The organism is Prevotella sp. MGM2, assembly GCF_002933955.1.
Classification (GTDB): domain Bacteria; phylum Bacteroidota; class Bacteroidia; order Bacteroidales; family Bacteroidaceae; genus Alloprevotella.
Genome location: NZ_BEWW01000243.1, coordinates 1 through 57,671, shown reverse-complemented (window position 1 = coordinate 57,671; position 57,671 = coordinate 1). Strand labels below are relative to the sequence as shown.

Below are 57,671 nucleotides of genomic sequence, written 5' to 3'. Positions count from 1 at the left end.
CAGCTGTTTCACTGATTACTTGAAAACCGTGGGCAAAGCCGCGAGGAATAAACAATTGGCGTTTATTATCAGCGCTTAGTTCCACCATTACATGTTGACCAAACGTTGGAGATTTTTTACGAAGGTCGACTGCCACATCGACAACAGTTCCTTCTAAAACTCTTACTAATTTAGCTTGTGAAGCTTCTCCTTTCTGATAGTGTAAGCCACGCAATACACCGCGTGAAGACATGGATTGGTTATCCTGTACGAAATGCACATTATGCCCTATATGCTTGTTGAAATCTTCTTCACGCCATGTTTCCATAAAATAGCCTCGTTTGTCTTCAAAAACTTCAGGTTCTATTATCCAAACATCTGATATGTCGGTTTTTATGTATTTCATATTTTATTCTTTATTGATCGTCTTTTATTCTGCTGAATATCATTTTAAAGTAATGATATTAACGCAAATCAATGAAAAGTTAGTTGGTACTTATTATTCTTGAATTATTTGAAGTTTTTCTTTAGTTTGTTCAAATATTATTCTGTTATTCTTTATTTTACCATCCATTATTGCTTCGCAGATGATGTCTTCAATATGATTCTTGATTGCACGTTTCAGCGACCGGGCACCGTATTGTGGGTCGAAACCGTGATCTACTATAAATTGAATGATTTCAGGTGTCAAATGTAATGTATAGCCTATCTTTTCCATTCTCAGAACAAGGCTGTCCAATTCTATCTTTGCAATTTGGGAGGCATCATTTTTTGTCAAAGAATGAAACATTATTATGTCGTCCAAACGGTTTAAAAATTCTGGAGCAAATTGGCGTTTCAGAGCTTTAGATATAATTCCATCGGCTTTATTTGATGATAAATCGCTGGCTGTAAATCCAATACCGCTTCCAAATTCATCTAATTGACGTGTACCGCTGTTGGATGTCATGATAATAACAGTATTACGAAAATCTACCGTTGTACCGTTTCCATCAGTCATGCGACCTTCGTCCATCACTTGTAGCAATGTATTGAATACATCTTGATGGGCTTTTTCAATTTCATCAAGCAGAATGACAGAATAAGGGTGGCGTCGTACACGTTCCGTAAGTTGTCCGCCCTCTTCATAACCAACATATCCCGGTGGGGCGCCAACGAGACGACTCGTATTGTATTTCTCTCCATATTCACTCATGTCAATGCGTATTAATGCATCTTTGCGACCAAACATGTGTTCTGCCAAACATTTTACCAGATGTGTCTTACCCACACCGGTGGAGCCGACAAACATAAATGTACCGATGGGACGGTCATCGCCTTTCATTCCCAAACGGCTCATTGTTATGGCACGTACTAGTTTGTCTATAGCTTCGTCTTGCGCGATAACGCGGGATTTCAATGCATCCTTCATGCCGCGTAAACGGTCATTTTCATTTTGGGCTATGCGACCAGCAGGTACACCGCTCATCATGGCAACAACTTCTGCAACCTGATCGGTATCAACGGTTCCACAATCAACGTTGAGAGAAGCCAGCCATGCCTTGTTCATTTCTTCAAGTTCTGTTTGCTTTTCTGCAATGATGTCGCGCAGTTTGGCAGCCAACTCATAGTTTTGTTGTTGAGCTGCTTCTGTCTTATGGACTTTGAGGGCGCTGATTTCCTTTTCCTTTTCAGTAATGCTTTTGGGAACGGATACAGAAGACAAATGTACGCGGCTGCCAGCTTCATCCATTGCATCGATTGCTTTGTCTGGCAAACAGCGGTCTGTCACATAGCGTGTGGTGAGAGCCACACATGCGTCAAGCGCTTCTTTTGTGTATTTAACGGAATGGTGCTCTTCGTATCGGCTTTTCAAGTTTTCTAAAATACAACGTGTTTCCTCCATGCTTGACGGCTCAAGCATAACTTTTTGGAAACGCCGTTCTAAGGCTCCGTCTTTTTCGATAGTCTTACGGTATTCATCAATAGTGGTGGCACCGATACATTGCACTTCTCCGCGTGCCAATGCCGGTTTCAGTATATTGGCTGCATCCAATGTTCCTGCCGCAGAACCAGCACCAATGATTGTGTGTATTTCATCGATGAAAAGGACTATTTCCGGATGCACTTTGAGTTCTTCAATGAGTTTTCTCAGGCGCTCTTCAAACTGTCCCCGGAATTGTGTGCCGGCTACAACTGTCGCCATATCAAGTGCTACAATCCGTTTGCCTAAAAGTGCATGTGGGGCTTTCCTGCTGACAATCATTTGGGCCAATCCTTCCACCACAGCGCTTTTCCCTACTCCTGGCTGTCCTATCAGTATGGGATTGTTTTTTTTACGGCGGCACATAATTTGCGCCATACGCAAAGTTTCTGTTTCACGTCCAACAACAGGGTCAAGTATGCCTTCTTCTGCTTTACGTGTCAAGTCTACGCCAAAGTTGTCAATGACAGGAGTATTGCTTTCACGTTCATTGTGTTTCGAACCGATTGAACTGGAAGGGCCGGACATGCTTTTTCCACTACCTGGCGGAAGAGGCTCTTCATCGGCTAAGCCGAATCCCGACCGTACACTGGGGCGGATATTGAGCGCTTCCAGTATATGGCGGTATGTGACGCCATTGTCGTGAAGAAAACGGCCGGCTTTATTTTCGTTGTCGTGTAACATGCCAAGTAGTAAATGTTCAGAAGAGGCAACCTCTGCACCTAGACGCCGGGCTTCGAGTGCGGCAATGCGCAATAGACGCTGGCATTCTTTGGACAGGCCTGGCTCATCAGCAGTCATGGCACTGTCGTAACCGGCTGCTGCCAGATTCTCATCAGTTGTATATTCTGCGATACGTGTTGACGCTTCAGGGTGTGATACTCCCAACTTATTCAGAATGTCACAGGCGCGATTGTCTTTTGAGAGTAATCCGAGCAGTAGACATCCGGAACGGACTTCTGCACGCCCCAAACGGTGTGCTTCCCTGCGGCTTGCCTCAATAATTTCAAGCAATTCAGGTGTTAATGATTTATTATTCATGATAAGTTGTTTCTGTAAGTTTAGTGAATCGTCACAGTGGATGACATGTGGACGAGATATGGTCTGTTTGCGGATTTTCCGCATAAGGAGGATGGTTTATGCCATTTTGAATGGCATTGTTTCCAAATGGGATTTTTAAATGCAAAGATACGAAAATCCTCAGATAGTAAGAGGCTTGCTGAAAAAAATAGCTGGAGATGAATATTTTTACGTTTTGAAAATTAACATATTTAACGTTCAGTTACATTTCGGGATGGTTTTTATGCCATAAAATAGCGCTCTATCATTCGGAAATAAAGATAATTTGAAAAAGGTTACTTGGATTTTTTACAGCAATACGGCTTTTTTATACTTTAATTCAGGTTCTTTTTGTCCGGAAAATACCTGAATATATAGCTAAAGCAGGCAGTTCTTCATGAACTGCCTGCTTTAGCTCTGCAAATATACGACATTTTTCTGCCAAAAGCAAATAGTGTTAAAAATCAAAGTCCTTTAGTTGACTCCGTAAACTCGTTTATGAATACTTCTCTCTATTGCTTTTATTTGGGATTTAAGATGGTTGGCATCAGTTGTCATGAGACATAAAGGAAACCAGTTGTCACCTTTGCGGTATGGGGGTTGTAAGTAAGGAAATGTTGATAATGACAATCCCAAACGTTCATAAAAAGCGATTCGACGGCGTGCAGTCGAAGTTTCAGGCGGTTCTACTTCAAGCACAATAGGACGATAGCATACTTTTTCCTGCAATTGCTTAAAAATCTCAGTACCTAAGCCTTGGTTGCGATGAGTGGTACTGATGGCAAAATGCTCTACATACACGAAACCTTCTAAATCCCAATAACTGATAAATCCTAATAAATCATCATTATTCAACAGTGCCAGAATGTGAAAGTCTGAAATAGTGTTGGCTAAGGTTTGCCAGTTTTCAACTTCGCGACGTTCCTCATAGGGAAAGGAGGAGGTGTAAAGTTGGACTACTTCATGCCAGCAGCTTGATTGAGGAGTTATAATACTAAAATTCATGTTATGCCGGTGAATCTTTATCTATAAAACGAAGGGATAATATGTTGGTCAATCGACTGCGTAGAATGTTTTCGTCACTCAGCCGTACCGAAATGTTAAGTATGACATCAGTGGCGGTGTATTCACGTCTTGAAATTTGTGCCCCAGTGTCTCGTACATAGCGCATGGCAATATCGGCCTCAGCATAGGGAGCGCTTATTATGAAGTGTTTCATGATAATTCTCTCTTCGATAATAGCTGAAGCCAATGCTTCGGCTGCTGCCGTTTTGTAAGCTACTGCCAAACCTCCTGTTCCTAGTTTTACTCCTCCGAAATAACGGACTACCAATACGATGGCATTGGTAACGTTGGCTGAGCGTAATTGTCCGCCAATAGGTTTGCCTGCACTGCCTGATGGCTCGCCATCATCATTTTGGCGTGTGATGGAGCTATCATATCCGAGAGTATAAGCGTAACAGACGTGTCGGGCATCGAAATACTTTTTCCGATAAGACGCAATAATGGCCTTTGCCTCATCCACGGTTGTCACATGATGGGCAAAGGCTAAAAAACGACTGCGCTTTTCGGTGTGGCAAGCTTCTCCCGAAGAGGCGATGGTTTGGTACGTATCTAGCATGCGGCAGATGGGATTTTAATCATCCAATTTTCTGTAGCGCAAACGTTTAGGCTCTTCAATACCAAGACGTTTGGCCTTATTGCTCTCATATTCGCTGTAGGAGCCTTCGAAGAAGAAAACGTTACCATCGCCTTCAAAAGCCAGAATATGCGTACAGATACGATCAAGGAACCAACGGTCATGGCTGATAACAACGGCACAACCGGCAAAGGATTCCAGACCTTCCTCAAGAGCACGCAGCGTATTGACATCAATGTCATTGGTAGGTTCGTCCAGTAAAAGGACATTACCTTCTTCTTTTAAAGCTAGAGCCAGATGGAGGCGATTCCGCTCACCTCCTGAAAGTACACCGCATTTTTTCTCCTGATCAGCTCCGGAAAAATTAAATTTACTCAAATAAGCGCGTGCGTTTACATCGCGGCCTCCCATGCGTAGCAATTCGTTGCCGCCACTGACAACTTCATAGACCGATTTTTCTGGAATAATATCCTGATGCTGTTGGTCCACATAAGCCAGTTTAACGGTTTCACCAACTTCAAAGGTTCCTCCATCAGGAGTTTCCAATCCCATGATTAACCGGAATAACGTTGTTTTTCCGGCACCGTTAGGCCCAATGACGCCGATAATACCGCCTTGAGGTAGCATAAAGTTCAAATCCGAAAATAAAAGCTTATCTCCATAGGACTTGCTTACGTGCTGTGCTTCTATAACTTTATGTCCTAGACGCGGACCATTGGGTATAATGATTTCGAGTTTCTGCTCCATTTCCTTTTGGTCTTCTCCAAGCATGCGCTCGTATGAATTAAGACGTGCTTTTCCTTTTGCTTGCCGCGCTTTTGGGGCCATACGCACCCATTCCAATTCGCGCTCGAGTGTGCGACGGCGTTTGCTGGCCACTTTTTCTTCCATCTCCATGCGCTTGGTTTTCTGCTCCAGCCATGAGGAATAATTGCCTTTCCATGGAATACCTTCCCCACGGTCAAGCTCCAAAATCCAGCCGGCAACATCGTCCAGAAAATAGCGGTCATGTGTTACAGCAATAACAGTTCCTTCATATTGATTGAGGTGCTGTTCCAGCCAGTCAATGCTTTCTGCGTCAAGGTGGTTTGTCGGTTCATCCAATAACAAGACATCGGGCTTCTGTAACAGTAAACGGCATAGTGCCACACGGCGGCGCTCACCACCAGAAAGATGTTTGGCCAAGGCATCGGCAGGCGGTAAGCGTAAAGCTGCCATCGCACGTTCCAGCCGGCTGTCAAGGTTCCATGCGTCTGAAGCGTCAAGCAGATCTTGTAATTCTCCCTGTCGGACAAAAAGCTGATTCATTTTATCCTCGTTTTCATAATACTCAGGTAATCCGAATTTCTGATTGATTTCTTCGTATTCTGTTAAAGCATCGACTAGTGTCTGTACGCCTTCGCGGACGATATCTATCACTTTTTTCTCATCATCCAATGGTGGGTCTTGTGGTAAATAGCCAACAGTATATCCTGGGGAGAAAACAACCTCTCCCTGATAGTCGCTGTCTAATCCGGCTATGATTTTCATTAAAGTGGATTTACCAGATCCGTTAAGTCCTATAATGCCTATTTTGGCACCATAAAAAAAGGATAAATAGATGTCTTTCAATACTTGTTTGTTGGTTTGGCGTATTGTTTTGGAAAGGCCAACCATGGAAAAAATAATTTTCTTGTCGTCAATTGTTGCCATAGTTATAAATATATGGTATGTAAATTTATATGTATTTAGAACGGAAATCAGATTTATGTTCGGGAAACAGCCTTCACTCCGCGTATACCTCTGATTTTTCTCAGCAGATTTTTCAGCATTTGCACATCATCCAGCAAAACTGTCAGTATTCCGGAAAAAAGCCCATCATTTGAATCTATGTTGATGCTGCGCAACATAATATTTTCTTCTTTAGCTATAATGGAAGTTATATTATTGACAACTCCTAAGTCATCAACGCCGATAACATGTAGGGTAATTGGATATTTGCCACTTCCTTTTCCAGCCCAACGTGCGGGGACTATGCGGTATCCGAAACGATTACGGAGAGCAGGGGCATTGGGACAATTTGTGCGATGTATTTTTATGCCTCCTCCAACAGTTATGAATCCAAAAACTTCATCACCATAAACAGGATTACAGCAATGAGCCATTTGAAAATCCAAGCCTTTCAAATTATGATCAATAACTAAAACATCTTCCCCACCCTGCCGATGCAGATCTTGCTCTGGGGGCATGATAAATTCATCGGCACTTCGAGTTACAGCACGTTCTATTTGTCCTGCTTCTCGTTTACTTAGTTCTTGATAGCGTTCAATGAGTGAATTTATGTCTAATTTACCCTCAGATAAGACTTTGTAAAATTCAAAAGATTCTTTGAATCCTGTTTTTTTTATCAACTGATTGATAACACTTTCGTCCCATTCTATTTTCCTGTTTCTTAGTTTACGCTCAAGCAGTTCACGTGCCAAAGCTCCTTCACGGGCTTGCAAATCGCGTACCGCCGTTCGTATTTTGGATTTTGCGTGGTTGGAAACAACAATGTTTACCCATTCCATTTTGGGCGTTTGTGTTCCGGAAGTGATGATTTCTACCGTTTCTCCACTTTCCAATTGATGTCTGATAGGAACATTGCGGCCGTTAATTCGGCCACCTACACATTTATTTCCAATACCTGAATGAATGTAATAAGCAAAATCAAGAATTGTAGCTTTGTGAGGTAGTCGATAGAGATCTCCTTTAGGAGTAAACACGTATACTTCTTTTTTTTCGGTCTTCTCAGATAAACTTTCAGTGAGCAAGTTGTCGTTGCCTGTTTCTAAAGCACTGCGGATATCCGATAGCCATGCGTCAATTCCACCAGTACTGCTTTTTAATCCTTTGTAACGCCAATGGGCTGCCAAACCATGTTCGGCCACTTCGTCCATACGTTTAGTACGAATCTGTACTTCCACCCATTTCTCTTCAGGACCCTTAACTGTGACATGAAGACTTTCGTAACCATTACTTTTGGGAACAGTAAGCCAGTCGCGCAGACGCTTTAAATTAGAGTCGTATTGATTGGTTATTAAAGAGAATACTTTCCAGCATTGTTCTTTTTCTTTATTGATCGGTGTATCAAGAATAATGCGGATGGCAAATAAATCATAAACTCCTTTGAACGTGCATTGCTGCTTTTGCATTTTCTGCCAAATAGAGTGAATGCTTTTGGTACGTCCTTTCATTTGATACCGTAAGCCTTCATTGTCGAGCATTTTCCGAATAGGTGTGATAAAACGTTCGATATAGGCATCACGTACTCTTTTGGTGGCATTTAATTCTGCTTTAATATGATAATAAGCATCGTGTTCTAGATATTTGAGGGATAAATCTTCCAGCTCGCTTTTTAACTTATACAAGCCCAGTTTATGAGCCAATGGGGCGTATAGGCTGGCGGCTTTAACAGAAAGTCTTCGTTGTGCTTCAATATTGGGAGTGTCTTTTATTCGGCGCATCAGAACTACTGATTGCGCAATCAATAGTAGAACTATGCGCATATCTCCTGCTTGCGATACAAATAGATTGCGGAAGTTGTCTGTACGCATCGCTTCCTCCTTTGCTTCTAATTGTGAGACCCGCAAAAGAACTTCAAGAGTTTTGCGGATTTCTACGCTGCAATCCTCGTAAATACAATTAAGATGTTGTTTGTTCTGTATGAGAGAATAGATGATATAAGGGTAAAAGGCAAAGCCTCTGAGTCCTATTTCCTGAGTGGCTAGATAAACAGATTCTAAAGCTATGACTATTTTATTCAGTCCAAAATCATTTCTCAGCACAGCGCCGTTTTGCAAAAGTTTTTTCAAAAGGTCCCGAACCAAATGTGCGTCGGCAACAACCGGTTTTAAACTTTCGTCACGATAGATTTTTAATAAAATAGCGAGCGTTTCAAGCCGCTCGGCAGGCGTGAAACTATTCATAGGATGGATGTTTTATTGGTGACAAATATCATTCTTAACTGCATCAATTAATTGGCGGGCCAAACTGACTTTTTCTGGGATTTCCGGTAAGTTGTTAAGTTTATACCAACCTCCTGCATTGAGTTCGGACCGTTGGAGTTGTAGGTCTCCATGTGCATACTCAGCAGTGAAGCCTATCATGATATTAAAAGGATAAGGCCAAGCCTGACTCGAAAAATATTTCAGTTTTTTTATTGTGATGCCAGTTTCTTCCATAACTTCACGGTGAACGCACTCTTCTAGTGTTTCTCCTGTTTCTACAAAACCAGCAACCAGTCCAAAATAATTTCCTCTGAATTTTTTACTTTGTACCAGTAATATTTCATGTCCTCGGGTGATAGCCACGATAATTGCAGCACTCGCTGATGGCCATATTTCTTTACCGCAACAAGAACAAATTTTTGAGATTTCTGTATGCCGTTTCATTAAAGCTCCACATGCGCCACAATAATTTGTGTTAGCATTCCAATAAAGAAGCTCATAGGACTTAGCAGCCATTCTATATAAGATTGAGGGAAGCATCTCAAAAGATGCTCTGAGCGGTATCATTTTATAACAAGATTCCGTTATTGGTGTCTCAAGTGTTGCCGCATAACAAGACCGTTCTTCAACATCTGGCAAATGAAAAATATTACTCTCTTCTATGTTTGGAAATGGTATTTCCTTTGACAAAGGTATTGTCCCTTTATCTGTCAGAAGTATATTTCCTTGATGAAACAAGAACCAATAAGCAGCCATATTCTTATGTTATACGATGTTCCGAGATACGTTGAAATCTACATTATTTGTTTGGAATAATAAAAACGGGGCAACATACAATTAAGTAATTTAAAAGGAATGCGCCCCGTTCTATTGTCTATTCTAATGATTTGTCAGAGACCTAGAGTCTTTATTACTGCCTCTATCTTTTTCTCTGCTTCTTCACGAGCGGCATCATAACATTTCGGACATCCCATCTCGCCCATAACTTCAATGTAAAATTTGATTTTCGGTTCTGTGCCGGAGGGACGCACGCTGACTTTGGTTCCATCTGTTGTATACCATTGTAATACATTGCTAGTTTCGGGCATATCAAGTTCTGTAGCCATTCCTTCTGCATTATATTGCTTGAGAGTGGCGTAATCTTTTGTACAGATTACAGGAGAACCAGCTATTTGGGTCGGACGGTTTTCGCGGAAACCTGTCATCATGGCCTTTATTTCATCGGCACCGGTTTTACCTGGTTTCACCACATTGATAGTTTTATTGAGCGAGAAGCCGAATTCAACGTAAATATCCATCAATACGTCAAAGAGCGTCTTACCCTGATCTTTCGCCCATGCACAGATTTCTGCCAATAAAGAACAGGCAGATACTGCATCCTTGTCGCGGACAAAATCTTCAGCCATAAATCCATAGCTTTCCTCTCCACCGCCAATGTACTGCTTATGGCCTTCGTTAAGGCGTATTTCGCGGGCAATCCACTTAAAGCCTGTGTAGCAGTCCATCATTTCAACATTGTATTTCTTGGCAATTTCCCGGATAAGTTCTGTGGTTACAATGGTTTTTACAATGAACTCATCTCCTTTCATCTGGCCTTGTGCCTGACGGTTCTTAATGATGTAATAGAGGAAAATCATGCAAGTTTGATTGCCGTCTACTAATACCCATTCACCCTTGTTGTTCTTGCATGCCATGCCTACGCGGTCAGCATCAGGGTCACTTGCCATTACAATATCTGCATCTATTTTTTTCGCCAAGTTCAGGGCCATTGTCAAAGCCTCACCGTTTTCCGGATTAGGGCTGATTACTGTGGGGAAATCGCCGCTCTTAACCATTTGTTCAGGCACGGTGTGCACATTTTCGAACCCCCATAATTTTAATGAGGCGGGAATAAGTGTCATTCCGGTACCATGAAGCGGTGTGTACACAATTTTCAAATCTTTTTGCCGTGCGATACAAGCAGGATCAATGGAAAGTTCATGAACTTTTTCCAAGTAGATTTTATCAATGTCCTCACCTACTATTTCAATAAGCGCGTCATTGCCTTTGAATTTGATGTCCTCTACCTTTACCTTGTTGACTTCGTCAATAATGCCTTTGTCATGAGGAGCCAAAACCTGTGCACCGTCGTCCCAATAAGCCTTGTAGCCGTTGTACTCTTTGGGATTATGGCTGGCAGTGATATTAATACCGCTTTGGCAACCTAAATGCCGGATGGCAAAGGACATTTCCGGTGTCGGACGCATATCATTGAAAAGATATACTTTGATACCGTTGGCAGAGAAAATAGCCGCAGAAGTTTCTGCGAAAAGGCGTGAGTTATTACGGCAATCGTGACCTACGACTACTGAAATTTCATCGCGTCCTGCAAAACATTTATTCAGATAATTGGCCAAACCTTGTGTGGCAGCACCTACGGTGTAGATATTCATGCGGTTTGTGCCAGGCCCCATGATACCCCGTAAACCGCCTGTTCCAAATTCGAGTGTGCGGTAAAAAGCATCTATGAGCGGTGTTTTGTCTGCACTTTCCACCATTGCCTTGACTGCTGTTTTAGTTGCTTCATCGTAGAGCGGGCTGGTCATCCATTCCCCGGCCACCGCCTCGCATTGTTTAATGAGTTCTTCGTTGTTCATGATTATATCTTGCTTTTGTCGTTTATTATAAAATATTATATCTCCGGCAAATACCGTTTTAAAAAGTCTGAAGATTTATTCCATAGGTAGAATTTCAATCCAATATCCATCAGGGTCGGAAATAAAATAAAGTCCCATGTCATTGTTTTCATAACAAACACATCCCATTGCTTTGTGAAAGGCACGTGTGGCAGCATAGTCACCCGGTACACGCAGGCAAAGGTGAAATTCGCATTCTCCCAAATCGTATTTTTGAGGATGGTCGCGTAACCATGTCAGTTCCAATTTAAAAGCAGAGCTTTCATTGGCCAGATATACTATTTTAAAGGCTCCTTCAGGGCCATTTATTTCACCACAAGGGATTAATCCTAACGCTTCTCTATAGAACGTGATGCTTTTTTGCAAGTCTGTAACATTGATGTTGAAGTGGTCAAATTTAGCCTTGATATCTGTCATAAAATCATTTGAGTTTAAAAGTTTTCAAGAGCATTACAACATGTAATGAAAAGAATGTACAGCGAATGATTCCTATTGTACCTAATTCATTTAAGGGGATTGTCGTTTTGCTCTTGTCTGCAATTTGCTTTGCGATTACAAAGATAGCGATTAAATCTGAAAAAATGAATTATGCGACATTTATTTAATAGTGAATAAATATTCAGATAAACTTTTGTGGATTTAATTACAGTTCACTTTTTAACATTTCTTGCATTTGATGGAATAATTCATTATCTTTGTAACAGCGGAGCGGAGCATTCTTTAGAAATGCTTCGCTTTTTGCGTGTTTATCAGCAATAAGAACAGTTTTTTTCTGCATGTTTTCATAATAAATCCCCGTATTGCAATTTAAAATCCAAGTATTTTTTGAATGAATAGAGAGAAGAAATTCTTGAATATAACAGTTTGCTTCTGTAGAGCCGGTTGTTGGGTTGCAATACAGATGTTTTATTCAATGTGTCTTTGTTTGGCTGTTGGTGGTGGGTTTACCATCAATTGTTGTAAGGGATAAAAATAAAATACCTATCTTTGCACTATCAACCTCGATCAAATAAATATAATCAATTATCATGAAGAAAATTTCTTTTTCGTTTAAACGCGTTGCGGCAACTATGTTTTGCGGCATGGTTATGGTGTGTAGTGCGTTTGCAGAGATTAACCCCAAGCCTTTTGTTGTTCCGGAACTGACTAATTGGGTCGGAGCTGAAGGAAAGTTCATGCCATCCGGACGTGTAATTCTTTCCGGTTCCTCCAAGGATTTGCTGAAAACAGCAGATATTTTTGTGGCCGATTATGAAGCTTTAACGGGTAAGAAACTTATAGTGGGTAAAGGAAAGGCTCAAAAAGGTGACTTCGTGCTGACTTTGAAAAAAAATAAGGAACTGGGACAAGAGGGCTATATCATGAATATCGGTGAAACGGCACAGATTTCAGCAGCCACAGTTCAAGGCCTTTATTGGGGGACCCGTACTTTACTACAGTTGTCCGAACAATCAGCCACTCATGTCATTCCTTGTGGTTCATCTACCGACATACCACAATATGCGATGCGTGGTTTTATGATTGATTGCGGACGTAAATTTATTCCTATGGACTATCTGCGCAGTCTGGTCAAGATGATGGGGTACTATAAGATGAATACTCTACAGGTACATCTCAATGACAACGGCTTCCGGCAGTTCTTTGGTAATGATTGGAATAAGACCCAAGCAGCCTTCAGATTGGAGAGTGACACTTATCCGGGGTTGACTGCTAAGGATGGTTCGTATTCTAAAAAAGAATTTATAGAATTACAGAAATTGGCAGAAGAGAACAGTGTGGAAATCATTCCAGAGATAGATGTTCCGGCACATTCTTTGGCATTTACTCACTATAAGCCGGAAATAGCCTCAAAAGATTATGGAATGGACCATCTCGACCTGTTTAAGCCTGAGACTTATGAATTTGTAGACGGTCTTTTTAAAGAATATCTCGAAGGCAAAGAACCTGTGTTCCGCGGCAAGCGTGTCCATATCGGCACCGATGAATATTCTAATGCGAAGAAAGACGTTGTTGAGAAATTTCGCGCATTTACCGATCACTATATCAAGTTTGTTGAAAAATATGGTAAACAAGCCATGGTGTGGGGAGCTTTGACACATGCCAAAGGAGAAACTCCAGTTAAGTCGAAAGATGTGATTATGAGTTGCTGGTATAACGGTTTTGCCAATCCTAAAGATATGAAAGAACAAGGCTATCAGCTTGTAAGTATTCCTGACGGATTGGTTTATATAGTCCCTGCGGCCGGCTATTATTATGATTATTTGAACTGCCAGCATCTTTATAATAACTGGACGCCAGCTACCATTGGCAATCAGAAATTTGAAGAAAACGATCCGGCCATACTTGGCGGAATGTTTGCAGTGTGGAACGACCATGCCGGCAACGGTATTTCTGTAAAGGATATTCACGATAGGGTTTATCCGGCTTTACAGACATTGGCCGTGAAATGTTGGACTGGCAAAAAAACTCAGTTGCCTTATGACGAGTTCAATCAACAACGTCACCTTTTAAGTGAAGCTCCTGCTGTAAATGAGGCTGGTAAACTTAAAACTCCGTTTGAAATGGCTGAAGTAAAGGCTGGAGTCACACTTCCTGTAGAAGAAGTTGGTTATGACTACACAGTTTCATTTACTGTCAAGGGAGAAACTGAAGCTAAGGGCACTGAACTTTTCCGTTCTAAAAATGCTGTATTCTATCTGTCTGACCCACGCAACGGTAAACTAGGCTTTTCACGCGATGGTTATCTTAACACGTTTAACTATCGCATTCCTGTTGGAGAGGAAGTTACTATTACCATTCAGGGTAATAATAAAATGACCCGTCTTTTGATAAATGGTAATAAGAAAGAGGAACTTGGTCCTCAAACCATTCATGTTGTGAAACCTACAGATCGTACAAACTATCAGTTTGAAGAGGGAGAAACTTGGAAAACTGAAACCTATGTGCCTAGCGCTAAGATGAATTATCAGCGCACATTGGTGTTCCCTCTTTGTAAGGCCGGAAATTTCAAGAGTAAGATTACAAATCTGAAAGTTTCGATGGGAATAGAATGAATATAAGAAATCCCCTTAGCTTTCAAAGTAGAAAGTAAGAAAGGATAGAAAGTTACAGACAGGTTGCTCCAGTTTAAAAGTCGGAGCAACCTGTTTTTTTATATTGGAAGAGGCGGATTTATTTGTGGAAATGAATTCATCATTGGTACCGCAAAGTGATTAAAAGTTTGATTACACCTTATTAAAAAACGTGATGCTGAGAACAGTATCACGTTTGAGGAATTTTAATATTGTCATTAGAGGAAATTGTTTAGGGCGTATCTTTTCCTTGTTGAGGATGTCCCTTTTTACCACGCGAGTTTGTTTTTGTCGATTTCGAAGTGGTATGATTGTGGCCGTTACGATGATTGTTATAATGTTTATTCGTATGCGAATGTTTTCGTGTTCCATTTTTCTTTCCTCTTGTCATATTGTCGGGAACAGGTGCGGACATGCCTTCAGGTAATGCAGCTCTTGCTATCTTTTCATTCAACAGATTTTCGATAGAAGCGAGAGCCGTCCGGTCACGTTCACCAACAAGAGTTATGGCACGGCCTTCGCGACCGGCACGGGCTGTGCGGCCTATTCTGTGTACATAATCTTCTGCGTCGTGTGGTGCATCATAATTTATGACCAAAGTGATGTCATCAATGTCAATGCCACGTGCCACGATATCGGTTGCCACCAAAATGTCAATGCGGCGGGCTTTAAAATCAAGCATTACTTCATCCCGTTGCTTCTGTTCTAAATCGGAATGCATAGCAGCTACATTATAACCGGCACGTTGTAGGGAGATATTCAAATCTTTTACTTTCTGTTTTGAAGAAGCAAAAAGAATTACTCTTTCTGGAGCTTTTTCTTTAAATAAATGTTTGATGATGGCTGTCTTATCCCCTTCTTTACAGATATAAACACTTTGATCTATCTTTTCTGCTGGTTTTGATACAGCAATACTAACTTCTACTGGATCATGCATAATCTGACGTGCCAATTCTGCAATTTTGGGTGGCATCGTAGCTGAGAACAATATAGTTTGTCGCTTTTGGGGTAAGTTTTCTACTATTTTCATAATGTCCTCGCTAAACCCCATATCCAGCATTCGGTCTGCCTCATCCAGAACTAAGTGGGTTGTACGGCTTAAGTCTAATGTTCCTAATTGCAGATGTGTGATTAAACGTCCAGGAGTGGCAATGACAATGTCTGCACCAGCGCTCAGACTGCGCCTTTCCTGTTCGTAACGTGCGCCGTCATTTCCGCCATAAACAGCAACACCGTTAATGTCCATATAATACCCAAATCCTTGTAAGGCCTGGTCTATTTGGCGTGCCAGTTCTCGTGTTGGAGCCATAACTAAACAGTTTACAGAATCTTTAGGATGCGGTTCACGGCATAAAAGTGTTAACAATGGAAGTAAATAGGCGGCGGTTTTTCCTGTACCGGTCTGTGCTATGCCAATGAGGTCACGGTTTTCAAGAATATGGGGGATACATTGTTCCTGTATGGGGGTACACTCATCGAAACGCATGTCGTACAAAGCGTCTAACAAATCTTCGTTGAGGTCTAAATCAGTGAAAAGCATATTAATTGGGGAATTATATATTAAAGGCTCTTTTCAAAAAAACTTTTTCCGGATTTTTTTAATATTATTCCGGTGTTCGTTGATAAAGAATATAAGCAATAATGGCAAATACAATATTGGGAATCCAAACTGCAAGCATAGCCGGAAATCCTGCATTAGTGGCAAATGTTGCAGAAATGGTTTGAAATAGAATATATCCAAAACTTAGAGCTAAACCGATGCCCAGTGAGAATCCCATGCCGCCTTTACGTTTTTGGCTTGAAAGTGATACACCGATAATTGTTAGGATAAACGCAGCAAACGGCATAGCAAAACGCTTATGATACTCAACTTCAAAGGTGCTGATGTTAGGAGCTCCTCTGAGTTTTTGTTTATGAATAAATTCATTCAATTGTGGCAGCGTCATTGTTTCTTGCTGATTTTTTACATAAAAGAAGTCTGAGGGTTCCATCATGACAATTGTATCTAATTTCTCTCCACTTGTAATAGTTTCACGCATGCCTTTGAGAGTGCGAATACGATACATATGGAGCGTCCAACTATAACGGCGGTCCGACAACGTGTCGTATTGTATGTTTTGTGCTGTCAGATGCGATATCAGTTTCTTATCTATAAATTTATCTAAAGAAAAGCCATAACCGCTTTTGGATTCATTGTCAAAATGGGTGATATATGCTACTACTCCCGTATCAACTTGCATTTGTACATTTTCTGCAATAGTGGATTTTTTCTTCTTTATATAAGTATTATCAAATTCCACTCGTTGCACGTTCCCGCGAGGTATGACATAAGCTCCTAAAAGGAATGTTGTAATAGCGATAAGGCCTGCAGCTATCATGTAAGGGCGCAATAAGCGCCGGAAACTCATTCCTGTGGATTTCATTGCTATTATTTCAGAATTTCCAGCCAATTTTGACGTAAAGAAAATAACCGCAATAAAAACAAATAACGGACTGAATAAGTTTGAGAAATAGGGAATGAAATTTAGATAATAATCGAATATAATCCTCTCAAAAGAGACATGACTCTGTGTAAATTTATCTATTTTCTCATTATAGTCAAAGATAATGGCTATTAAGATAACAATCGCAATCAGAAAGATGTAAGTAGACAGAAATTTCTTAATGATATACCTGTCAATGCGTTTAAGGGTAAGCAATTCCTTACCTTTAATTAAAAGTCGTCTGATAGATTGATACCAGTCCTTTATATGCAACCATATTCTTTTCATAAAAGCCTTTATCAAAGTCTTCTGGATAATTTTTCCACCATTTCAACTTTCCATTCGGAAAAGTCATCAGCTAAAATATGTGTGCGTGCCTCTTTTACCAGCCACAGATAAAATGCCAGATTATGTATGCTGGCTATTTGCATGGCCAGAAGTTCTTTGGCCTTGAAAAGGTGATGCAGATAAGCGCGTGAATATTGCGTGTCGGCCAAACAGTGCCCCATAGGGTCTACAGGAGAAAAATCATCTGCCCATTTTGCATTACGCATATTCAAAATACCTTCAGCGGTAAATAACATTGCATTGCGGCCGTTTCGTGTAGGCATTACACAATCAAACATGTCTACTCCACGTTCGATGGCTTCCAGGATATTGATGGGGGTACCTACTCCCATCAAATAACGTGGACGGTCTTTGGGAAGAATATCATTGACCACTTCTATCATTTCATACATGACTTCTGCGGGTTCGCCTACTGCCAATCCACCGATGGCATAACCTTCAGCTCCAAAATCAGCCATGAATTTAGCACTTTCACGACGTAAATCAGGATATACACAACCTTGTACAATTGGGAATAATGATTGGTGGTAGCCGTATTTAGGATCAGTTTCATGGAAACGTTTCCAACAGCGCTTCATCCATCTGTGTGTCAGGTCAAGGCTTTTTCTGGCATAAGCGAAATCGGCTGTGCCTGGCGGACATTCATCGAAAGCCATCATGATGTCAGCGCCTATGGCACGTTCTATATCCATCACTTTTTCAGGGGTAAAGAAATGTTTACTGCCATCTATATGCGAACGAAACTCACAGCCTTCATTACTTAATTTGCGGATACCGGTCAGTGAGAACACTTGAAATCCACCACTATCAGTGAGCATTGGGCGGTCAAATCCATTAAATTTGTGTAGCCCTCCTGCACGTTCTATAATTTCCAATCCGGGCCGTAGATAAAGATGATAGGTATTCCCTAAAATGATTTGTGCTTTTATGTCATCTTTTAGTTCGTGTAAATGTACTCCTTTAACAGTTCCCAGTGTGCCGACTGGCATGAATATCGGAGTTTCGATTTGCCCGTGATCTGTAGTGAGAAGTGCCGCACGTGCAGCACTTCCTTTATCTGTATGTTGTAAGTTAAATGTCATGAGTCTCCAAGGTCATAAAAGTTAGAATGTTCAATTCGAACTTGTTGGTGTTTCTTTTATTGTCAGATCTATAGGAGATTCCACTATCTCATCGAGCAAGGCTATTTCAAAAATTTCTTCCACATTATCGACAAAATGAAATTTCAGTCCATCGATATATGTCGCTTTTATTTCTTCTATATCTTTGCGGTTTTCTTCGCTCATGACGATGTCAGTAATTCCGGCACGTTTGGCTGCCAAAATTTTCTCCTTGATGCCTCCTACCGGCAGAACTTTTCCGCGTAAAGTGATTTCGCCGGTCATGGCTATATTTGCCCGTACCTTTCTTTGGGTCAAGGCAGAGGCCAGTGATGTTGCAATAGTGATACCGGCAGACGGTCCGTCTTTTGGGGTCGCACCTTCCGGTACATGGATATGAATATCCCAGTTATCAAAGATCCGATAATCCAAATTCAATTTTTCGGCATGTGATTTGATGTATTCCAAAGCCAATACGGCCGATTCTTTCATAACATCCCCTAGATTTCCAGTTAAGGTAAGTTTGGATGCCTTGCTTTTGCTTAAACTAGTTTCGATAAAAAGAATTTCTCCTCCGACAGCGGTCCAGGCCAATCCGGTTACAACGCCGGCATATGTGTTGCCCTGATATTTGTCCCGGTTATAAGGCGGCTTGCCTAAAAGAGTTTCTATATCTTGCGGCTTGATTGTGGATTTTGCAAATGGCATTTCATTGTTAACCGCTGTCAAATAGGCTGTTTTACGAAAAATCTTGTCAATTTGCTTTTCGAGTTGGCGCACACCGCTTTCGCGTGTATATTTTTCGATGATCAATTCTGTTGCTGCCGGTGTCAATTTCAATGTACCGTATTTGCCGAAATCCAATTCCTTCTGTTCTTTGGGGATGAGGTGTCGTCGGGCTATTTCCTTTTTTTCTTCAGTAAGATAGCCTTCCACTTCTATTAATTCCATGCGGTCAAGCAACGGAGTTGGAATCGTGTTCAGGTTGTTGGCCGTTGCGATAAAAAACACCTTTGAGAGGTCGAAGTCTGTATCAAGGAAGTTATCGTGAAACGCATTGTTCTGCTCAGGATCCAATACCTCAAGCAAAGCAGACTGTGGATCGCCATTGTAATTTGCCTGAGAAACTTTGTCGATTTCGTCTAAAATAAAAACCGGATTGCAACTTTCCGCCTTCATTATTCCTTTTATGATACGTCCGGGCATGGCTCCTATGTAAGTGCGCCGATGTCCGCGTATCTCCGATTCGTCGTGCACTCCGCCTAAGGACACTCTTACGTATTTGCGGCCTAAGGCTGCTGCAATGCTGCGCCCTAATGAGGTTTTGCCGACTCCCGGAGGTCCGTAAAGACAAATAATGGGGGCTTTCATGTCTTTTCGTAAGCGTAATACGGCCAAATGTTCCAAAATTCGCTCCTTGACTTTTTCCATACCATAATGGTCGCTATTAAGAATACGTTCGGCATTGCGTATGTTCAGGTTGTCTTCAGTTTCTTTTCCCCAAGGTAGTGCAACCATTGTCTGAAGATAATTCAACTGTACATTATAGTCTGGACTTTGCGGATTAATACGTGCCAGTTTGCTTATCTCCTTATTGAAAACAGCCTGTATTTTTTCCGGCATGTTTAGTCGGGCTGCTTGGTTTTGCAGTTCAACAACATCCTCATTTTGAGATTCTCCCAACTCATTCTGGATGTTTTTTATCTGTTGATGCAAGAAGTATTCTTTCTGCTGCTGATCCAAATCTTCTCGTGTCTGATTTTGGATATGCTGTTTGAGAGCAGCATATTGGCACTCTCTGTTTAAGATGGAAAGGAGTTTGTAGGCGCGTTTTTTCTGGTCGCCTTCCGCCAGAAGCTCTGTTTTTTCCTCAATGGGAAAAGGAAGATTGGTACAGATAAAGTTGATGAGAAAGACCGGATGGTTGATGTTCCGGATAGCAAATACAGCCTCTTCGCGTACAGTGTCGCTAGTGCGCAGCAGCCGTATGGTAGCTTCCTTACAGGCTTCAGTCAATGCTGCGTATTCTTTGTCATCATCAGCGGGCAATACTTCGTCCAGCTTTTCCACCTTGGCACGCAAAAATGGTGTCTGACGGGTTATTTTCCCCAGTTCAAAGCGTGAAAAACTTTGCAGGATGACAGTTATTGCGTTATCTGGCAATTCGATGACGCGCATAACTTTAGCCATTACGCCAATAGGATATAGATCCTTGCCGGCGGGCATGTCTACTTCTGGAACGCGTTGGCAAACCACGCCGATTTGGCCGTCATTTTTAACGGCTTGCGCAATCAGTTGCTTGGAGTTTTCCCTGCCAACAGCCACCGGAGCCACCACTCCGGGAAACAGGGTCATGTTGCGCAGAGGAAGTATGGGCAGAATGGAACCAACCTCCTTGGCAAACAAACCGGATATATCTCCGTCAAAATCAGCAATTAAAGAAAAGGGATTTTGCTGTATGTCGTCTTTATTCATATTGTTATTTAGCCTACTAAAGTTAGCGATGTTATGATATTCGTCTGTAACCACCATGGTGATTGCAGAAAACATGAAATGCTATGCAAAAAGCATACCAAATTGAGCATGTGACATCGGTAAGAATACTTTGTTATTCCACAAATTCGTGACAAAGTTACGTTTTTTATCTTTATTATTTTCCATTGCTCTTTACTTTTTAAGGCTTCAGGCGATTTTAACACTATTTGCTTTTGGCTGAAAAATGTTGTATATTTGCATTAGCGAAGCGGACGGTTAACAAATAACTGTCCGCTTTTTTTGTTATTTCTTTGTAAAAACTTTGTTTTTTCTTTGGAATATGCGGATAAAAAGTCCGTATTACAATTTAAATTCCCTGTATTGCAATTAAAAATTCAAGTAATGTTTTTCTTTTGAAAGTTATTTTTGTGAAATCTATTCGTTGTTTTGTGCTAGAATTTTCCTGTTTAATGTGTATGAAAGTTAAATATGTTAATCAAAGGAGACTCAAAACGATAGGAGTAATTCTGTAAGAATTCTGGTAATAGAAAGAAATAATAAATGGGCTTTGGGATAACTATAAAGTGAAATCTCTATCCAAAACAATAGTTGATTAGATTGAATGTGCTATCTTTGCACACAATAAGTCTGGCTGAGCTTTTGTTTGTTTCGGTCATTCTTGAGAGTTTTCTGACACAGCCGGAATAATTCGGCTCATTGTAATCCAATAATAATAAACCGTGTTATGATTTTACTTTCCGGTTTGAATACTTTCGGACATTATCTCAGACTTATGGGGCGTACGTTTTCCCGCCCTGAACGCATGAGAATGTTTTTTAAACAATATTTTAAAGAAATGGCTACCCTTGGAACAGGGTCAATTGGCATTGTTCTTCTCATCTCCTTTTTTATTGGAGCCGTCATCTGTATTCAGATAAAGCTCAACATTCAAAGTGCCTGGATGCCTACATGGGTTTCGGGCTATGTGACACGTGAAATTATGCTTTTGGAATTTTCATCTTCCATCATGTGTCTGATTTTAGCCGGTAAAGTCGGGTCGAACATTGCTTCCGAACTGGGAACTATGCGAACTACGCAACAAATTGACGCTCTTGAAATCATGGGGGTTAATTCTGCCAGTTTCCTTATTCTGCCCAAGATTTTAGGGCTTGTTACAATGATCCCTTTTCTTGTCATTTTCAGCACGGTGAGCGGTATTATAGGCGCTTATGCCACTGCCTATGTCGGACATATTATTACCGCAACGGACCTTACATCGGGTATGCAGCACGATTTTAATCAATGGTTTTTCTGGATGGGGACCATCAAGTCTGTTTTCTTCGCCTTTATCATAGCAAGTGTTTCCTCTTTTTGGGGATATACTGTGGAGGGCGGTGCTACTGAGGTTGGCAAGGCTAGCACGAATGCGGTAGTTTCAAGCAGTATGCTTATTCTTTTTTCTGATATGTTTCTTACGCAACTTCTCTCATGATACAGATAAATCATCTTAACAAGGACTTTGGGACAAAAAGTGTGTTGCGCGATATCAGCACTACTTTTAATGCCGGTGTTACCAATTTGATTATCGGCCAAAGCGGCTCGGGCAAAACTGTCCTTATGAAATGTATAGTGGGGCTTTTCGAACCTACAAGTGGAGATATCCTCTATGATGGACGGAGTTTCGTGGGGATGAGCAAACAAGAACGCACATCAATCCGACGTGAAATGGGAATGATATTTCAGAGTGCGGCATTGTTTGACTCTATGAGCGTACTTGATAATGTGCTTTTTCCTTTAGATATGTTTTCCAGCCTTAGCGCTAAGGAGCGGTTGCGACGTGCCCGTCTTTGCCTCGACCGTGTCAATTTGCTTGAAGCCGAAAATAAATTTCCAGGGGAAATATCAGGTGGTATGCAGAAACGTGTTGCCATTGCGCGGGCCATTGTTCTCAATCCGAAATATTTGTTTTGTGATGAGCCTAATTCCGGACTCGACCCTAAGACCTCGCTTGTTATAGATGAACTGATTCATGACATTACTAAAGAGTATGGTATGACAACAGTCATCAATACTCATGATATGAATTCGGTAATGGGCATTGGTGAACATATCTTATATATATATGATGGCCGTAATGAGTGGGAAGGGAGTAAAGAAGAGGTTTTTGATTCAAATAATGAAAAACTGAATAATTTCATTTTTGCTTCAGATCTTTTCCGGAAAGTACGTGCCGCTGAGCAGCATAGTCATTCCAATGGTTCTTAAATATGAAAAGGAGCAGTGTTAACAGGATGGTCCCCACTAGTCAAAGATATCGGGGGCCATTTTGCTTTTCTTAAATCATCTTGAAAGAGCAGTTTTTTTTGATTATTTAATACGACTGTTGGCGGTGTTTTTAGGTTTAAACTGATATTAAATGTGTATCTTTGTGAACTTTTAAAACTAGTGAAATCTATTATGATGAATGCAATAGAACTTTTTTCCGGGCAATATGATACGCCACACCATACTTTCCCTTTTAACCAGAAGATTTCCCCTGATGCCATACGAGAAGGGATAATAGAAGGAATGCGTCTTGAGGATGAGGAAATTAACGCTATAATTACTCAGGCTGAAACTCCGACTTTTGAAAATACTATAGTGCAATTTGAAGCAGCTGGAGCCTTGCTGGATCGTGCTACAACGTATCTCTATACAATGCTTGGTCTCAATACAGATGATGAACTTGAAGCATTGGCACAAGAGATGGCACCGCATTTGTCTGCTCACGAAATGCGTATTATGCATAATGCTGTTCTGTTTAAGCGCGTGAAAGCCGTGTATGAGGATTTTTCACAGGAGCGAAATGCGGAAGAGCGTATGCTGCTGTCTAAAACATATGAAAAATTCGAAAGTTCAGGTGCAACATTAAGTAAGGAGAAAGCAGATCGGTTCTCAAAAATATCCGAACAACTTTCTGCTTTAACTCTCAAGTTTTCACAGAATGTACTTAAAGAAACGAATGATTTTATACTTCATCTGACTGATGAAAAACAACTTGAAGGATTGCCGGAGAGAGTAATATTGCAAGCGGGAGAGGCGGCAGAAGAACGTGGCCTTTCCGGATGGGTTATAACGCTGCACGCTCCAAGTTACGGGCCTTTCATGACTTATTCCAAACATCGCGATTTGCGTTGTAAATTGTATTTGGCACAGAATACAAAATGTAATCATAGCAATGAATACGACAATAATGAGGTAGTACGTGAAATAGTTGACTTGAGGCGGAAAAAGGCTCAGTTGTTGGGCTATGAAACCTATGCCGATTTTGTGCTGAAGCGTCGGATGGCTGAAAATGTAGAGACTGTAGATGGTTTGCTGCATGATCTGTTGAACTATTTCAAACCTAAGGCAGAGGTGGAATTGGACGAGATTAAGGCTTTGGCTCGTCAATTGGATGGGAAGGATTTTCAAATTCAACCATGGGATTATGCTTATTACGCACATTTGCTGAATAAAGAACGCCATGGATTAGACTCAGAGATATTACGTCCTTATTTTCAATTAGAAAAAGTTATAGAGGGAGTTTTCTCGTTAGCTAGTCATCTCTATAACATCACATTTAAATTGAACGAGGAAATTCCCGTTTACCATTCCGATGTAAAAGTTTATGACGTCAATGATCTTGACGGAACGTTTTTGGGAGTTCTTTATATGGACCTTTATCCTCGTTCAAATAAACAAGGTGGAGCTTGGATGACCAATTTCAAAGAAGAATGGGATTACTCTGATAGACCGCATATCGTCGTTGCAGCCAATCTTACCAAACCGGCAGGCGACATTCCTTCATTGTTGTCGATGGGGGAAGTTGAGACATTGCTTCATGAGTTTGGACATGCTCTTCACGGATTATTTGCCATGACACGTTATCGTTCATTGAGTGGGACGAATGTTATGTGGGATTTTGTGGAGTTACCTTCACAAATCATGGAGAACTTTGCTGTTGAGAAAGAATTTTTGCGCACTTTTGCTTGTCATTATAAGACAGGTGAAATTATTCCTGATGAACTGATAGAACGTGTTGTGGAAAGTCGCAACGCAGATTCCGGATATGCATGTCTGCGACAAGTTTCTTTTGGTTTGTTGGATCTGGCACTTTATAGGCTGCAAAAGCCAATGACGGCCAGTGTTAAAGATTTTGAGCACCATGCTTGGAAAGAGGTTGTTATGTTGCCTGCACCTCCAGAAACTTGTATGACTGTTCAATTTAGTCATATAATGTCTGGCGGTTATTCTGCTGGATATTACAGTTATAAATGGGCTGAAGTTCTTGAAGCTGATGCCTTTAGTCTTTTCAAAGAGAAAGGTATTCTAAATCAAGAGACAGCACATTCTTTTCGTAAGAATATTTTGTCACAAGGTGGAACGCGCCCGCCTATGGAACTTTATAAAGCTTTTCGAGGACAACTTCCAGGTATAGAGGCTTTGCTTCGCCGTAGCGGTATTCCTGTTGATCCTGAAGAAATCGCGGCATTTCGTAAAAATCACGAACTTGATTGCCGATATTTACGTATGGCTCATATATGGGCAGAGAATTCATATTGTCAACGGCGTCAGGTGGGGGCACTGATTGTTAAAGATAAAATGATAATCAGTGACGGCTACAACGGAACTCCTGCCGGATTTGAAAATATTTGTGAGGATACATCTGGCCTTACAAAATCTTATGTACTTCATGCTGAGGCTAATGCCATTACAAAAATTGCTCGTTCTAATAATAATGCGGACGGCGCAACCCTTTATGTCACAGATGCACCTTGCATAGAATGTAGTAAACTTATCATTCAGTCGGGAATAAAACGTGTGGTTTACGCTCGCCCTTATCGGCTTTCTGATGGTATAGACCTCCTTAAGCGTGCAAGTATCGAGGTTCTTTTTCTGCCTTATTCCGTTGAATCGAAATAATTTTATAGCTTAAAAAACAGAAAAAATATTGAGGCTAAAATAATGAATAATAATAGAACCTCCCGTTTCATGCCACTTCTTGTAGCTCTCGGTATTGTGGCTGGTATTGCTGTCGGAACTTTTTATGCTAATCATTTTTCAGGTAATCGACTTAATATTATCAATTCGAGCGATAAACTTAATAGTCTGCTTCATATTGTTGATGACCAATATGTTGATAAGGTAGATCTCAATAAACTTATAGAAGAGTCATTACCGGAAATATTAAAGAAATTAGATCCTCATTCCGTTTATATTCCAGCAAAAGAAGTGGAAACGTCCATGCAAGATCTTAGAGGAAGTTTTTCTGGTATTGGTATACAATTCATGATTTATCGTGATACTGTACGTGTTATACGTGTAATTGAAGGCGGCCCCTCTGAAAGTGCAGGTGTACAAGCCGGAGATCGAATTGTCTCTATTGATGGTACCACCTATGTTGGTAAGAAAGTCAATAATGATGAGACCATGAAACGTCTTAAAGGGAAAAGCGGTACAACGGTTCGTCTTGGAATTACCCGTGCCGGTCAACGGGATATCAAGAATATCAGCATTATACGCGGTGATGTTCCCGTAAAAAGTATTGATGCTGTATATATGATAGATAAGACTACCGGATATGTTCGAATCAATAGTTTTGGTGATACCACTTATGCTGAATTTTTAGCGGCTTTGGCAACGTTGAACAGTGAGGGATTAAAAAATCTCATTATAGACTTGCGCGGGAATTTAGGAGGCTATATGACTCCTGCAGTGCAGATTGCCAATGAATTTTTGCCTAAAAAAAGACTGATAGTTTATACTAAAGGGCGCAAATCGCCGCGGGAAGAATTTACCAGCGACGGTAATGGAGCCTATCAGACAATGCCGTTAGCCATATTGGTGGATGAAGTTTCAGCATCAGCCAGTGAAATTTTAGCAGGAGCGATACAGGACAATGACCGTGGTATGGTTATAGGGCGTCGCACTTTTGGCAAAGGACTGGTACAGATACCAATCGAATTTAATGACGGTTCAATGCTCCGTCTAACAAAGGCTCGCTATTATACCCCTTCAGGACGTTGTTTGCAAAAGCCCTATACTCCTGGAGATGAAGAGGATTATCAGCAAGATCTTATAACCCGTGCCGAGCACGGCGAGTACTTCTCGAGCGACAGTATCAAGCCTTCAGGTACCAAATATCATACCCGTATCGGGCGTGTTGTTTATGGTGGAGGCGGCATCATTCCCGATGTATTCATCGCACGTGATACAACCGGTATGAACTCCTACTTTAGAGAGGCTTATTTATCGGGTATGATTAATGAATATGCTTACATTTTCACTGACAAGCATCGTGAGAAACTTAATGAATGCGAATCATTGTCGGATTTGGTCAAATATATAGAAAAGCAAAATGTCGTGGAATCCTTTGTACTTTTTGCTTCTCAAAATGGTTTGAAACGTCGAAACCGTATGATAAAGGAGGCGCATCATCTTTTTGTCGAACATTTGTTAACCGGTATCATCAATGATGTTATGGGAGTAGCCGCTGCCACTCATTACGCCAATGACACTGATCCGGCTGTTATAAAGGCTTTGGAACTTTTCAGAAATAATCAGTCCTTTCCGATAGCCCCTGTAAAGGAAAAGAAAGTCGCTTTCCTTATGATGAAATGTCCCCCAAACGATAAGAATATCAGAATGAACGATTTTATTCCTCATTCATCAAACTTGGCTATATGTTCTCCAAAGCGATAATGCGCCGATACATAAAAGAACGTCATCTGCAATATTCCCCCTTGGAACGACAAGCTTATTCTGAAAAAATGATGGCGCATTTGGAAAAACACCCGCGCTTTCAGGCCGCTAAAATCGTGTTGCTGTTTCATTCGTTGCCGGATGAGCCTTCAACCCATCGCTTCATTGATAAATGGTGTGATAAGAAAAATATATATTTACCCGTTTGTGAAGGAAAGAATCTCCGATTAAGGCTTTACAAAGGACCTGAATATTTGAAAGAAGGTGCCTTTCGGATTATGGAGCCGCAAGGACAGGATCTAGTTGCATACGATGATATTGATTTGGCCATCATTCCCGGTATGGCCTTTGATGTTGACAAACATCGTCTGGGGCGAGGAAAAGGTTTTTATGACCGTCTGCTTGCCCATCCTGCATTTGCGTGTGTGTATAAAATAGGATTAGCCTTTCCTTATCAGCTTTTTGAAACTATCCCCCACTCGACACACGACATCCTAATGGATGAAATTTTTCAAGTAAACTTTTTTTCTGTTCAAAATGAAACTTATATCTGACAGTGGCAGTACAAAAACTGATTGGCTTCTGACCGATAAGGATTTTGTTGTAGCTTCTTGCCGTACGCAAGGTATCAATCCTTTCATACAATCGGAAGAATTTATAGAATCAGTCATAAGGGACGAGCTTCTTCCGCAAATTCCCCTCAATGGTTTTCTGTCCGACATACGTTTTTATGGTGCCGGTTGCCGTTCCAAACAAGGACAGATGGTACATGCCATCCTGTCCCGTCATTTTTCCGGAGCAAATATAGAAGTGGCTTCCGACATGTTGTGTGCTGCCCGCGCTCTTTGTGGGCATGAAGCAGCTATAGCCTGTATTCTTGGCACCGGTGCCAATAGTTGTTTATTTGACGGAACCGAAATCGTGAACAATATCTCTCCTTTAGGATATATTTTGGGAGATGAAGGAAGTGGCGCTTTTTTAGGAAAAGTTCTTTTGGCTAATATTTACAAGCATTTGCTTTCTGAGGAATTGGCAGAAGATTTTAGAGCGGTTTATAGTCTGACTGTAGATGAGGTCTTGCAGCGGGTATATCGTGAGCCACTGCCTAACCGCTATTTAGCCAGTTTTACCCCATTTCTAAAAAAACACGAGTCTCATCCGGAAATACAACAATTGCTTTTCAGTGCCTTTGATAGTTTTTTCAAGCGTAATATTTTAGCTTATCATCATCCGGAACTTCCTGTTCATTTTGTGGGAAGTATCGCCTATTTTTTTCAGAACTCTTTGCAAGAGGCCGCTTGTCACAATAATGTGAATATCGGACGAATAATACGGGAACCTCTGGAAAGATGGAGAAATATTTAAATACCGAATTTAAGACATATTAGTATTTTTTAGGGATAGAAAACCGTTTAATATTTAACACTTTTAACCTTTGTTGGTAAAACAAACTTGTAAAAAACGGTATAGATATATCTTCTTATTCAGATATTAGGGAGCAAAAAAACAAGAATACGGCTTGTAAAAATTAGAATACTTGGATTTTTTACGGCAATACAGACTTTCCTCCCCTTAATTGCACGTTTCATTATATTAAAAAGGGAAGTTCGATGAACCTCCCTACAATACTATACAAGTATACGACATTTTTTTGGTAAAAGCAAGAAGTGTTAAAGTACGGAAGTTATGTTTTTTTGTTTATAAAATCTAAATTAGAGTGTGAATCAATAGGCAATACTTGTTGTTATGGAAAAGAAATCAAGGTTTGTTGCCATAATGTAGAGGAAAAACAAAAGGGTTTATTTTTCCTCTTCACTCATTTGCACTATCTTTGCATTTGAATACAATAAAACAATTAAATGGAAAGAACCGTTAATAATTTCAGGCAGACTAATGCCTTTGCCATGCAGTATGGTCTGTTGCTCGGTGGATGGGGATTGTTGAATTTGTTCATAATGATTCTTTCGTTTTCACAAACGTTTCTATCGGTTGTTAATACACTGATGTTTATAGGAAGTCCTGTAGTGGCAACTTTGCTGGCGCTGCGTTTCAGACGTAATGTGACCTTGAAGAGTGAAGTTTTTACGTTAGGAAGAGGTTTTGTTTTCTCATTGATGATGGGGATTTATGCCGCATTGTGGATTGCAGCCGGAGTCTTTGTGTATTTATCCTATTTCGACCACGGATATGTGTTTGATGTTTACGAACAAATGCTCAAACAGCCACAAGTGGTTGAAGAACTTAGCCGTAACGGTTTTCCTCTCACCATGCCCGATGGCAGTGTTCTTACCCCTGAAGAACTTGTTGCAGGAATGCGTGGTATTTCTGCAGCCAATTATGCCGGACTGATCATTTATATCACTGTGCTGTCTGCTCCGGTATTTTCGCTTGTCATCGGCCTGATATGCCGCAGGACAAGTCCTTTAAAAATAGAAAGATAATCAAATCAATCAAATATAGTTTCAGCCAAATGTCAATGAAATACAAGAAAAATATCTCTGTAGTTGTACCGCTTTATAATGAAGCGGAAAGTTTACCCGAACTTTACGCATGGATTAAGCGGGTTATGAATGAAAATAACTTCTCGTATGAAATTATTTTTGTGAATGATGGAAGCACCGATACCTCATGGGAAGTCATAAACCAGTTGGCGGCTGGCGATGAAAATGTCCATGGCATAAAATTCCGTCGCAACTATGGCAAATCACCTGCTCTGTTTTGTGGATTCCGTGCAGCATGTGGCGAAGTGGTTATCACTATGGATGCAGACCTTCAGGATTCTCCTGATGAAATTCCGGAACTCTATCGTATGATAACACATGATGGATATGATCTTGTATCCGGATATAAACAAAAACGTTATGACCCCATATCAAAAACCATTCCCACCAAACTTTTTAATGCTACGGCGCGTAAAGTAAGCGGCATTAAAAATTTACATGATTTTAATTGCGGTTTGAAAGCTTATCGTCATGATGTTGTGAAAAACATAGAGGTGTATGGTGAAATGCACCGTTATATTCCCTATTTGGCAAAAAATGCCGGTTTCGGGAAAATTGGTGAAAAAGTGGTACAGCATCAGGCGCGTAAGTTTGGTAAAACAAAATTCGGAGGGCTTAACCGCTTTGTCAATGGTTACTTGGATTTGCTTTCATTATGGTTTATGGGAAGTTTCGGCCTGAAACCGATGCATGTGTTCGGCTTCTTAGGGTCCATTATGTTTTTTTTCGGTTTCATAGCCGTAATTATTGTTGGTTCTATTAAGCTGGTGGCTATTTGCCAAGATGTTCCTGCTCCATTAATCGCTGATTCACCTTACTTTTACATTGCTTTGACAACAATGATTCTTGGCACGCAACTTTTTGTGGCCGGTTTCTTAGGTGAGCTTATAAGTCGTAATGCTCCAGGCAGAAATAACTATCAAATTGAGGCGGAAATCTAACCGTTTCCTTAAAAAGGAATTGATATCATGCTTTTTATAAGAAAAATAATGGCCATGGTCCTGCTGCCGTTGTCGGTCGCATGTACCAATATTGACTGCCCTTTGGACAATGTTGTTGAAATGACTTGTGGCTTATACCGTGCAGAGGATGGTGCGTCGTTAACTCTTACTCATGTACTGACTGTGTCTACCGGAGGAAGTAAAGATAGCATTCTGCTTAATCAGGCACAAAATATTGATGCTTTCTTATTACCTCTCAGGCAAGGAAGTGAAATGGATACATTGCTTTTGAATTTTTCAGACGCAACTCGTTCCGCTACCGATACACTGTTCATTTCGCATAATAATGTTCCACATTTTGAGTCTTTAGACTGTCCGGCCTCAATTTTTCATCAATTGACATCTGTCAGATGGACTTCACATGCTTTGAAAGAATTTCCACTTACAGTTGATAGTGCTGCAATAGTCAGAAAGGTTGTTGATTATGAGAATATTGAAAATATTAAGCTATATCTTCGTTCTACTGTTAGCCATTAAGCCCTCGGTTGCTGCAGCATGGGGCACAGGCAGCGCTTCAAAAGTAGAAGGAGATACCACGGCTGTCAGAGTCAGAGGCATTCAGTTTGAAAATGCCATAGATTCTCTTAGGAACAAAAAGGTACCGCTTTTGAATGGCTTTTCTGTATCCGGAGATATGGCAGGTGCTGTTATGGCCGCATTCTCCCCTTTTGGCCAAATTGAAGCCGCTGCGCGGGTTAACTTGAAAGGCCGTTTCTTCCCTACAATTGAAGTAGGATGTGGAATCAGCAACCACACCAATGAGACAACTAGCCTGCACTTTAAGACTAAGGCTCCTTATTTTCGTGTGGGGTGCGACTATAATTTTGCTAAAGATATTCATGGACTTGGCCGTATTCTGGGAGGGATGCGCTATGGCTTTTCTTCTTTCAAATATGATTTGGATGGTCCTGATATCGAAGATTCCATTTGGGGCACACATACGCCTTTTCATTTTAGTAATCTGAATAGTAATGTGCATTGGGCTGAATTTGTTTTTGGTATGGAGGCAAAGGTTTGGGGAGTTCTTCATTTAGGATGGTCTGTACGATATCGGTTCAGACTGTCAAATAAACATGCTGAAGTAGGACAGGCTTGGTATGTTCCTGGATTCGGGCGTAATTCAGCAAGTGCACTATCTGGCACATTCAACTTGATTTTTGACATTTAAAAATGACTCCATCTCTGAAACGTTCCATTTATCTCTTTTATATATCACCAAATTGTTTTAAATAAAATATAGACGTAAACGATGGAAATAATATTACTGGCCATTGCATTAGGTATAGATTGCTTTACTGTAAGCATCAGTTGCGGTATTATTCAAAGGAAAATGGGGGGACAGGTATGGGTGATGGCTTTCTTTTTCGGGCTGTTTCAAGCCATTATGCCTTTCATAGGTTGGTTAGGGGCTTATTTTTTAAAATATGATGTAGAGGCATATGATCATTGGATTGCTTTTTTTCTTCTGGCTTTGTTAGGTGGGAAAATGATACGGGAGTATTTTAATGGAGAAAGCGAAGTCCCACATTTTAATCCGTCACGGTTTTCAACTATATTGATTTTAGCATTGGCAACCAGTATTGATGCTTTAGCTGTAGGGTTTTCTTTTACAGGAATGGGAGTTGACGGATTTGAGAATATCGGATTTCCAATCCTCATAATAGGCCTTTTTTCTTTTATATTGACATTGAATGGTAAATATATAGGTGTGAAAATAGGCCGTAGGTTTAACTGTCCGGCAGAACTTATTGGTGGTTTAATTTTTCTAGCGATAGGTGCAAAAGTGCTTTACTTACATTTATCTGTTTAAAATCATTTGTCATGGCATTTAATTTAAAACTAAAAAGAATTGCTCAATTTTCTTTTCTTCTTTTTCTGATTGTAGGAACTGTATTCATTTTAAAGCGTCATAAGCCGACAGTTCTTCATCACTATTCTGGATCCATATTTGGTACAGTCTATAATATAAAATATGTAGGTAAAGACTCTTTGGAAAGTCAGATTTTAGCAGAATTACATTGTGTAGATCTGTCATTATCCATGTTTAATCCTAATAGCACAGTTTCGCGTATCAATACAAATAAAAGCTCACAAACGGATGAAATGTTGTGCGAAGTATTCACACTGTCAAAAAAGATATCGCAACAAACTCAAGGCGCATTTGACGTAACTGTGGCTCCCCTTGTAAATGCATGGGGATTTGGATATAAAAATAAAACAGATTTGACGGACAGGCAAGTTGACAGTTTACTTGCTTTTGTGGGAATGGATAAAATCCGACTGGTTGAAGAACGTATTGTGAAGAATGACGAACGTATTATGCTAGATTTCAGTTCTGTGGCCAAAGGGTATGCTGTAGACCGTATAGCACGTTTACTAACCAAACATTCTGTCAATGATTTTATGGTTGAAATTGGTGGAGAAGTAGTAGCACGCGGACAGCATCCTGACGGTCGTCCATGGGAAATAGGTATAGCTCAACCTGCTAATAACGGAAATCATATTCAAAAAGTTTTACGTGTAAAAGATAAAGCTCTCGCAACCAGTGGCAACTATCGGCGTTTCTATGTTAAAAACGGTAAGAGGTATGCCCACACTATTAATCCTCATACAGGTAAGCCCATACAGCATGATGTACTTTCTGCAACAGTTATAGCTCCGGATTGTGCCACGGCTGACGCTTATGCTACGGCGTTTATGGTGCTTGGGAAAAAAAGAACTCAGGAAGTTCTATCCAAGCATTCGGAAATAGCTGCTTTTCTTATTTATACGGTGGAAAATGGAGACTATGCGACTTGGGCTTCACAGAACTTTCAAGACGAAAAAGATTAAAACAAGAATAAGAAAAATTTCCTATTCATTGATTCAACATGCAACCTAAAAGTGTTTTCTTTGAACGTTTACTGCTATTACCTTTGTTTCAAGGTATTGGTAAAACGGAATTTTGGGAAATAGCAGAACGAATCCGCATAGGTTTTCAAAAGCTTTCACGTGAAGCGCTTATCGTCGAACAAGACACTCCTTGTGACGTACTCCATTTTATTTTAAGCGGTAATATTTGTGTTCATCAAACGAGTAATGAACATACCTATATTTTGTATGAGTATTTTGATCAGCCGATGGTCATACAGCCTGAAGCTCTTTTTGGTTTGCGCACACGCTATACCCGTACATTTTCTACGACTTCATCTACAGAATTACTGAAAGTTGAAAAAGCAGCAGTACGTGACATCCTTTTTTATTATCCTACTTTCCGTATAAATTATTTGAATATGGTCAGTACGCAAATGCAACAAGCTTCGTTACTTCTTTGGCGTGCGACCCCTAATCATCTTAACAATCGTTTTGTTCGTTTTCTCATTAACCGCAGCCTCAGGCCGGCCGGACATAAAGTGCTTAAAATAAAGATGGAACAATTAGCCTGGGAGTTGAATGAGACACGCTTGAATGTTTCACGTATGTTACATGATTTGCAAGATAAAAAACTAGTGGAAATGCGCCGTGGAAATATCGTTATCCCTTCTTTTGAAGCTCTTATTCAGAATTATGGCTAAGAAGGTTTGCATGATCAGTGATTTTTACTATTCATCCTTGATTTAATTTTGATTGGGACTAATAGAATATTCTCTACTTTGTTTCTACTATAGAACTGTTCAGCAAATTAAGTTTTCCTTCGTCGATAAGTTTAAGAATTAGTTCTCCGAAAAGAGTGTTGCCCCAAGCGAACCAAGAACGTGTAAAGCGTCTGGAATCATCCTTGTGAAATGCTTCATGAATAAAGCCAGTATCTCCATCCGTATGGAGCAAAGATTGCAGACAGATTATCAGTTCTTTGTCATCCGTAGAAGTCAAAGCACGCATAATGAGACTCATTGGCCAAATATAGTGCATTCCCACATGTGGTCCCCCTATCCCCTCACCTGCCCTGCCTGAGAAGAAGTAAGGATTATCTGTACTCCATACAAAACGCCGGGTGTTTTGATAAATGGAATCCGAAATAGCAACATCACTGATATATGGCAGAGAAAGTAATGAAGGGATATTTGCGTCATCCATTAAAAGTACACCACCATAACCGTCAACTTCATAAGCATAAATATTTCCATAGTGAGGGTGGCTGACAATTCCAAAAGTCTCAACCCCTTTCTTAATCTCCTCAGAAAGTTGTCTGCATTCCCTTGCCAGCTTATAATTGACGTTTACCTTTTCCAGAATCTCAGCAGCATGGGCAAGAGAATGACCGGCCATAATATTCCCCGGGATATTGTAAGGAAATATAGTACAGTCATCGGAAGGACGGAAAGCCTGAGCTATCATGCCACAGGGACGGGCCGGATGTCCTAAACCGTAATTAGACTGTGTATCGTGCATAGCGTGAGTGGTTCGCTGAAATTTATACTCATTGTCGCCCTCTTTACACTGCTGTTTTCTCATTGTTTTCAGGATGGTTTCGATCGCGTTTATCCAAAGGCTGTCAAAAACGGAAGAATCCTGTGTCTCTTTCCAATAAGCATGGGCTAAACGGATGGGGTAACATTGGGAGTCCAATTCATATTTCCGCTCAAACACACCGGGGCGCATTTCTGTGTAATCATTACTCCACTTGGGACTGATACTGTCAGGACATTCTGTAAAAGCGTTGGCATAAGGATCTATTAAAATGCAGCGTAACTGCCGACGAATGACTCCCCGAACAAGATGGCGCAGAGCTAAATCTTTCTTGACAAAACGAAGATAGGGCCAAACTTGTGCACCTGAGTCGCGCAACCACATGGCGGGAATATCTCCGGTAATGATAAAAGTATCATCATCACCATTTTGAAGACAACGGTATTTCACTGTTGTGTCAAGCGTATTGGGAAAACAGTTGGAAAACATCCACACTAATTTTTCGTTGGTAAGCAAATGTGTCACGCTGTCAATGCAATGTTCTATAGCTGATGAGGTGAAAGCGCGGTTAGATGGGCGGGCTGTACTGTATTTCCTGTAAATAGAACTATCTTTTTGTAATGTGAAAAAAGAGGTTTCCTTTAAGATAAATAAAGGAGAGCAGTTGATACTGACTAAAGGCAGCACCAAAAAAATAGAAATAAGGAGTATTCTAAGCATAAATTATCTTTTTTGCAAAGATACTGAAAAGTATTAAAGTACTTTATTGCAGAGGAATATTATACAATAAAATAGTAACTTTACACTCTAAAATAGAAACGTTATGCTCAAGCAGATTACTACTGTCATATTTGATTTGGACGGCACATTGCTCAATACTCTTGAGGATTTGGCTGCAAGTGTCAACTATGCCTTAAAAACAAATGGTTATCCCCAACGTACCACTAATGAGATTCGGACTTTTTTAGGTAACGGGGTAAAATCTTTGGTCAAGTGTTCTTTAGGTAAGAATGATAGTGATGAAATTTTTGAAAAGGTTTTCAACTGCTTTAGGACATATTATATGGAGCATTGCCAAGATACGACACGGCCATTTGACGGTATCCTTCCATTATTGGAGGAACTGAAAAAGCGAAAAATAAAGATGGCAATTGTTTCAAACAAACTACAACCTGCAGTAGAACAGCTCAACAATCATTTTTTCAAGAAACATATCTCTTCTGCTGTTGGAGAAAGTGCAACGGTGCGTCGGAAACCTAATCCGGATGCTGTCATTGCCGCGATGAACGCTTTGGGAAGCCGAAAGGACGAAACTATTTATGTGGGAGATTCTGAAATAGATATTGAAACGGCTAAAAATGCAGGTATTGATTGCATTGTCGTCCTTTGGGGATTCCGTGATGAGTGTTTTTTAAGGAGCCAATATCACAATATACATTATATTCATTCTCCAAAAGAACTTTTGTACTTATTGGATACTTCTATTTGAAAGAACGTTGTTAATGTCTTTTTAAAAAAACTGAACTTCACTGGTTTCTGTCACGTAAATATCAGAAATGCACCTTTCATATTATGGTAATAAGGTGCATTTGCAATTTCAGGCTCTTTATGTTATAGAATGGATATCTTACGTGTTATTTTACCGACTTTCAGCACAAAAAGTCCCCTACTGACATTCAATGAGACGGTTTTGTCAGCGGTGTCTATTTTGTATTCTGCAACCTTGGCGCCTGTCAGGCTAAAAACTTCCAGTTTCAGTCCTGAAGCGTTATGTATTCTTACGCTTGATCCTTTGACACTTAGGCTGATTTCTTCCCTTTGTTCCAAGGAGAATGTAACATCCGGTTGTTCATTCGTTGCCCTTACAATTTGAGGAGTCAAAAGGAAAAAAGACAATAATAACGTAATGATATATTTTATCTTCATGCTTGTTCTAATTTTTACGTCTACAAATATATTAAAGTTTTATAGAACAAACAAATGAAACGGGAGTTTTTACATGATATTGCATAATACTTTCTGATTCGTACTAAAAATAGCCGGGCATCTTAATGAAAAGATTGATAATCTGAAAATTTGACGATTTCTAACTGCTGTGTTTGCCGAAACATTCTGTGAAAGATAAAGCAACGTAGAATTTTAACACTATTTGGTTTCGACGGAAAAAAGTTGTATATTTGTAATAGCGAAGCGGGACATTCTTATTGGATGTCTCGCTTTTTGCCTGTTTTTCAAGTATAATCAAGTAGTTTTCCTATGTATTTTTGTGATGAATTATCCGTATTGGAATTAAAAATTCAAGTACTCGTGTTAAAATTTCGATACGGACTTTTTCCTAATCAGCATTTAGAATGTATGTATTAACACTTCAAAATGTAACCAAAGGTTAAATATGTTAAAGTTGGAATCCTGTTTTTGGGGATTAGGTAAAGATAATTTCTACGGAAATAATGAGACATGAAGTTTGAATACTAAAATAAATGTTGTAAGTTTGTTGCTCTTATTTTTTACATTTGCATTGCGAATGTCATTATCCGTCAAGAACAAAATAGCGATAGCCCTATGATTTATGATTTAATCATGGCTGCGTTTGCTGATGTAGAGGAAAGTGATCATCAAGAACACTTTTTGGTTGAACGGCTTCATCAGTCAAATACATTTATTCCGGAACTGTCATTGGTTGCAGAAACAGACAATCAGAAAATTGTTGGATATATCCTGCTCACAGAGGTTGAAATTGTATCGAAAAACATCATTGTATCTTCATTAGGGGTTGCTCCGCTGTCGGTTCTCCCTGAATTTCAAAAACTTGGAATCGGTGGAAGACTGCTTAAGGAAGCACATAAAAAAGCAGTTTTGCTTGGATATGATACTGCAGTCTTGCTTGGGCATAAGGATTATTATCCACGATTCGGTTATCGCAGAGCTATTGATTTTGGTATAGAGTTTCCTTTTGATGTCCCATCTGATTGCTGTATGATCATTGAGTTACGCCCTAATGCTGCGGATAACATATCTGGAGTTGTTCGTTATCCTGATATTTTTTTCGAGTAAACTGAGCAATACCAGCCGTTTAACGCACTCTTAGGGTAATATCCTCTTGTTGTATTTACTTAATCATAAGTTGTTGAAGATCATATAAGGAACCATTGTATGTGTTGATGTCGACATTACCTCTGATACCCTTAACACGTCCTCGATCTGTATGCTGCCAAAATTTCCAGGCACCATCGTAATGTAAGGTGTCTACATAATAATGAGCAATCCAATAAGGGTAATGGTCAAAAACAATAGAGTTAAGATATTGCTTTCTGAATTTATAATAAGTATAAAGAATTGGGCGGGTTTTATAATGTAACTCTATAATTTTCAACCACTTCAATGTTTCTGCCCTGAGTTGTTCTTTAGTTAAATCTCCTAAGACTTCAACATCTAATACTGGTGGAAGGTCACCGGCTTGCAGCTTTACATTACGGATAAAATTACGGGCTTGATCTTCTGCAGCAACTCCCGGTAAAAAATAATGATAGGCTCCGCATGCCAGTCCAACCTCTCGGGCCTTTAAAATATTTTCCTTGAACTTAGGGTCGACCAAGCTTTCTCCTTCTGTTGCCTTAATAAAAACAAAACTTATAGGAGTATTGCCTATTTCAGAACGACGGACTTTGTTCCAGTCTATATCTCCCTGATGGTGACTCACATCTATGCCACGAATGGAGTATCCTTCAGGTAAGTGGGTTTCTCCATAAATGCCACGCCAACTTTGAGTAAAAGGGGCTACTATGTACACGTAAAAAAAGTAAGCATACACTGACAAAAGAATAGCACCTCCAGTCAAACGAATTTGTTTTGTTGTTCGTTTGGTCAGGAAATTCCATATAGCAGAAGATGTTCCGCTCCGTTTACGCCGTCTATATTGTCTATGTGCAGCCAAAAGAAAAATTATCAAATAAACAATAACATTGACAATTAGCTATTATTCGTTAGATGTTGTGTTGGTAACAAATAACTGCTAATTGTCAATGTGTCTATTATACCTTTAAGTAAATATTACTTATTTTGCTCAAGTTTAAGCGTTATGGTACATTGGTCGCAAACCTCAGTCGGGCCAAAGTATTGGATAGGACCAGGATATACAAAACAAGTTTTTTCCGCCCATTCCTCACGATTTGCCACAAAAGTCTGGAAAGGTGCATCGTCAAGACGTACCAATGCTTTCTTAATAACGGGTTTCATTTCGCCATGACGACGTTCCATATTCATCATCATCGTGATAGGCACACCACCGGCAATCCATTGTTCCGCAGGAGCAGTCGTGTTTTTAACGATGGCCATATAACCAGTCTTTCCATTAGCTACAAGTTGTGCGGCACTCGTACCAAGAGCATAGCAATAGTCAGCATCATAGTTAGACGGAGCAGCGCAACGGCCTTCATAACCGAAGAAATGATGCTGCGCAGCGAATTTACCGTCAAAATTGCCATTCACTTTCCATTCCTGTAATTTCTTTGCCACCATTTCTGATAGCAGTTTTTCTGTTTCGATGAGCGAAACTTGTACATTACCGTGCGGATCACGTTCCATTGTAAGTTGTTTGGCTACACCTTCCGGCAGGCTTGCATAGATAGCAGCATTCTCTGCAGAGAGTTTGCCCATGATCCAATTGCGTTGGTTGTCTGCTTCCACACTGGCTGCTTCAGAAGTTGCAAGTAAGTCGTTAAGTTCGGCAATCAACTTTTTCATAGCCGGAATAAATTCTATAAGACCTTCCGGAATAAGTACGGTACCAAAGTTATTACCTGATGCGGCACGTTTGGCTACGACCTCAGCGATATATGTTACAATATCGTCGAGAGTCATATTCTTTTCTTCAACCTCTTCACTTATGATGCATATATTGGGCTGACATTGCAATGCACATTCCAAAGCGATATGGCTTGCGGAACGTCCCATCAATTTTATAAAGTGCCAATATTTACGGGCAGAATTAGCATCACGCTGGATATTGCCTATTACTTCTGCATAGGTCTTACAGGCTGTATCGAAACCAAAACTTGTTTCGATTTGTTCATTCTTCAAGTCACCGTCAATCGTTTTGGGACATCCGATAACCTGAACGCCATATTGTTTGGCAGCGTAATATTCTGCAAGTACACAAGCATTAGTGTTGGAGTCGTCACCGCCAATAATGACGATAGCTTTTATATCCAATTCACGAATAACTTTTAAGCCACTCTCAAATTGTTCTTCCTTTTCCAATTTCGTACGGCCGGAACCAATCATATCAAAACCGCCAGTATTACGATATTCATCTATGATCTCAGCTGTGATTTCAATATATTTATGGTCAACCAAACCGCCAGGTCCCATGAGGAAACCGTAAAGTTTGTTTTCAGGACACTGCTTTTTCAATTCGTCAAAAAGACCGCAGATAACATTATGACCACCAGGAGCCTGACCGCCAGAAAGAATAATACCGATATTCATTGGCTCATATGTACGTTTCTCTTCTGAAGGTACAAACTCAACGAGAGGCATACCGTAAGTGTTGGGGAAGAGAGTTTTGATTTCTTCCTGATTACCTACGCTTTGTGTGGGTTCGCCTTCTTTGATACTTACATTGCCACGCAATCCCAACGGTAATTTGGGCTGATAGGCAGAACGGGCAATCTGTAATGCGCTTTTTTCCATAAAGAAATTCTAATATTGTTGTAATAAATGATAAATCCTTTGCGCAAAATTACAAAAACTTTTCCATACAAACCGAAAAACCTTGATTTTATAAGATTACATAAATAATTATGTTCATCAATATAATCAATAGAGTTCGGACTAACTTAAATTTGTAACTGATAAGGAGATGTGTTATTCTTTTGTTATTCAGCTATTCCAAGTTCATAATTCACTAAATCCTGCATCAGGCAAAAATCTATTTTAACGAGATTGTATTTGTAAAAGAGAGTGTTGTCTTTAGCTAGAATCATAGAAAGATCTTCTGTTTTCTCATGTTGTCTCAGATAGGTGGCATACCGGTTGATAGCAGATGGTAAATCTCCGGATATCCATGCTGCATGACCTGCATTGAGATAATCTGTTGGTAATGGAGATTTAGCCAGTAAACGTTGGTAATACGCCATAGCTTGTTCAGGCATTCCATCAAGTAAGGAACACCAGGCTAAACCGCGAAGAACATCATCGTTATTTTCTGATAAATAATCTGCTTTATATAGTTTTTGAAAAGCAGATTTTGGATCATTCAGTTGCAAAAAACATTCAGCTAAATGTAATAAAACGTCAGTATCTTCCTGATTAATTAGTTCTAGCTGAAGGTAACACTCAAGTGCAGCGTGTACGTTGTTTGTAAATCCATAACAGTTTCCCAACTGCTTTAATGTCCACTCATCATTTTCATGAAATATTCGTGCTTTCTCGTAGGCTGATATAGCTTCTTCATAGCGATTCTCAATTTGATAGCTATAGCCTATTTTCTGTAGAATAATAGCCGATGGCTGCATCCGCAGATAAAGTTGTCGTGACAAATGGTAAGACTTTTGAGAGAATGCAAAATTAGCAAGTTGCCCTAAAGTGTTTTCATCATCCAAAACTGCACTTAACAACGCGTTTTCTGTTAGAAGCAGGTTTTGCTTAAAAGGGTTCTCTGAATTCTCACTATAACGAAAAAGTTTGAAATAACGATAAAGATCTTGTAAATAAATCCGAAGGGTTCTTTCATCATCCATCAGCGGCATTGACAAATGATTTATTCCGGAAAATTCTTTTTCAAGGGCATTGTTTAATTCTTCATTTTGAATACTGTCAAGAAAAACAGGCATGTCGCCAAACATAAATGCCAGGGCATATTTGTCTGAATTACATAACTGTTCATTATTCAATAATTTGCTAAACAATTTATTCTTTTCTAAGAATCGGGCAACTTCCGGATTTTTTTTGCTAAACGGGCAGAACCAGTTTGCTGCTACATTGAAAAAAGGATATTTGGATTTAATCATTTTGAAAGTACCTATAAAGATGTCAGCGCCTTGCTGCTGCATCTCTACTAATGACTTCATTTTCTGCATAAAATTGTCATCATTTCCTGGTTGCTCCCAATGGGGATTGATATCCAGTAATTTTGAAAGATCTTCGGCGTCTTTAAAAGATAAATTACCATTCTGCTTCAGATTTTGGGCTTGTCTCATCATTTCCGGCAGAATTTCATTATGTAATTGCTTTTCTAGATTTTGAGTTACTGAACTTAAAAACAGTTGCGTCTGAATTATTTGAAGATGATTGCGAAATTTTTCTTCATCTGCTAGTAAACTAATTCTTGCGATAATATCTTCATACATTAAAAGACGCTTGGGCCACATAATACACACAAGGACAACCCCAACCAAAGCTCTTGCACGTAAAGTAAGATCTTCACTCGAATAAATGTCTAAGAGAAAACGTGTTTTATTTATATCAAAATGCCGTAATACGGCCATCATTACCGCACTAATCAAAACGCATTTTTTCAAATGTTCAACTTCTGCAGATTGCACCCATTTTTTTGTAATGTCTATTTCAGATTGTGTCCATAATTTAGACGTCCAAAACACTTCATAGATTTGTCTGTATGAACAGTCTGAAATATTTATTGAAGAAATGTCATGCGGCTCATTCATCAATTGTAATGTATTCCATGTTCGTGCATATAATGACGTGCCGACAGCCAATTCATTTTCACGTGAAATAGCATCTGCCAATTCATCAGCGCGTCTTATGAAGACCTCAAATAAGTGATGGCGTTCCGGATCATCAAATCCTTTGCCCATATAATTGAGCATCATTCTGTAATCGCCAGCTAATTTTTCTATGTCATCTTGGACAGTGGCTATTGTCAATCCTTGGCTCATCGTTTTAAGTGTAGACAACGCACTTAGTAAATGATACTGTTTCAGATGTTCCTTCAATTGTTCATGAAGTATTTCGAAATTCGAGAGCATACAGTATAGGATTTTTGTTTAATATTTATGTTGAAAAATCTATTGAATACCTGTTTATACAAATTACAAACAATAATCTATTCTTTCCGGAATTGAGGCATGACGATAGTGTGGTAACTTCAGGCTGTCAATAGCTTTTTCGGGCAATTGGTAGCGAATAGAAAGTATGTCGGATATTTTATTTTTTCCTAATTTATTAATGCTATCCGCTGCCATGTTATAAGCTTTTATAAATAGAGGTATTTGCTTGTTTTTTAATTTATTGCTTACTGATTCCTTACGTAAAACTATACATCCTAAATTAAGAGAATAAAACTTGTTTATTAATATATGATGTCCTTTACTTTTGGCTAAAGCCACATAAGGTTCAGATAATATAGCTGCATCAATCTGATTTTCATCTAGCATTTCTGTACGTAGTTTGTAATCATTGATTTGCACAGGTAAGATATCTGTTGGGGTTATTTTCTCATCTTTCAATAAATCTGTCAATAAGTAATGTGCTGCTGAAAAACGAGAAATAGCAATACTGTGTTTTTTTAGAGCTGTCAGATTACGTATGCGCAATTTTCCACTTACCACAACAGCCCATTCGTTGTCAGTACCAGATATGACTTCTAGTTTTTCTCCACGATTTCTATGATAACACAAACGAACTAAATCAGTTACGCCACCATCTGTGGACTTGTTTATATAAGCAGTATCGCAGTCGGCCTGTGAATTGTAGCTTTTTAGGAAGACTCTCGCCCCAACCTTTTTGAAAAGTCCTTTTTCTGCAGCATAATAAAGTGGCAGGCAGTCAATCGTAGGCTGAACGGCTAAAACTAGTGTCTGGCTGTCGGTTACAACTGTAGTTTTTGTTCGGGCAGGCATTGGTTCGGCTTTTCTTTCAGGCGAACAGGCAACAAGCAGTCCGCTCCAAATAGTAACAAGCAAGAGAACTGATTTCATGGATGCATAAATAAGGAAAAATCATAAATGTGAAATGCAGGAAGCCAATTGTCATTGACAGGATGGCTTTTCCACATTCCACATTTTATTAATGTCAATTATACAGGGGCTTAATTAGCCTTTAATGGCTGCTATACCAGGAAGAATCTTACCTTCGATAGCTTCTAGCAGAGCACCGCCACCAGTCGAAATATAGGAAACTTGATCAGCCATACCGAATTTGTTGATACATGCAACTGAATCACCACCTCCGATGAGTGAGAAGGCTCCTTCTGCCGTAGCTTTGGCTATGGCATCGGCAATTGCACGGGAACCACCTGTAAAGTTGTCGAATTCAAAAACACCGGCAGGACCATTCCAAAGTATGGTTTTGGCGCCCTCAATGGCATCAGCAAAAAGTTTGCGGGTTTCAGGGCCAGCGTCCAAACCTTCCCAGCCTTCAGGAATTTCACCGGAAGGCACAACCTGAGTATTGGCCTCATTTGAGAACGAATCGGCTGCAATGCAGTCAACTCCGAGCACCAATTTAACGCCTTTGGCCTTAGCTTTGGCTATAATGTCAAGTGCCAGGTCAAGTTTGTCGTCTTCACAGATCGAAAGACCGACATGACCGCCCTGTGCTTTTGCAAATGTATAAGTCATACCGCCGCAAAGGATAAGATTATCAACCTTGTCCATCAGGTTTTCAATGATGCCAATTTTAGTGGAAACCTTTGAACCACCCATGATGGCAGTAAATGGGCGTTTAATGTTGCTCAGGATATTATCAACGGCCTGCACCTCTTTCTCCATGAGATAACCAAGCATTTTGTGGTCGGCATCAAAAGAGTCTGCAATAACAGCAGTTGAAGCATGTTTGCGGTGAGCCGTACCAAAGGCATCATTAACGTAGATGTCTGCATAAGAAGCCAAAGTCTTGGCAAATTCTTTTTGGCTGGCTTTCATGGCATTCTTTGCCTCTTCGTAAGCGGGATCAGCCTTATCTATGCCCACAGGCTTGCCTTCTTCTTCCGGATAGAAGCGAAGATTTTCAAGCAGAAGGACTTCGCCCGGTTTGAGAGCAGCGGCAGCTTCGGCGGCTTTTGCGCAATCGGGAGCAAACTGAACGGTCACACCCAAATGCTCTCCAACAGCTTCGGTAATCTGACCGAGAGAGAATTTAGGATTAACCTTACCTTTGGGTTTACCCATGTGGCTCATGATGATGAGTGATCCGCCGTCAGCGAGTATTTTTTTCAAAGTGGGCAGAGCACCTCGAATACGGGTGTCATCAGTGATTTTTCCGTTCTCGTCAAGAGGAACATTAAAGTCCACACGGACAATTACTTTCTTACCTTCGAAGTTGCAAGTGTCGATAGTCATAATCGCGTTGTTATTTTATTGTTTTTAAGTGAGTTTATTACCAGTGCCATTATGGCACCGCAAATATACGAAAAAACTTGTTCACATGAGATGTCATGAAAACAGAAAAAATCAATGGACCGATGTTGTTCAATAGAATGTAGAGAATATAAATAATTACGATGGGGTGTTGAAGTTTAACATATTTAACTTTCTGTTACATTTCCAATGAGCATTTACATATTCATAAACCATATAAAAAGAGTTGGAAGAAGTTCGGAAAGAAAAAGATTACTTGGAATTTTAACAGCAATACGGCGAATTTAAATTATAATACGGACTTTTTCTATGGAAAATATCTCTGTATTGCCGTTAAAGACAACAAAAGCGAACAGTTTTTGTTAACAGTCCGCTTCGCCATTGCAAATATACGATTTTTTTCGGCTAAAAGCAAATAGTGTTAAAATGTCAATTGACCATAAAACGCCCTGTCTGGACATCTTTGCAATTAATAAGTTGAATAAAATAATATTTTTAAACAATAAATCGTTAACTTTGCAAAGTCTGTATTCTTGTTCCTATTCATTTTGATGTCGTAAACTTCAAAGGGGGATTTGAACTGATCAATTCATAAATCATTATTCTCAAAAGTAAAAATCACTTTTATACATAATGGAAATAGCAAACAAATACAATCCGGAAGAAGTAGAAAGCAAATGGTACCAGTATTGGCTGGACAATCGCCTTTTCAGTTCAAAGCCTGACGGGCGTGAACCTTACACCGTGGTGATTCCTCCTCCCAATGTTACGGGTGTGTTGCACATGGGACACATGCTCAATGAAACTATACAGGATATTCTTGTTCGCCGTGCCCGTATGGAAGGTAAAAATGCCTGCTGGGTACCGGGCACCGACCATGCTTCCATAGCTACAGAAGCTAAGGTAGTGAATCGTTTAGCAAAACAAGGTATCAAGAAAAGTGACTTGTCACGTGATGAGTTTCTGAAGCATGCCTGGGAATGGACCGATGAACATGGCGGTATTATTCTGAAGCAACTGCGTCGTATTGGTGCTTCGTGTGACTGGGACCGTACAGGTTTTACGATGGACGAAGAACGTTCTTCCAGTGTTATCAAGGTCTTTGTTGACCTATATAATAAAGGTTTGATTTATCGCGGCGTACGCATGGTCAATTGGGATCCTAAGGCTCAAACGGCACTGTCGGACGAAGAGGTCGTATACAAGGAAGAGCACACGAAACTTTACTACATGAAATATTATGTGGCAGAAGACGATGGTAACGGTGCTACCGGAGAGGAAGGAGAAATTATTCATTGCGATGAAAAAGGCAGATATGCTGTGGTTGCGACCACACGCCCCGAAACAATTATGGGCGATGTTGCCATGTGTATCAATCCTAATGACCCTAAAAACCGATGGCTGTCCGGCAAAAGTGTGATTGTGCCTTTGGTTGGCCGTGTCATTCCTGTTATTGAGGATGACTATGTAGATATTGAATTCGGTACAGGTTGTCTCAAGGTGACTCCAGCTCACGATGTGAATGACTATATGCTGGGCGAAAAATATAATCTTGAAGCAATTGATATTTTCAATGATGATGCGACACTATCTGAGGCCGCAGGGCTTTATGTAGGACAAGACCGCTTTGACGTTCGGAAACGAATAGCTTTGGATCTGCAGAATGCAGGTCTCATGGAGAAAATAGAAGATTATGACAATAAAATCGGTTGTTCGGAACGTACAGGAGTACCTATCGAACCGAAACTCTCCATGCAATGGTTCCTGAAAATGCAGCATTTTGCCGATTTGGCTTTGTCGCCAGTCATGAACGATGACATTAAATTCTATCCGGCAAAATATAAAAATACTTACCGCCATTGGCTGGAAAATATAAAAGACTGGTGCATTTCCCGTCAGCTGTGGTGGGGACACCGCATTCCGGCATATTACCTGCCTACTGGCGGATTCGTTGTCGCAGAAACTCCAGAAGAAGCCTTAGCTTTAGCCCGTGAGAAAAGTAAAGATCCATCGTTGAACATTGCCGATCTACGCCAGGATGAAGATGCACTCGACACTTGGTTCTCTTCATGGCTTTGGCCCATTTCGCTATTCAAAGGTATTAATAATCCTGATAATGAAGAATTTAAATACTACTACCCTACCAGCGATTTGGTGACAGGTCCTGACATCATTTTCTTTTGGGTGGCGCGAATGATTATGGCCGGTTATGAGTATACTGGAAAAATGCCTTTCAAGAATGTTTATTTTACAGGTATCGTTCGTGACAAATTGGGACGTAAAATGTCTAAATCCTTAGGCAACTCACCGGATCCCCTTGAACTTATTGATAAATTCGGTGCTGACGGTGTACGTATGGGAATGATGCTTTCAGCTCCCGCCGGTAATGATATTCTTTTTGATGAGTCGCTTTGTGAACAAGGCCGTAACTTCTGCAACAAAATTTGGAATGCGTTTCGTCTCGTGCAGGGATGGACGATAGCCGATGGAGAAATGCCGGAAACATCACGGCAGGCCCTTGATTGGTTCAAGGCAGAACTGCGCCGTAGCGCAGATGAAATAAGTGATCTCTTTTCCAAATATCGTCTGTCGGAAGCGCTCATGGAGGTTTATCGTCTCTTTTGGGATGAATTTTCGAGTTGGTTGCTTGAAATGGTTAAACCTGCATACGGCCAACCTATTGATCGTCAAACCTACAATGAAGTACTTGCATGCTTTAATGATTTGCTTCACCTGCTTCATCCGTTCATGCCTTTCATCACCGAAGAATTGTGGCAACATCTTGGTGAACGCGAGAATGGCGAAAGTCTGATGGTCAGTCCACAGAATATTGCTATGCCAATTGAGGGTGATACTGGTTTGATTGTACAAATGACTCGTGTGAAGAGTATTGTGTCCAACGTGCGTGCGATAAGAAATTCTAAAAACATATCGCCAAGAGAAACTTTGGAACTGCAAGTTATCAGCGATAATCCTGACAAGGAATACACATCTCTCATCATTAAAATGGCAAATGTGAAAAGTGTGGAACTGATAGCAGAAAAGGCACATGGCTCTGCCACTTTTATGGTGGAAACAACAGAGTATGCAATACCATTAGGCAATTTGATTGACATAGAAGCTGAAAAGGCAAAAGCATTGGCGGAATTGGAACATCTTCGTAAATTCTTATCTGGAATAGAGAAGAAACTTTCGAACGAACGTTTTATAAATAATGCTCCTGCAGCAGTTGTTGAAATGGAGCACAAGAAGCAAAATGACGCAATGACCAAAATCGCTGTTTTGGAAGAAACTTTGAAGATGTATTAACATCTTCAAAGTTTCTTTTGTTTCAATAATAAAGTTGATATAACCTCATAATTCTTCATACTATAGTAAAAAGACAATAGTCAATATCTTGGGCAGAGAATTCTTTTTGAATGAATAAAAAAACTTTTATTACCTAAATATCGTATACCATGAATAAAAAAAACTTACTGACAGGGATATTGTCGGTTGCCCTATTGGGAAATTCCTTAACGGCAACCGCTGATAATGTATACACCATTTATCCGATTCCTCAAGAACAACATGCAGGAACTGGTACCGGTGCATTTACACAAGAAGTAAACGTGATTGTAGAGAATGGCATTGATGAAGCCACGATCAATCGTCTCAAAGATATTCTTAAGGCAAACGGGCTTACTGTGACACTTGGCAATCAAGCTGCTGAAAACCTTACGAACATCTATTTGGGAATAAACGGCTCAGAAGATGTAGCAGACAAAATAGCAGCCAAGTGGGGACTTCAACGCGAAGTATTCGTGGCGGAAGGTAAGTATGACAGACACAGTCTTATGCTTAAAGTTGAAAACGGAGTTGCTAACGTTCTTGTTTTGGGTGAAAACACAGATGCCGCATTTTTTGGCTTAGCCTCACTTGAGCAAATGCTGGAAGTGGACAAAACAGCAATGCCGGCAGTAAGCATTTATGATTATGCAGATCAGAAAAGTCGTGGTATTGTTGAAGGCTATTATGGGTATCCTTATTCTGTGTCTGTAAAGAAAGATCTGATGCGTTTTATGATGCGTTATAAAATGAACACCTATCTTTATGGTGCAAAAAGTGATCCTTATCATTCTGAAAAATGGAAAGAAGACTATCCGGCTTCAATAACAGAAGAACAGAAAAAAAATGGATGGCTTTCACAGGAAATGGTATCGGATGTTACTCAAGTATCACATGATACAAAAGTTAATTTTATTTGGGCAATCCATCCGGGCAATGATTTTTTATACAGCACTACTGTTATAAATGATATAATGGGTAAGTTTGACAAGATGTATCGTCATGGTGTACGTCAATTTGCCGTTTTTGTAGATGATGTCAGTGTTCCAAGTTCTGATGCTGACCTCAATACTAATGCTCAGCGTTTAACAGCTTTACAAAAGGCTTTGGAGAACAAATACAACCAAATAGGTGCTTTGGCTTCAGACACGGTCCGACCGCTTCATTTTGTTCCACAGATCTATTGCTCCTCTTTCGCACCTTCTGTAGAAGTGAGACAGAAGTTCTTCAGGGCATTGTCTTCCACACCCTCTTATATCACAATTTACACTACAGGAGCAGGAGTGTGGAGTGTACCTAACAGCAATGATTTGGCTACTGTCAAGAACGACTTGGGGCGTAACGTCGGGTGGTGGTGGAATTATCCTTGCAATGACAATGCCGACGGCCAAATTTATCCTTCTGACACTTATTCTAATTTCTATGACATGCCGGCAGTCAACAATAACGCCACTTTGCCAAATAGCCTTGAAAATGGCTTAGGTATTGTCAGCAATCCTATGCAGCAAGGGGAAATTTCAAAAACACCATTGTTTAGTGTTGCCAATTATGCTTGGAATACCGATGCTTTTGACAATAAAAATAGTTGGGAAGCTTCTTTCAACGCTATTTTAAAAGACGAAAATGCAGCTAGCGCTTATCGTTATCTTTCACAATATTTGCGCTATAATGATCCTGAAGTCTTGAATTCTTTAATCACAGCTTATAAAAGTTCCTTCACCACCAATAAACCGCAACCGGAACAATTGTTAGAACTGTTTAATGTCATTAGTGAGAAATGCGATATTCTTATAGCATTGAAAAATTCAGAAACAGAGAGCGATAGATTACTCTATAATGATTTAGCACCTTGGTTGTTGAAGTTAAAAGCAATGGTTGTAGCAACAAAAGGCCTTTTAACTTCAGCTATGGAAAAAGAAATAACAGAGGAAGTGTGGAAAAATTATGTAGCTTCTATACAGACGGTTAGTTCTCTTGACAAGGATGAGCAATTTAAAGCCTATGCTTTAGAAGGAATGGGGTCAGGTGTTAGTGTTTCTGTAAGGCCGTCACAGCCTTCGCAGAAATATTTTTTACCATTTATCAATTATATGAAAGAAAATGTTCTGTCTGATATTTTTAAAGGTAGTCATCAAGCTAAGACTGCAATGTTTACGAATGCAAATGTGAACGGTAATATTTATAATGTCGGATACAAATGTTATATTAGAGCTACCGTCACACTGGAATCAGGGCAATATATCGGAATGGAATTACCTCAGCCGACCCAATTGGCTAATGTAACGGTTGCTGATACTCTGTTATGGCCTAATTTTGAGGTCGTTTATTCTGGAGATGGTAAAAATTGGAATAGTTATAACAATAAGGAAATATTCCTGAGCAATCATGTTAATTATATTTGCATCAAAAATAATAGTGAAAAACCTCGTAGTCTACGTTTGGTGCAAGGAAATTTTTCCATTACTCTGCCAGAAGAGACTAAGATTAATACTAATTTGACAACAATTCCGAATGGAGATATTTGGAGTGGTCATAACAAGAGCTATATAACCGATGGCGATTACACTACTTTTGCCTGTTTGAATAGAAATCAGCAACAAAATGATGCTTATACTGTAAAACTTTCATCTCCTACGGTTGTCGGAGATGTACGTATTTGTATGGGAACAGTAAATGGTGACTATATGCAAATTGGTCGCGTAGAAACATCTGCTGATGGTAAAACTTGGAAACCGTTAAAAGTTAAAGGTTCAACCTCTATTGATTTCAGAATGAATTTACCACAAGTCATCAAATATTCAGATGAAATGTCCTATTGTGATTTTAATGGAACCAATGAGACTGTGCAATATGTTCGTTTGCGCTTACACTCTGCTAATACCAATAAATGGTTACGTTTATACGAAATAGAAGTGAATCGTCAAACAGATGCTGATAAATACCGTCCTATTTGCGTTGATGCTGATAATAAAGCAATAACTGAGGTTGTTGACGAATTACCCTATACAGCCACTATATCTCCAGTCTCTTCACTTACGTACCACTTATTCCGTGTTCACCCTCTTTCAAAAATTATTATTTATCAAGATGCGTCCTCGTCTGTTGGCGCCACATTATCTATATGTAATGCTGGCGAGTGGAAAGAAATAGGTCTTTTGAAAAACTATTCTCAAGAAGTGGATTTGAGTGATTTTAATGACTACTCAGCTTTAAGAATATCATGGGAGGGGGATATTGCCCCTACGATTTATGAAATTATAGAAGTGGTTGATGAAAATAAAAAACCGCAAGTGGCAACAAGAATCGAAGAAATAACCTCAAATGAAGGTAATAATATTCATGTTGTTATTGTCGATAAAAACGTTTCTATAACATCAGCAAAAGGGATACAGAATGTACAAATATGCACTATTGAAGGAAAGAATTTAATTACTTATAAGAATAAGGGAACGAATCATATTTCACTGCCAATCCCCTATAAGAGCAATCTTCTTCTTTTGAATGTTACTCTGTGTGACGGGAGTAAAAACTCTTATAAGATTTATATGAAATAAATATTGTAATTAAGATAACGCAGATTAATTTAAAATCAAAAAATCCTTGAAAGATCGAATAAATCTTTCAAGGATTTTTTTGATAACTTAAAACTGAAAATATCAGGCTGAACCGTGAGGATAATTTTTTCACTGTAGTATATTTTGAGATTAAATATACTATTTTTCTTTTACACATCCACTTGCTATCCAACGTTTTTTCCAATAATCAGATGCTAAATCATCGATAGTTACACCACGTGATGAACGGGCATGAATGAATCGTCCATTTTTCAAATAAATCCCAACATGAGTAATATCTTTTTCCAAATGGGAAGAAGAGAAAAAAACCAAATCACCTGGTTGCAATGATTTCAATCGCTTATATTTATGGTTATTTCCCTCAAATTGCTCTTTGCAATTACGGGCAATCTTTGTACCATAAACATTCTTATATATGTTATAGGTTAAACCGGAACAGTCTACGCCTTTTCTTGTTATGCCACCATACCCGTAAGGAACACCAACCCAACTTGCCGCTTCAATATAAAGAACATGATCGTCATGTTTTTCTATATCAAAACCTAAAATTATTCCAGCACGGGCTAAAGAGTGAAAATCCACGTGTTTTAACTGCCTTGAAGAGGAACAAGAGACAATAGCCAATGAGAAGAAAACAACCACTATTGGCAATAGTGGTTGTTTGGTGTAGTTTGTGTAGTCAGGCAAAACCATTGGTTACTCTTTTATTTGAGTGCAGACAAATATCTCTCAGCTTCTATCGCAGCCTTACAGCCACTTCCTGCTGCTGTAATGGCCTGTCGGTAAAGTGGGTCAGCTACGTCACCGGCAGCGAAAACCCCAGCAATATTGGTACATGCAGTTTTTCCTTTAGTTATGATGTAGCCATTTTCGTCTGTGTCAATCCAGCGTTTGAATAAATCACTGTTGGGGTTATGGCCAATAGCTAAAAAGAAACCGTCAATTGCAATGTCGTATTTTTTTTCAGCAGAAGTTCCTTGGCGATACACTAAATGAGCCCCTTCCACTCCATTTTCTCCAAAAAGACCTACCGTATTCGTTTCAAAAAGAATTTCTATTTTATCATTGGAAAATACACGCTCTTGCATGGTTTTTGAGGCACGAAGAAAAGGTTTTCTGACAATTAAATAAACCTTAGCTGCAAGTCCGGAAAGGTACATAGCTTCTTCACAAGCTGTATCCCCTCCTCCTACAACAGCAACTGTTTTCTTACGATAAAAGAAACCATCACATGTGGCACAGGCACTAACACCAGCTCCACGATATTTTATTTCATCATCTAAGCCTAAATATTTGGCAGAAGCACCTGTTGCAATAATTAAAGCTTGACAGGCGACTTGGGTTTCATCATCAAAAGTAATAACCATTGGTTGAATACCCAAATCGGTTGCAACTGCTGTTGCTGTGCGTATTTCGGTGCCGAAACGTTCGGCTTGCTTACGTAAGTCACTCATCATATCATTTGCATCAATGCCTTCAGGATAGCCCGGAAAGTTTTCAACTTCAGTTGTTGTCGTGAGTTGTCCACCTGGTTGTAATCCTTCATAAACTATTGGCGATAATCCTGCGCGAGCTGCATAAATGGCTGCAGTATAACCGGCTGGTCCGGAACCAAGTATAAGGCATTTAATAGTTTCCATAATTTGATGTTATTGTATAATTTTTATTGATTATAGTCTAATTGTTTCTCAATATGAAATTATCTCAAATCAATAATTTCCACACTCGGATAATCTTTCTTGCTGAACTGAAAAAAACTATCTTTCCACTTTTTTCCAGCCGAAGTATTACCAACTCGAATACGTATCCAATTTCCGTCTTTTTGTTTCATACGTATACTTAATGGCCAATAACTAGTCTTGTCTATGATTATACGCATTTCACGAATACTTCTTCCTTTCTGTTGAGCCAAAAGTCGTACTTCATAGCAAGATTTATTATTATAATTTGTAATTGTCATCTGTGCATTATATCCAGATTTATATAGATTGACAAAAGTATACGGGTTAATGGATTGTAATTCATCTGCTGTAGGCGTTGATGCATACACTTCGTCACTACCAGCCATAAGAGCCCATTGTGTTTTACCATCAAACCATGTTGTCATTTGTTGTGAAGTTATTTTAAACTTATTTCCTCTGACATAAATAGTTCCAGACGTATTGCCAGAAATAGAGGCTCCTTTATAAGACGTTACTTCAAAGGTTGCTTGTATGCCATCACTATTCTTTAAAATTCCAGCCGTTTTATCTAATACTTGATGAGGAGTATCAGCATTAGCAATGGAAGGTACAAAATAGCTACATATTATGAGCAAACACAGAATTATAAAATCGTTCTTTTTCATATAAGCTTAATTTATCTAATAGCGGATATTTTTGTTTCTAATTCAACTTCATCCGTGCATAGCACTTCACGTGGTTTGGCTCCTCGGGTAGGTCCTACAATTCCTGCCTTTTCAATTTGGTCCATTAAACGACCAGCACGATTATAACCAATAGAGAATTTACGCTGTATGAGTGATGTGGAACCTTGTTGATGGATGACGATTAAACGAGCGGCTTCTTCAAATAGAGGATCAAGATTAGCTAAGTCTACAACATTGGCTGAATTATCGTTATCATTTTCTGTTGCAACTTCAGGTAATTCATATGGAACCAAATATCCTTGTTGAGTTGCTATAAAATTATTTATAGCCTCAACTTCTGGAGTATCGACAAAAGCGCATTGAACACGAACGGGATCATTCCCTGCCAAAAATAGCATATCTCCTTTGCCAACCAATTGATTAGCTCCAGTACGATCTAAAATAGTTTGACTGTCAATGCGTGACATAACTTTAAAAGCCATACGAGCAGGGAAATTGGCTTTGATGGTACCCGTGATAATATTCGTTGTAGGGCGTTGAGTGGCTATAACCATGTGCATACCAACAGCACGTGCCAATTGAGCAATACGAGCAATAGGTAATTCTACTTCCTTACCTGCTGTCATAATAAGATCTCCAAACTCATCAATAATAACAACAATATAAGGCATAAATTCGTGGCCGTTTTCCGGGTTAAGTTGGCGTGCCTTGAATTTTGCGTTATATTCTTTTACATTTCGAACTTTAGCTTTCTTGAGCAAATCATAACGATGGTCCATCAATTGACAAAGGCTTTTTAAAGTTTGTACAACTTTGGTAACATCTGTGATAATAGAATCGTCCCCATCTGCTATTTTCGCTAAAAAATGGTTTTCAATAGGAGAATAAACACTAAATTCCACTTTTTTAGGATCCACCATTACAATTTTGAGTTCAGACGGATGTTTTTTATAAACTAATGAAGTAATGATAGCATTCAACCCTACAGATTTTCCTTGTCCTGTCGCACCTGCCACCAATAAATGAGGCATTTTGGCCAAATCAACCATAAAGACTTCATTCGTAATCGTCTTTCCTAGAGCTATTGGAAGTTCGAAAGTACTTTCCTGAAACTTTCTGGAATTGATAATACTTTCCATAGATACAATACGAGGATTCTTATTAGGAACTTCAATACCAATAGTCCCCTTACCAGGAATAGGGGCAATAATGCGTATCCCCAAGGCACTAAGACTTAAAGCTATATCATCCTCCAAATTACGTATCTTGCTAATACGCACTCCAGGGGCTGGAGTTATCTCATAAAGTGTAATAGTTGGTCCTATTGTTGCTTTAATACTCATGATTTCAACTCCAAAATTGCGCAAAACAGTAATGATACGATCTTTATTCGCATTTTGTTCAGCCATGTCAACTGAAGGAGCATTATCTGGATATTTTTTCAAAAGTTCAATGGGAGGAAATTGATAATTTTCTAAATCCTTCCAAGGATCATATGGTTCACCTAAATTTCTTGTATCCAGAGGAAAATCCTCTTCAGAAATATTAATAGCCTGTTGCTCCACTGGAAGTGATGCTTTTGTGGTTTCTTCTAAAATCAGTTCAGGATCTTTCTCATCATTTATCTGATTGGAAAAATCAAGGCTCACCATATAATCTTGTTCATAGTTTTCTTGAGTGTTCTTATCATCAACGTTTATCCTTTCTGTTAAATTGTCAGAATCCGATCCATAAATCTCATCATTCTGCACTTCTTTTTTGACATTAATCTTCACAAGATTTCCCTTTATTAATATTTGTGGCTTCATCATCTTACGAATAATTTCAATAGTTTCATTACTTAAGTAGATGAGATAACAAATAGCAATAGTGATTAAGAGGATATATGTAGGAATTATGCCTATTGCAGAAATCAAATAATTGCAAACATTTACTCCATGCATCCCCCCTAGATAAAATGTAAAATCAAATTTAGGAAGTAACGAGCATTCCAAAAGACTTAACATAACAGATCCCCATACCATCAAAATGGAACAATTAAGAAACCATTTCCATAGTCTGATTTTATATACTCGCATAAGTTTTATACCGAGTATCAATAAAAATATTGGAATATAAAATGAGCAAACTCCAAAACATTCATCCATAAAATAATGAGCAGTATAAGCTCCTAATTTACCTCCATAATTTTGTGCAGTAAAAGTCAATCCACCTTCTACAGCTGTCTGCTCCACATTACCAGTAAAAAAATGAGAAATGAATGACAACACCATAAAAAGCGCTATTATCAAAGCAAAAAGACCAAAAACAAAACGCAAAGTATCACCTTGATAAAGGGTCTTAAGTCCTTCTGGTAAGAGTACACTCTTAATATCAAGTTTTTTTACATTATTTTTTTTCTTAGACGTTATTTTAGCTTTTTCTTTATGTGTTGTTTCTTTCTTTTTTGAAACTGGCATTGTTACTTAATGAATTTATTATTCAGGAAATCAACAAAGTTTTCCCTCCTGTTATACATGTAGAGAGCAAAGTTACTAAAAGTTATTTAGATAATACAAATAAAATCATGAAATATATTTAATATCAAGTATAGATTTGTGAACATTTATACTTAAATTTCCTTCAACAAAAATCATATTCTTAGCGGATGCATTTTAACCGATCAATAAGGGCGTATCGAACGTTCGATACGCCCTTATTGATCGGTT

The 57,671-nt window shown here is 39.6% G+C and carries 42 protein-coding genes (1 of these 42 running past the window's edge); 18 read left to right on the top strand and 24 right to left on the bottom strand.

Annotated elements, in window-relative coordinates:
- The 9 genes from rfbC to C5S62_RS06125 form a co-directional block, all read right to left on the bottom strand.
- Positions 1-385, bottom strand: partial view of a dTDP-4-dehydrorhamnose 3,5-epimerase gene (rfbC, locus tag C5S62_RS06165; protein ID WP_104404525.1) — the 5' portion only. 170 nt of this gene lie to the left of the window's left edge; 385 of the gene's 555 nt are visible here — the first part of the coding sequence; it begins with the start codon at positions 383-385; its stop codon lies beyond the left edge, outside the window.
- Positions 386-478: 93 nt separating this feature from the next.
- Positions 479-2,983 (bottom strand): ATP-dependent Clp protease ATP-binding subunit, encoded by a 2,505-nt coding sequence (locus C5S62_RS06160; RefSeq protein WP_104404534.1) that lies wholly within the window; start codon positions 2,981-2,983, stop codon positions 479-481.
- 492 nt (positions 2,984-3,475) lie between these two features.
- Complete coding sequence (locus C5S62_RS06155; protein WP_104404524.1) at positions 3,476-4,006, bottom strand: GNAT family N-acetyltransferase; 531 nt, start codon at positions 4,004-4,006, stop codon at positions 3,476-3,478.
- Position 4,007: 1 nt separating this feature from the next.
- On the bottom strand, positions 4,008-4,622 hold the full coding sequence (locus C5S62_RS06150) for a YigZ family protein (RefSeq protein ID WP_104404523.1): 615 nt from the start codon (positions 4,620-4,622) through the stop codon (positions 4,008-4,010).
- A 15-nt stretch (positions 4,623-4,637) separates the two neighbouring features.
- Complete coding sequence (gene ettA / locus C5S62_RS06145) at positions 4,638-6,332, bottom strand: energy-dependent translational throttle protein EttA (RefSeq protein WP_104404522.1); 1,695 nt, start codon at positions 6,330-6,332, stop codon at positions 4,638-4,640.
- 53 nt (positions 6,333-6,385) lie between these two features.
- Positions 6,386-8,587, bottom strand: a complete 2,202-nt coding sequence (locus tag C5S62_RS06140; RefSeq protein ID WP_104404521.1) for a bifunctional (p)ppGpp synthetase/guanosine-3',5'-bis(diphosphate) 3'-pyrophosphohydrolase — start codon at positions 8,585-8,587, stop codon at positions 6,386-6,388.
- 12 nt (positions 8,588-8,599) lie between these two features.
- On the bottom strand, positions 8,600-9,364 hold the full coding sequence (gene nudC, locus C5S62_RS06135) for an NAD(+) diphosphatase (protein WP_104404520.1): 765 nt from the start codon (positions 9,362-9,364) through the stop codon (positions 8,600-8,602).
- 134 nt (positions 9,365-9,498) lie between these two features.
- Positions 9,499-11,244 carry a phospho-sugar mutase gene (locus C5S62_RS06130; protein ID WP_104404519.1) on the bottom strand — a complete coding sequence of 582 codons (1,746 nt, stop codon included), beginning with the start codon at positions 11,242-11,244 and terminating at the stop codon, positions 9,499-9,501.
- Positions 11,245-11,319: 75 nt separating this feature from the next.
- The gene (locus C5S62_RS06125; RefSeq protein ID WP_104404518.1) at positions 11,320-11,700 is read right to left on the bottom strand and encodes a VOC family protein; all 381 of its coding nucleotides are present in this window, start codon (positions 11,698-11,700) and stop codon (positions 11,320-11,322) included.
- 653 nt (positions 11,701-12,353) lie between these two features.
- Between C5S62_RS06125 and C5S62_RS06120 the strand changes: the two genes are divergently transcribed.
- Positions 12,354-14,336 (top strand): family 20 glycosylhydrolase, encoded by a 1,983-nt coding sequence (locus tag C5S62_RS06120; protein WP_223301169.1) that lies wholly within the window; start codon positions 12,354-12,356, stop codon positions 14,334-14,336.
- 250 nt (positions 14,337-14,586) lie between these two features.
- Here C5S62_RS06120 and C5S62_RS06115 read toward each other — a convergent pair whose 3' ends face one another.
- From C5S62_RS06115 to lon, 4 genes are all read right to left on the bottom strand, one after another.
- Entirely contained in the window at positions 14,587-15,894 is a 1,308-nt protein-coding gene (locus C5S62_RS06115) for a DEAD/DEAH box helicase (RefSeq protein WP_104404516.1), read from the bottom strand.
- A gap of 64 nt (positions 15,895-15,958) precedes the next feature.
- Positions 15,959-17,125: an LptF/LptG family permease gene (locus C5S62_RS06110; RefSeq protein WP_104404515.1), complete on the bottom strand. Its 1,167-nt coding sequence runs from the start codon at positions 17,123-17,125 to the stop codon at positions 15,959-15,961.
- An 11-nt stretch (positions 17,126-17,136) separates the two neighbouring features.
- Positions 17,137-18,267, bottom strand: a complete 1,131-nt coding sequence (gene tgt, locus C5S62_RS06105) for a tRNA guanosine(34) transglycosylase Tgt (protein WP_104404514.1) — start codon at positions 18,265-18,267, stop codon at positions 17,137-17,139.
- A gap of 30 nt (positions 18,268-18,297) precedes the next feature.
- Entirely contained in the window at positions 18,298-20,760 is a 2,463-nt protein-coding gene (lon, locus tag C5S62_RS06100; protein WP_104404513.1) for an endopeptidase La, read from the bottom strand.
- Positions 20,761-21,505: 745 nt separating this feature from the next.
- Between lon and C5S62_RS06095 the strand changes: the two genes are divergently transcribed.
- The 13 genes from C5S62_RS06095 (at position 21,506) to C5S62_RS06035 (ending at position 34,539) form a co-directional block, all read left to right on the top strand.
- A complete protein-coding gene (locus C5S62_RS06095; protein WP_104404512.1) occupies positions 21,506-22,252 on the top strand; it encodes an ABC transporter permease in 747 nt (248 codons plus the stop codon).
- Positions 22,249-23,025 (top strand): ABC transporter ATP-binding protein, encoded by a 777-nt coding sequence (locus C5S62_RS06090; RefSeq protein ID WP_104404511.1) that lies wholly within the window; start codon positions 22,249-22,251, stop codon positions 23,023-23,025. Before C5S62_RS06095 ends, C5S62_RS06090 begins: the two co-directional genes overlap by 4 nt.
- A gap of 192 nt (positions 23,026-23,217) precedes the next feature.
- Positions 23,218-25,704: a M3 family metallopeptidase gene (locus C5S62_RS06085; RefSeq protein WP_104404510.1), complete on the top strand. Its 2,487-nt coding sequence runs from the start codon at positions 23,218-23,220 to the stop codon at positions 25,702-25,704.
- A gap of 42 nt (positions 25,705-25,746) precedes the next feature.
- Entirely contained in the window at positions 25,747-27,483 is a 1,737-nt protein-coding gene (locus C5S62_RS06080; RefSeq protein ID WP_104404509.1) for a S41 family peptidase, read from the top strand.
- On the top strand, positions 27,465-28,037 hold the full coding sequence (locus C5S62_RS06075; RefSeq protein ID WP_223301165.1) for a 5-formyltetrahydrofolate cyclo-ligase: 573 nt from the start codon (positions 27,465-27,467) through the stop codon (positions 28,035-28,037). Before C5S62_RS06080 ends, C5S62_RS06075 begins: the two co-directional genes overlap by 19 nt.
- Before the next feature lie 208 nt (positions 28,038-28,245).
- A complete protein-coding gene (locus C5S62_RS06070) occupies positions 28,246-28,848 on the top strand; it encodes an ATPase (RefSeq protein WP_223301164.1) in 603 nt (200 codons plus the stop codon).
- A gap of 494 nt (positions 28,849-29,342) precedes the next feature.
- Positions 29,343-29,924, top strand: coding sequence for a DUF4199 domain-containing protein (locus C5S62_RS06065; RefSeq protein ID WP_104404506.1), 582 nt, complete (start codon positions 29,343-29,345; stop codon positions 29,922-29,924).
- A 35-nt stretch (positions 29,925-29,959) separates the two neighbouring features.
- Entirely contained in the window at positions 29,960-30,925 is a 966-nt protein-coding gene (locus tag C5S62_RS06060; RefSeq protein ID WP_104404505.1) for a glycosyltransferase family 2 protein, read from the top strand.
- 27 nt (positions 30,926-30,952) lie between these two features.
- Complete coding sequence (locus C5S62_RS06055) at positions 30,953-31,462, top strand: DUF6452 family protein (protein WP_104404504.1); 510 nt, start codon at positions 30,953-30,955, stop codon at positions 31,460-31,462.
- Complete coding sequence (locus C5S62_RS06050) at positions 31,410-32,153, top strand: DUF6048 family protein (RefSeq protein WP_104404503.1); 744 nt, start codon at positions 31,410-31,412, stop codon at positions 32,151-32,153. The genes C5S62_RS06055 and C5S62_RS06050 overlap by 53 nt, the downstream gene beginning before the upstream one ends.
- Before the next feature lie 81 nt (positions 32,154-32,234).
- Positions 32,235-32,795, top strand: a complete 561-nt coding sequence (locus C5S62_RS06045) for a manganese efflux pump MntP family protein (protein ID WP_104404502.1) — start codon at positions 32,235-32,237, stop codon at positions 32,793-32,795.
- Positions 32,796-32,806: 11 nt separating this feature from the next.
- Positions 32,807-33,817: an FAD:protein FMN transferase gene (locus C5S62_RS06040; protein ID WP_104404501.1), complete on the top strand. Its 1,011-nt coding sequence runs from the start codon at positions 32,807-32,809 to the stop codon at positions 33,815-33,817.
- A 38-nt stretch (positions 33,818-33,855) separates the two neighbouring features.
- Positions 33,856-34,539 (top strand): Crp/Fnr family transcriptional regulator, encoded by a 684-nt coding sequence (locus C5S62_RS06035; RefSeq protein WP_104404500.1) that lies wholly within the window; start codon positions 33,856-33,858, stop codon positions 34,537-34,539.
- A gap of 73 nt (positions 34,540-34,612) precedes the next feature.
- Here C5S62_RS06035 and C5S62_RS06030 read toward each other — a convergent pair whose 3' ends face one another.
- Entirely contained in the window at positions 34,613-36,094 is a 1,482-nt protein-coding gene (locus tag C5S62_RS06030; protein WP_104404499.1) for a glycoside hydrolase family 125 protein, read from the bottom strand.
- Positions 36,095-36,197: 103 nt separating this feature from the next.
- Here C5S62_RS06030 and C5S62_RS06025 point away from each other — a divergent pair, with 103 nt between their 5' ends.
- Positions 36,198-36,863 (top strand): HAD family hydrolase, encoded by a 666-nt coding sequence (locus C5S62_RS06025; protein WP_104404498.1) that lies wholly within the window; start codon positions 36,198-36,200, stop codon positions 36,861-36,863.
- A 122-nt stretch (positions 36,864-36,985) separates the two neighbouring features.
- On the opposite strand, the gene C5S62_RS06020 is transcribed toward C5S62_RS06025, so the two are convergent.
- Positions 36,986-37,300 carry a T9SS C-terminal target domain-containing protein gene (locus C5S62_RS06020; RefSeq protein WP_104404497.1) on the bottom strand — a complete coding sequence of 105 codons (315 nt, stop codon included), beginning with the start codon at positions 37,298-37,300 and terminating at the stop codon, positions 36,986-36,988.
- 591 nt (positions 37,301-37,891) lie between these two features.
- Here C5S62_RS06020 and C5S62_RS06015 point away from each other — a divergent pair.
- Positions 37,892-38,428, top strand: a complete 537-nt coding sequence (locus C5S62_RS06015) for a GNAT family N-acetyltransferase (RefSeq protein ID WP_223301167.1) — start codon at positions 37,892-37,894, stop codon at positions 38,426-38,428.
- 55 nt (positions 38,429-38,483) lie between these two features.
- Here the strand turns inward: C5S62_RS06015 and C5S62_RS06010 are convergent, their stop codons facing one another.
- The 5 genes from C5S62_RS06010 to pgk form a co-directional block, all read right to left on the bottom strand.
- Positions 38,484-39,308 carry a glycoside hydrolase family 25 protein gene (locus tag C5S62_RS06010; RefSeq protein WP_172486157.1) on the bottom strand — a complete coding sequence of 275 codons (825 nt, stop codon included), beginning with the start codon at positions 39,306-39,308 and terminating at the stop codon, positions 38,484-38,486.
- Positions 39,309-39,424: 116 nt separating this feature from the next.
- A complete protein-coding gene (locus C5S62_RS06005; protein WP_104404494.1) occupies positions 39,425-41,065 on the bottom strand; it encodes a diphosphate--fructose-6-phosphate 1-phosphotransferase in 1,641 nt (546 codons plus the stop codon).
- Positions 41,066-41,250: 185 nt separating this feature from the next.
- Positions 41,251-43,272: a tetratricopeptide repeat protein gene (locus tag C5S62_RS06000; protein ID WP_190311557.1), complete on the bottom strand. Its 2,022-nt coding sequence runs from the start codon at positions 43,270-43,272 to the stop codon at positions 41,251-41,253.
- Positions 43,273-43,425: 153 nt separating this feature from the next.
- Positions 43,426-44,313 (bottom strand): ABC transporter substrate-binding protein, encoded by an 888-nt coding sequence (locus tag C5S62_RS05995; protein WP_104404492.1) that lies wholly within the window; start codon positions 44,311-44,313, stop codon positions 43,426-43,428.
- Positions 44,314-44,427: 114 nt separating this feature from the next.
- Entirely contained in the window at positions 44,428-45,675 is a 1,248-nt protein-coding gene (gene pgk / locus C5S62_RS05990) for a phosphoglycerate kinase (RefSeq protein ID WP_104404491.1), read from the bottom strand.
- 651 nt (positions 45,676-46,326) lie between these two features.
- Here pgk and C5S62_RS05985 point away from each other — a divergent pair.
- Positions 46,327-49,002 carry a valine--tRNA ligase gene (locus C5S62_RS05985; protein ID WP_104404490.1) on the top strand — a complete coding sequence of 892 codons (2,676 nt, stop codon included), beginning with the start codon at positions 46,327-46,329 and terminating at the stop codon, positions 49,000-49,002.
- Between the two features lie 149 nt (positions 49,003-49,151).
- Complete coding sequence (locus tag C5S62_RS05980) at positions 49,152-52,574, top strand: beta-N-acetylglucosaminidase domain-containing protein (protein ID WP_104404489.1); 3,423 nt, start codon at positions 49,152-49,154, stop codon at positions 52,572-52,574.
- 159 nt (positions 52,575-52,733) lie between these two features.
- On the opposite strand, the gene C5S62_RS05975 is transcribed toward C5S62_RS05980, so the two are convergent.
- The 4 genes from C5S62_RS05975 to C5S62_RS05960 are packed head-to-tail and all read right to left on the bottom strand — an operon-like array spanning position 52,734 to position 57,422.
- Positions 52,734-53,288 (bottom strand): C40 family peptidase, encoded by a 555-nt coding sequence (locus C5S62_RS05975; protein WP_104404488.1) that lies wholly within the window; start codon positions 53,286-53,288, stop codon positions 52,734-52,736.
- An 11-nt stretch (positions 53,289-53,299) separates the two neighbouring features.
- Positions 53,300-54,235 (bottom strand): thioredoxin-disulfide reductase, encoded by a 936-nt coding sequence (trxB, locus tag C5S62_RS05970; RefSeq protein ID WP_104404487.1) that lies wholly within the window; start codon positions 54,233-54,235, stop codon positions 53,300-53,302.
- 59 nt (positions 54,236-54,294) lie between these two features.
- On the bottom strand, positions 54,295-54,942 hold the full coding sequence (locus C5S62_RS05965) for a LolA-like putative outer membrane lipoprotein chaperone (protein WP_104404486.1): 648 nt from the start codon (positions 54,940-54,942) through the stop codon (positions 54,295-54,297).
- Between the two features lie 11 nt (positions 54,943-54,953).
- Positions 54,954-57,422: a DNA translocase FtsK gene (locus C5S62_RS05960; protein ID WP_104404485.1), complete on the bottom strand. Its 2,469-nt coding sequence runs from the start codon at positions 57,420-57,422 to the stop codon at positions 54,954-54,956.
- Positions 57,423-57,671: the final 249 nt, after the last annotated feature.

Bases quoted from the DNA above. Each gene is read 5' to 3' on its own strand.
- nudC (WP_104404520.1), bottom strand. From the start codon at position 9,364: ATGGCTGCTTATTGGTTCTTGTTTCATCAAGGAAATATACTTCTGACA.
- C5S62_RS05965 (WP_104404486.1), bottom strand. From the start codon at position 54,942: ATGAAAAAGAACGATTTTATAATTCTGTGTTTGCTCATAATATGTAGC.
- trxB (WP_104404487.1), bottom strand. From the start codon at position 54,235: ATGGAAACTATTAAATGCCTTATACTTGGTTCCGGACCAGCCGGTTAT.
- C5S62_RS06050 (WP_104404503.1), top strand. From the start codon at position 31,410: ATGAGAATATTGAAAATATTAAGCTATATCTTCGTTCTACTGTTAGCC.
- C5S62_RS06045 (WP_104404502.1), top strand. From the start codon at position 32,235: ATGGAAATAATATTACTGGCCATTGCATTAGGTATAGATTGCTTTACT.
- C5S62_RS05980 (WP_104404489.1), top strand. From the start codon at position 49,152: ATGAATAAAAAAAACTTACTGACAGGGATATTGTCGGTTGCCCTATTG.
- pgk (WP_104404491.1), bottom strand. From the start codon at position 45,675: ATGACTATCGACACTTGCAACTTCGAAGGTAAGAAAGTAATTGTCCGT.
- C5S62_RS06095 (WP_104404512.1), top strand. From the start codon at position 21,506: ATGATTTTACTTTCCGGTTTGAATACTTTCGGACATTATCTCAGACTT.
- C5S62_RS06150 (WP_104404523.1), bottom strand. From the start codon at position 4,622: ATGCTAGATACGTACCAAACCATCGCCTCTTCGGGAGAAGCTTGCCAC.
- lon (WP_104404513.1), bottom strand. From the start codon at position 20,760: ATGAATAAAGACGACATACAGCAAAATCCCTTTTCTTTAATTGCTGAT.
- C5S62_RS06085 (WP_104404510.1), top strand. From the start codon at position 23,218: ATGATGAATGCAATAGAACTTTTTTCCGGGCAATATGATACGCCACAC.
- C5S62_RS06030 (WP_104404499.1), bottom strand. From the start codon at position 36,094: ATGCTTAGAATACTCCTTATTTCTATTTTTTTGGTGCTGCCTTTAGTC.
- C5S62_RS06120 (WP_223301169.1), top strand. From the start codon at position 12,354: ATGTTTTGCGGCATGGTTATGGTGTGTAGTGCGTTTGCAGAGATTAAC.
- C5S62_RS05975 (WP_104404488.1), bottom strand. From the start codon at position 53,288: ATGGTTTTGCCTGACTACACAAACTACACCAAACAACCACTATTGCCA.
- ettA (WP_104404522.1), bottom strand. From the start codon at position 6,332: ATGGCAACAATTGACGACAAGAAAATTATTTTTTCCATGGTTGGCCTT.
- C5S62_RS06140 (WP_104404521.1), bottom strand. From the start codon at position 8,587: ATGAATAGTTTCACGCCTGCCGAGCGGCTTGAAACGCTCGCTATTTTA.
- C5S62_RS06130 (WP_104404519.1), bottom strand. From the start codon at position 11,244: ATGAACAACGAAGAACTCATTAAACAATGCGAGGCGGTGGCCGGGGAA.
- C5S62_RS06060 (WP_104404505.1), top strand. From the start codon at position 29,960: ATGAAATACAAGAAAAATATCTCTGTAGTTGTACCGCTTTATAATGAA.
- C5S62_RS06025 (WP_104404498.1), top strand. From the start codon at position 36,198: ATGCTCAAGCAGATTACTACTGTCATATTTGATTTGGACGGCACATTG.
- C5S62_RS06000 (WP_190311557.1), bottom strand. From the start codon at position 43,272: ATGAGCCAAGGATTGACAATAGCCACTGTCCAAGATGACATAGAAAAA.
- C5S62_RS06125 (WP_104404518.1), bottom strand. From the start codon at position 11,700: ATGACAGATATCAAGGCTAAATTTGACCACTTCAACATCAATGTTACA.
- C5S62_RS06090 (WP_104404511.1), top strand. From the start codon at position 22,249: ATGATACAGATAAATCATCTTAACAAGGACTTTGGGACAAAAAGTGTG.
- C5S62_RS06065 (WP_104404506.1), top strand. From the start codon at position 29,343: ATGGAAAGAACCGTTAATAATTTCAGGCAGACTAATGCCTTTGCCATG.
- tgt (WP_104404514.1), bottom strand. From the start codon at position 18,267: ATGACATTTAACTTACAACATACAGATAAAGGAAGTGCTGCACGTGCG.
- C5S62_RS06080 (WP_104404509.1), top strand. From the start codon at position 25,747: ATGAATAATAATAGAACCTCCCGTTTCATGCCACTTCTTGTAGCTCTC.
- C5S62_RS06020 (WP_104404497.1), bottom strand. From the start codon at position 37,300: ATGAAGATAAAATATATCATTACGTTATTATTGTCTTTTTTCCTTTTG.
- C5S62_RS06110 (WP_104404515.1), bottom strand. From the start codon at position 17,125: ATGAAAAGAATATGGTTGCATATAAAGGACTGGTATCAATCTATCAGA.
- C5S62_RS06055 (WP_104404504.1), top strand. From the start codon at position 30,953: ATGCTTTTTATAAGAAAAATAATGGCCATGGTCCTGCTGCCGTTGTCG.
- C5S62_RS06115 (WP_104404516.1), bottom strand. From the start codon at position 15,894: ATGCTTTTCACTGATTTAGACCTCAACGAAGATTTGTTAGACGCTTTG.
- C5S62_RS06070 (WP_223301164.1), top strand. From the start codon at position 28,246: ATGGTACATGCCATCCTGTCCCGTCATTTTTCCGGAGCAAATATAGAA.
- C5S62_RS06040 (WP_104404501.1), top strand. From the start codon at position 32,807: ATGGCATTTAATTTAAAACTAAAAAGAATTGCTCAATTTTCTTTTCTT.
- C5S62_RS06075 (WP_223301165.1), top strand. From the start codon at position 27,465: ATGTTCTCCAAAGCGATAATGCGCCGATACATAAAAGAACGTCATCTG.
- C5S62_RS05960 (WP_104404485.1), bottom strand. From the start codon at position 57,422: ATGCCAGTTTCAAAAAAGAAAGAAACAACACATAAAGAAAAAGCTAAA.
- C5S62_RS06035 (WP_104404500.1), top strand. From the start codon at position 33,856: ATGCAACCTAAAAGTGTTTTCTTTGAACGTTTACTGCTATTACCTTTG.
- C5S62_RS05985 (WP_104404490.1), top strand. From the start codon at position 46,327: ATGGAAATAGCAAACAAATACAATCCGGAAGAAGTAGAAAGCAAATGG.
- C5S62_RS06005 (WP_104404494.1), bottom strand. From the start codon at position 41,065: ATGGAAAAAAGCGCATTACAGATTGCCCGTTCTGCCTATCAGCCCAAA.
- C5S62_RS06160 (WP_104404534.1), bottom strand. From the start codon at position 2,983: ATGAATAATAAATCATTAACACCTGAATTGCTTGAAATTATTGAGGCA.
- C5S62_RS05995 (WP_104404492.1), bottom strand. From the start codon at position 44,313: ATGAAATCAGTTCTCTTGCTTGTTACTATTTGGAGCGGACTGCTTGTT.
- C5S62_RS06155 (WP_104404524.1), bottom strand. From the start codon at position 4,006: ATGAATTTTAGTATTATAACTCCTCAATCAAGCTGCTGGCATGAAGTA.